Origin of the sequence: Saccharomonospora sp. CUA-673 (assembly GCF_001942305.1) — a bacterium.
In the GTDB taxonomy this organism is placed as follows: domain Bacteria; phylum Actinomycetota; class Actinomycetes; order Mycobacteriales; family Pseudonocardiaceae; genus Prauserella.
The window spans coordinates 113,574-169,544 of sequence record NZ_MKKE01000066.1; the positions used below are offsets into that span (position 1 = coordinate 113,574).

Consider the following 55,971-nt stretch of genomic DNA (forward strand, 5'->3'; position numbering starts at 1 on the left):
TGCGCGGCCGACACCACCAGGAGATGCGATGAACAAGAAGCTCGTCACCGCCCTCACCACGCTCGTCGTGGCCGCCGGCGCTACGTCTACACCGGGGCCGATCTCCCGTTCGCACAGTCCGACACACCCGCCTCCGAAGCCGCGCCCGCGGCGGGCGGGGCGGACTTGTCCGAACTGACTGTCGCCCCGGAAGACACCGGCGCCACTACGACCGCGAGGACTGGCCCCACTGGTCCAGCGTGGGCGAGGGGTGCGATGCCCGCGATGCCGCGCTGAAAGCCCACGGCCGGAACGTCACCGTCGGCGACGACTGCGCCGTGTCCGGGGAATGGACCAGCATCTACGACGGCGAAACCGTCACCGACGCCTCCGAACTGGACGTCGACCACTGGGTACCGCTGGCCGAGGTCGCCCGCTCCGCGCCCGCGACTGGACCGAAAACGAGCGCGAGGCCTACGCCAACGACCCCGACGTCCTCGTCCCCGTCACGGCCAGCTCCAACCGGTCCAAGGGCGATCAGGACCCGGCCACGTGGCTGCCCGAACAGGACCGCTGCGGCTACGTCACCACCTGGATCCAGATCAAGCAGCGCTACGAACTCACCGTCGACCAGGCCGAGCACGAGGCCCTCGCCAGCGTCCTCAAACGCTGCTGACCCGCCAAGAGGCACCGACAACAGTGGTCTGCCCCGGACAGGCAGACCACCGCGATTCGACACGGTGACGTTTCACCAGGCCCGTCCGGGCCTTCTCGGGGGCTGCGCCGCAACCGACCGGCGCAGCCCCCGACGCGTCTCCGCACAACCCCACATACCCGACGAGGAAGGAAACCTGATGGACGTGACCCTGGGTGCCGCGCGGTTGGCCGACGGCGAGGTCGCGGACGCGGTCGTTCGGGTCGACTGGACTGAACATCAGCGCCGTCTCGCCTGCGGTCTGACGGCCGTCACCGACCTGCATGCCCTCGATCGACTACTCACCTTCCCGTTGCATGAACTCGTCTCGTGGCCGGACCTGACACCGGACGACGCCAGGGTGCTGAAGGCTCTGCCCGAAGGGGCCGTCGAGTTCACTGAGACCGGAGTTCGGCGGGTCTTCGCGCCCGCCGCCGACGTCGATGTCGTCATCGCCCGCGCATCCCGGTGGCAGACCGGGCTGCGCAAAGCCGCCGCGTTCGCCCCGTTCGCCCGCCGCGTGCTGCTGTTGCCCAGGGCCCCCCGAGCGCTCCACAGCAGGTTGTGGGAGGCGGACATGCTCGGCGTCGGCGTCCGAATCGGCACACTCACCGAGTTCGACGAAGTGCTGCCACCGGCACCCTGGAAACGCCGATTCGTGAAAGCAGCCGGCTGGCGATTCCGTGAACGAGCCTATGCAGCCTGGCGTTCCGCCCAGCCAACGCAATGCGAGAGACCAGCCCTTGTCAGCCCCCGGCCGTAGGCTTCGTGCTGCGGCCAGCACACGCAGGGAAGGGGACGAATGAGCACGGTGTGGGTCAAGACAGAGCGGACAGCGATCCGTGCGGACGAGATCATCTCGATCTCAGAACACCAGGACAGTCTTTCTGTGACCACGACGGAGCAGATGGGTGCTTTCGCCCATGGAGAGGGCGATCTTCGGCACCGACGACACCGCGTGTGCAAGGTCGCTGACCTCGATATCGACGACGCGGTCACCTACCTCGCCACTCGGATCGGGCACGCAGCAGCAACCGGCCACGGAGCGATCATCGAGTACCACGACGGAGACCTCCGGACCATCAACGTCTCCCGGTGACCTCACTCTGACCGCGCAGTTGATCGGTGGCGCGCGCGTGCACGTCAAAGGGCCCTTCCTCGGCAGCACGCCGAGGAAGGGCCCTTTTTTGCGTTCTTGGCCAGGCTATTCGTGGCCATCTCGGCGTCGGATCTCGAAGACGATGTCGTCGACGTCCGCTCCAGCCTCAACCGCGGCGAGCGCTTCCTGCATCGCCGGATGTACCTGGTCCCGCATGATCCTGAAGATCTGATCTGGAGTCAGCCCCCTGTCCGAGAGCATCGCTCCGATCCTGGCGTTCTCGGCGGCGATGGCCGCCTCCGATTCGGCGGTCATGCCGAGATCGGGTGGATGGCCTCGAGCTTGTCGCCGAGCTCATCACGGGCGGTCTCGCGGTCGTAGAGCTCCTGCAACCCGGTCCAGAACCCCTCGGACATGTTGAAGAATCGCGACAGGCGCAGTCCGGTGTCGGCGGTGATGCTGCGAGTTCCGGCGATGATCTGCGACAGGCGTGTCTGATCGACTCCGATCTCCTTCGCGAGCCGGTACGGGGTGATGCCCATCGGGTCGAGGAACTCCTCCTTGAGGATCTCGCCGGGGTGCACCGGCGGCATGGTTGGCGTGCTGGTCATGTCTCCCTCGCTAGTGGTAGTCGACGATCTCGACGTGCTCGGGGCCGCTGTCGGTCCAGGTGAAGCAGATGCGCCACTGGTCGTTGATGCGAATGCTGTGTTGTCCGGCGCGGTCGCCGCGTAGTTGTTCGAGTCGGTTGCCAGGCGGGACGCGAAGGTCGTCGAGCTGGCCTGCCTTGTCGAGCATCGCGAGCTTGGACCAGGCACGGCGTCGCACGTCGGGTGGCAGTCGGGTGTCGCGACGCCGCCAGATCTTCTCGGTGCTCTTGTTCCCGAACGATCGGATCATGACGCCCTACTGGTGAACTTCACAAGTACTAACGTACTCCACTACTAGTGAGACTCGCAAGCATCGCCATGGCGCCGCGGGAGGGGCCGTTCTGCGTGGTGAACTGACCTCGGGACTGTTCATCAAACGGTCACGATGTGAACGTCGAGCCAGGGCTGTCCTGTCGTCGCGTGTGGCTTCGTTCGCTTGGTGGCGGGGTTTTTGCAGCGCTCCGTGGCGGTCTTGTTGCCGCGATCACGCAGGACTGGCTGCAGGTAGGTGTCGCGGTCTGAACCGAGAGGGGTGCGCCCGGTCGGGGCCGTTTGGATCGCTGCCGCTACGTCAGAGTCCGAAGCTCCGCCGCTGACGAGGATCACGATGCCGAGGCCGATGAGAACGATGGGGAAGAGGATGTGCTCCCAGCGTTCGAGCACTTCGGCGATCGGGGGGCGGGTGGCGACGAACTTTGCCAGGGCCACCAGGACCGCGACGAGCGCGAGGAAGACGATGCAGTAGGCGACTACTGCGAGAGGTTCCACGCTGAGGAAGACAGGGGTGTAGACGCCGATGTTGTCGCCGCCGTTGGCAAGGGTGACGCCTGCGACTGTCCACACGCCGACCTTCTTGCCGGCAACCTTGGCCTCGTCGTCATCGTCGTCATCGTCTCCGCGCCAGGCCTGCCATGCGGCCCAGAGGCCGAGGCCCAGAGGGATGAGACCGAAGTACGGGATGGCTGCCGAGGGCAGGAATGCTCCGGCGCCGATGGTCACCAGGACCGCGGCACCGAGGATGCCGGCGAATCCGAGGTACTGGCCGGCCAGAATGCGGGCGGTAGTGCCGCGCTGGCCTGCCCCTCGCGCGAAGAAGAGGGAGAGCACGATGATGTCGTCGATGTTGGTCGCTGCGAACAGGCCCATCGCCTGCAAGACCGAGGTGAGGATCATGCGCCCTCCCCAGCTGCGTCGCATCCGGGAAGCGAGCAGGCGGGATCGATGCACGGGGCGTCTTCGTCCACTGCCAGGGTGGCATCGACCAGTGCCGTCAGCGCCTGCGCCAGGTGCGAATCGGCGATCTCATATCGTGTCCGACGACCCTCGGGCTCGGAGACGACGATCCCGCAATCGCGCAGGCATGCCAGGTGGTTGGACACGTTCGGGCGTGTCAGGTCCAGATCTCGGGCCAGTTCCGCCGGGTAGGCGGGATGGTCGAGCAGGGTCAAGATGATCCGGGATCGAGTGGGGTCGGCCAGTGCACGACCCAGGCGGTTCATCACGTCGAGACGCGAAGCAATAGTCAGCATGGACTGAACTATACAGCGCGCACTGAACACTCGGTCACAGGCGTCAGCCCAGATCGCATGCCCGTAAGGGGAACCCCCACTGAGACAGCACCGCCCGGCCGATACTGACGCGAGACGAAGCCACGAGCTGGCGTTCCGCTGACCAGGGTTGTCTCAGATACCTGGTACGGTGAAACTCTCACTGAGGGGTGGCTAACCGTTACACTGCCGATCATGTCCGGCACCCTGGTTGGCTACGCCCGCTGCTCCACCGACGAGCAAGACCTCACCGCCCAACGCCAGCGCCTGGCCGAACTCGGCGTGGACGCCGACCGGATCTATCTCGACCACGGACTCACCGGCACCAAGAGAACGCGGCCCGGGCTCGATCAGGCCCTGGCCGCCGTCCGAACTGGCGACACCCTCGTGGTGCCCAAGCTCGATCGGCTGGCCCGGTCGGTGCCGGACGCCCGCGCCATCGGCGACGACCTCGCCGAGCGCGGCGTCGCGCTGTCGTTGGGCGGACAGGTCTACGACCCGGCCGACCCCATGGGCAAGATGTTCTTCAACATCCTGGCCACCTTCGCCGAATTCGAAGTCGACCTCCTACGCATGCGCACCCGCGAAGGCATGGCCGTGGCGAAGGCGAAGGGAAAGCTGCGCGGCAAGCAACCCAAGCTCTCGCCGAAGCAGCAGACCGAACTGAGGCGCATGCATGACAGTGGCGACTACACGATCACCGACCTCACCGAGCTGTTCTCCGTCTCCCGGCCGACCGTCTACCGCACACTCCAGCGCGGCCAGTCGTCCCAGGCGGAGTGAAGCCATGCCCGATCAGCAGCCCAGACCTCATATCCGCCCGATTTTCGGCGAGTACTACGGCTACCCCTAGTAGCGCTGCAGCCACCGCCGCGGCGGGGAGTTGATCAGCGCGGTCTCGACCCGGTTCATCAACATCGCAACACCTCGATTGCATCGCACGGAACTGCTATCATCGGGATATGACGATGAATAGCACGGAGAGGTGCCTGGCGTCGAACCCGCCGGGCGCGAACCTGGATCCGGCGGTGGCGTTGTTCCACAGCCTGTCCGATGCCGCGCGGGTGGCGATCGTGCAGCGTCTGGCCTCCGGTGAGGCCCGCGTCGCGGACTTGGTCGCCGAACTGGGACTGGCGCAGTCGACGGTGTCAGCCCACGTGGCGTGCCTGCGTGACTGCGGGCTGGTCGTGGGCCGCCCGCAAGGGCGGCAGGTGTTCTACAGCCTGACCCGCCCGGAGTTGCTGGACCTACTGGCCTCTGCCGAGACGCTGCTGGCCGCGACCGGCAACGCGGTTTCGTTGTGCCCGAACTACGGCACCGACACCACCGGCGAGCCCCAGAACGAGGAGATCGTGCGATGAGCGATGCTTGCGGCTGCGGCAGCGACGAGCCCCGCACCGGCGAGGAAGCCGAAGAACACGAGCCGGAACGGCTCTGGCAAGTCACCGAACTGCGCGCCGCGGCCGTCGCCGGGGTGCTGCTGATCGCCGGATACGCGACGGAGTGGGCAGGCGCGGCGCCGATGCTGGCGCTGATCCTCAAGTCCTTGGCTCTGGTCGCCGGTGCCTACACGTTCGTGCCCTCCACACTGAAGCGGCTGGCCAAGGGCAAGATCGGTGTCGGCACGCTGATGACGATCGCGGCCATCGGCGCGGTCATCCTGGGTGAGGTCGGCGAGGCCGCGATGCTGGCCTTCCTGTACTCCATCAGCGAGGGCCTGGAGGAATACTCCCTCGCGCGGACCCGCCGGGGCCTGCGCGCGTTGTTGTCGCTGGTGCCCGATGAGGCCACCGTGCTGCGCGACGGCAGCGAGGTCGTGGTGGCCCCGTCCGAGCTCCGCGTCGGAGACCGGATGGTGGTCAAGCCCGGCGAACGCATCGCCACCGACGGCGTCATCCGCACCGGCCGCACCGCGCTGGACACCTCCGCGATCACCGGCGAGTCCGTGCCCGTCGAGGCCGGTCCCGGCAGCGAGGTGTTCGCTGGGTCGATCAACGGCACCGGGGTGCTCGAAATCGAGGTCACCACGACTGCCGAGGACAACTCTCTGGCGCGGATCGTGCGGATCGTGGAGGCCGAGCAGTCCCGCAAGGGCGCCAGCCAGCGCCTGGCCGACCGCATCGCCAAACCCCTGGTGCCCGGCGTCATGATCGCCGGCGCCCTCATCGCCGGCATCGGCAGCCTGCTCGGCGACCCGGCGACGTGGATCGAACGCGCCTGGTGGTGCTCGTGGCCGCCTCGCCCTGCGCGCTGGCGATCTCCATCCCCGTGACGGTGGTCGCTGCCATCGGCGCGGCCAGCAAGATTGGCGTGCTGGTCAAGGGCGGTGCCGCGCTGGAAGGACTGGGACGTGTGCGGGGGGTGGCGCTGGACAAGACCGGCACGCTGACCCGCAACCAGCCGAGCGTGGTCGACGTCGCCACCACCGACGGGATTTCGCGGGAGCGGGTGCTGGGACTGGCCGCGGCGCTGGAAGCCCGCAGCGAACACCCCCTCGCACGAGCGATCCTCGCCGCCGTCGACGGCGACATCGCCTCGGCGACCGACGTCGAGGCCGTCACCGGCGCCGGGCTGACCGGGCAGGTCGACGGACGCACCGCGCGGCTCGGGCGCCCGGGCTGGCTGGACTCCAGCCCGTTGGCTGGCGACGTCGAGCGGATGCAGCACAGCGGGGCCACCGCGGTGCTCGTCGAGGACGACGGACAGGTGATCGGCGCCATCGCCGTGCGCGACGAACTCCGCCCCGAAGCGCGCGAGGTGATCACCCGGCTGCACTCGGGTGGCTATCACGTCGCCATGCTCACCGGCGACAACCAGGCCACCGCCGCCGCACTGGCCGCCGAGGCGGGCATCGACTCGGTGCATGCCGAACTGCGGCCGGAGGACAAGGCCCGCATCGTCGGCGAGCTGGGCCACCAGCGATCGATGGCGATGGTCGGTGACGGTGTCAACGACGCCCCGGCCCTGGCCACCGCCGACCTGGGCATCGCCATGGGCGCGATGGGCACCGACGTGGCCATCGAAACCGCTGATGTCGCGCTCATGGGCGAGGACCTGCGGCACCTGCCGCACACCCTCGACCACGCCCGACGCGCCCGGCGGATCATGCTGCAAAACGTCGGACTGTCCCTGGCGATCATCACGGTGCTGATGCCCCTGGCCCTGTTCGGCATCCTCGGGCTGGCGGCGGTGGTGCTGGTGCACGAGGTGGCCGAGGTCGTGGTCATCGCCAACGGCGTCCGGGCCGGCCGCGCCAAGCCGCTGCCCGGCGGGAAGCCCGCGGCAGTGCGGCCTACTACGACAGTGGGAGCCTCGGCGTGACCCGCACCGAAACCCCGGTGGTGAGGGTCGGCCCGCGCCGGCCACCCTGGCCACCGGGGCCGTGCTGCTGGCTGGCGGGGACCTGGGGATCAAAACGTGGGCCGCCCAAGCGTTGACCGACGGCCACTCGATCGATATCGGACTGCTGCAGCTGCGGCTGGCCTACAACCCCGGCGTGGCCTTCAGCCTCGGCGCGACCCTGCCCGCCTGGATCGTGTTCACCGCCACTGCACTGATCACCGCAGCCTCGCGGTCTACGCCTGGCGGGCGGCCCGCACCGGGAGCCTGATCATGCGGCTCGGTCTGGCCGCGGTGCCGGCCGGAGCCGTCGCCAACCTCATCGACCGCGGCGTCGACGGCGCGGTCACCGACTACCTGCACACCGGCTGGTTTCCCACCTTCAACCTCGCCGATGTATTCATCACCGGTGGTGGGGCGTTGCTGGTCCTTGCCTCGCTGCGCACCACGTCCCCATCGCCAGACAGGAGTGAATCCGGTGCGTCGTGATCCGCGCAGCGCTCCGCACCCCCTTCCAGAGCCTTCTCGGGCAGACAAACACACCCGGCGGTTGCGCCCATCATGTGCCGCCACCGGTCTGAGGGCGCTGGGTGCGATCGCCGGTGGCCTGACCGTCTACGCCAGTGCTCCTCCACACCACCTGTGGTGGCTGGCACCGCTGGGTGTGGCCCTGTTCGCGCTCGCGCTGCACCACCGGCGTGCCCGAGGTGGCTTCGGGTATGGCTTCCTGTTCGGCCTCGCCTACCTGCTGCCCCTGCTGAGCTGGCTCTACGACACCGTCGGCGAGGAATTCGGGGTGTGGCCGTGGTTCGGCGTGGTCACCATCGAAGCAGTGTTCTTCGGTCTCGCCGGCGCGGGCATGGCCCGTGTCAGCCGCCTGCCCGGCGCTGCGATCTGGATGGCCGCGGTCCTGGTCGCGACTGAAACCCTGCGCTCGCACGCCCCCTACGGCGGATTCCCCTGGGGACGGCTGGCCTTCACCCAACCGGAAGGCGCGTTCGGGCCGCTGGCTTCTTTCGGCGGGGCCGCGCTGGTGACCTTCGGGGTGATGCTGTCCGGGTGCGGACTGGCCGCGCTGACGCGACACCTGCGGGACGGGATCCGGGAGAGGCCGTGGCCGGCGGTATCGGCAGCCACCCTCACCGCGTTGCCGATCACCGCCGGGCTGGCGAGCATGTCCACCCTCGATACCGCACCCAGTGCGGGAACAGCCACCGTCGCCATCGTCCAGGGCGGCGCTCCCAACATCGGCATCGGCCTGATGGGCAAGAACGAGCTGCTCCGCGCCAACCACATCCAGCAGGCCACCAAGCTGGTCCAAGGGGTGCGCTCCGGGCGGCTCCCCCGACCGGACCTCGTCATCTTTCCCGAATCCTCGAACGTCTGGGGCCCCTCACGCAGCGACCCCGCGCTGGATCGGATCGCCGACCAACTCGGCGGGCCCATAGCGGTCGGCGGTATCACCCGTGAGGCCAACGGCGCCATCAGCAACCGCGTGATCCGCTGGGACCCGGCTCTGGGCGCCACCGACGAGTACGTCAAGCAGCACCTCGTCCCGTTCTCCGAGACCATCCCTCTACGCGAGCTCGCCTCGGCCGTCACCCCATTCGTCAAACAGTTCTCGCGAGACATGACCCCGGGGACGAGCCCGGGCCTCTTCGACATGGGCACGACGCGAGTGGGCTTCGCGATCTGCTACGAGGTCGCCTACGACTCGGTGCTGACCGAAGGCGTGCGCGGCGGTGCCGAACTGCTGGCCGTGCCCACGAACAACGCGTGGTTCGGGCGCAGCGAGATGACCTATCAGCAGCTGGCCATGGCTCGGCTGCGTGCTGTCGAGCACAGTCGCTCGGTCGTTGTCGCCTCCACCAGCGGGGTCAGTGCGATCATCCGTCCCGACGGCACTGTTGCCGAGCAAAGCCGGCAGTACACCGCCGACCTGCTCATCCAACAAATGCCGCTGCGCTCAACCACCACCCCGGCCACAAGGCTCGGCTCCCTACCGAAATGGATCACCACCAGTCTCGGGGCCGCCGCACTCCTCGCCACGCTGCGCCGCCCCGAACGACGTCGACACAACCCCCACCACAACCCCGACGCCGAGAACTGAGCACAGCCGGCACACAGTGATCAGCACCCGGCAGGCGCACTCGAATACAGGACCACGCCGCCAGCGGCGGTGCCTGCCAGTCGTGCGCCCTGCCTCCTCGTGAGACAAGGAGACGCAAGGATGCCCAACGAGACGAGCCGCCGCAACCTGCTGCTGGGTGCGGCCGGTTTGGTAGGCGCTGCGGCCTCGACCGGCGGGGTGGGGTGGCTGGCGTTGGCCTCGGGCACGCCGGCCTCGGTACCGACGCCGGCGCGGATATCGGCCTCCTCGGAGGCGGTGCAGCGTCGCGAGCAGGCCCGGCGTGCGGCGGGATCCGGTCGCACCGTCCGGGCTTCGTTGACCGCCGAGCCCACCGAGGTGGACCTCGGTGGGCGCATAGTGCGTACGTGGGCCTACAACGGGCAGATCCCGGGGCCGGTCATCCGCTGCACCGCCGGTGAGCAGCTCGCCGTCGAGGTCAGTAACCGGCTGCCCGAGCGCACCACGGTGCACTGGCACGGGTTGCGGCTGCGCAACGACATGGACGGGGTCCCCAACCTCACTCAGGAGCCCATCCCGGCCGGGCAGCGCATGCGCTACACCTTCACCGCGCCGGATCCCGGCACCTACTGGCTGCACCCCCACGTGGGTCTGCAGCGGGAACGCGGCCTGTACGCGCCGCTGATCATTGATGATCCCCGTGAGCCCGGTGACTACGACGTCGAGTTCGTCGTGGTGCTCGACGACTGGCTCGATGACGTCGCCGCCAGTCCCGACAAAGTCCTGTCCACCCTGCGCAAGGGTGGTATGACCCCGAAATACCGGACTCCCGTACAAGCCGGGCAGATCTCGGACGTCTCGGAGGCGTGGCAGTACCAAGTTCCGCCTGGGCTGACCGACCTACCGCCCGAGGCCCCTCCCATGTCCCCGGCGTCGTTGATGGCCGCCAGCGTGCAGTTCCCCTTCTATCTGCTCAACGGCAGGTTGCCCACTGCGCCGCAGACGTTTCGCGCCAAACCGGGCCAGCGCGCCCGCATCCGGGTGATCAACGCCGGCGGCACCTCGGTGTTCCGGCTCGCCCTCGGCGGCCATAGGCTGACCGTGACCCACACCGATGGTTTCCCCGTCCAGCCGGTCACCGTCGACACCCTGCACATCGCCTCCGGCGAGCGCTACGACCTCCTTGTCGACCTTGACGACGGCGCCTTCCCCCTGGCCGCTGTCGCCGAAGGTCACGGAGCTCAGGCACTCGGAGTTGTCCGCACCGGAAGCGGACCCACCCCGGCACCCGATGCGACCCCCACCGAACTGGCCGGCCGCCTGCTCAAGCTCTCCGACCTGCACGCCGCGTCCGCAGCCCAGGCCGACGACCGCAGTCCGGAGGTGACCCACCCCCTGCAGCTCATCGGCTCGATGCGCGGGTTCCACTGGCGCATCAACGGCGAGACCTACAACCACCGCAAGCCCTTCGCCGACGTCACCCCCATGCCGATCCGCGAAGGGCAACGGGTGCGCATGACCATGGTCAACCCGACCCCGATGTATCACCCCATGCACCTGCACGGCCACACCGGCACGGTCCGCGCCACCGGAGGTATCCGCAGCCAGCGCCACCCCAACCCCCCACACACCCCGATCCGCAACGCACCCGCAAAGACACCCTCGTCGTCGCCCCCGGCCAACGCGTCAGCATGGACTTCACCGCCGACAACCCCGGCCAATGGCTCGTCCACTGCCACATGGCCTACCACCTCGCCACCGGCATGGCCGGGATCATGTCCTACATGGACAATCCCTGAGCACGGGGGCGTGTCGTACTTGCCGGAGTTCGACGAAAGCGAGGCCCACAGGGTGCCGGTGCGGCGTCGACGACCGCTCGATCAAGCCAAGTTCGCCATGCCGGCGGTAGCGATGGGCCCACTTCGAAGCACATCGACGCAGCGTCGACGGGACGGGCACCGACTACCTGCACACCGGCCGGTGGCCCACCTTCAACCTCGCCGACGCCTCCATTACCTGCGGCGGCACGCTCACTGTCATCGCCACGCTGCGGTCACCAGACCCCCGACGCGATTCAGCAGGAGTGAGCCCCATGCCCGTGGCAGTGCTGTGCTTGTTCGGGGCGTCCATTCTCGCCGTTGCTGTGCGCACCCTCGTCCTGTGGCGTCGCACCGGCCACACCGGGCACCGGTTGTCGCCCTCGGGTGCCAGCGCCGCGTCACTGGTGATCCACCTGTTCATGGGGTCTGAGTAGCAGTGGTACAGGATCCTCCGTTAGCGGATCAGCTGTCTGCGTTGCTGCCGAGGTGGCGGTAGATGGTGGGGCGGGTGACGCCGAACTCGGCGGCGATCTGGGCGACGGTGTAGCGGCGTTTGCCGTCGTCGTCGGTTTCGTCGTACATCTGGCGGGTCAGCTTGACCTGCCGAGGGCCGAGCTTGGGTTTCTGTCCGCCGGTGCGGCCCCGCGCCCGTGCTGCCGAGAGTCCGTCGATGGTGCGTTCGGACATCAGGGCGTGCTCGAACTCGGCGATGGACCCGAGGATCTGGAAGAATATGCGGCCGATGGCGGTGGAGGTGTCGATGCCCTGGTTGAGCACGACCAGATCGACGTGCTTGGCTTGCAGCTGGTTGGACAGCTCGATGAGGTGCTCCAGCGACCGGCCGAGTCGGTCGAGCTTGGTGACCACGAGCTGGTCGCCGGTGCGGTTGGCCGCCAGTAGCGCTTTCTCCAGTTCCGGTCGGCGCGCGAGCGTGCCGGAGGCCTTGTCGACGAAGACCTCGTCGCAGCCTGCCGCAGTCAGCACGTCGTGCTGGGCTTCGGGGTGCTGGTCGCGGGTGGAGACTCGTCCGTAGCCGATCCGCATGGCCCGGACCGTATTGCGAAGGCCCGACAGCGTGACGGTGGCGCGGACACGGGTTGCGTTACAGACCCGACCTGCGAAAACACTCGACGGCTTGCAATGTCTCGTGAACGTTCGTTTGTGCGACGGTGCTCTTCCGAGAAGGTAAGGGCGCCGTCTGGTTGGTGAGAGTGTCGAGCTTTTGCGGATGCGGTCGACGGGAAGTCGGGTCAGGCGCTGGCGCCGTGCGTGATCGTCACCCGGCCCCCGTCAGCGGACCTGGATGGTGGCCATCATGCCGGCGTCTTCGTGGTCGAGGATGTGGCAGTGGAAGACGCTGCGGCCGGGATAGGCGGTGAACGGAATTCGCAAGCGTACCCAGCCTTGTGGTGGCACGAGCACGACGTCTTGCGGTGTTCCGGATAGCGGGGCGTTGTCGCTGGTGGCCAGCACGACGAACGGCCATACGTGCAGGTGGAACGGGTGGGTCATCGGGGTGGTGTTGACCACGGTCCACTCTTCGACTGTGCCGAAACGAACGAGTTGGTCGGTGCGGTCGGGGTCGAAGGCGCGGCCGTCGATTCCGAGGCTCATGCCTGCCGTGCCCATTCCCATGGTGAACGCGACCTCGCGCCGTTTCCCGTCCGTCGTGGCGCGCGGTTGCTCGGCGGGCAGCGCTGGCGGCAGCGGGGCCGGCTTCGCCTCGGGGCCCCCGGCCATCAGAGTGGCCAGCAGCACCCGTTCGCTGCGGACACCGCCGCCCATACCGCCCATGCCCATGCCGCCGCGGTCTACTGGCTCGGACAGAAGGGGGAAACGCCCGGGTGTCGTCGGACGCACCAGGACGTCGGCGCGGCTACCGGGCGGGAGCACGACGCGTTGCTGGCTTTCCGGGGCGGGCAGGAACGCCCCGTCCCGAGCGACGAGGTCGAGTTCGTGTCCGGCCAGCCGCAGCGCCAGTACCCGGGAGGCGCAACCGTTGATCACGCGCCAGCGCTGCGCGGTCCCCGGCGCGGCGCCGAGGGTGGGTTGATGCTGCCCGTTGACCAGGACCAGTTCACCCTCCCGGCCTTGCATCCGCTCCATCCGGTCGGGGCGGGCAACGACGCCGTCCACGGTCATCGTCGTGTCCGTGACCAGCAGAACGCGGTCCTGTTCGACGGGCAGGTCCGGGCCGTCATCGACCAGCAGCGCCCCGCCGAGCCCGCCGAAGACCTGATCGGCGACCAGCCCGTGGCGGTGCGGGTGGTACCAGAAGGTCCCGGTCGGGTGGTCGCGTGGGATACGGAATAGGTAGTCGAACGAGGTTCCCGGTTCGATCCGCAGGAATGGATTGTCGCCGTTGCCTGCGGCGAAACGCGAAGCCCGTGGGTGTGCAGGTTGGTGGGCTCGGCGAGCCCGTTGATCAGCCGGACTGCGAGGTCGTCTCCCGGCCGGACCCGCAGTGTCGGTCCTGGTGAGCTCCCGTTGTAGCCCAGCGCCTCGGTGTCGCGCCCGGCCAGCGCCACGCCCGCGGCGGCAGCGAGCTCCACCTGCAACCTGCCGCCGCGGCTGCTGAGCACGCGTGGTTCGCGCAGCGGCGCTGCGGTGGCGGCCGGACGGAACCCGCCGCCGGCCGAGTTTGCGCTCCACAGCCATCCCGCGGTGCCGCCTGCCACACTCGCGGCACCCGCCGCGGCCACACCCATCGCGCGCCGCCGGCTGATTGGTCGGCCACTCACTGCAGCTCGTCTCGCATCTGGCGGTACTGCTGCTCGTCGATCTCCCCACGAGCGAACCGCTCGTCCAGGATCTGGCGCGCCGACGGCACCGAACGCGGCGGAGCGGTTGCCCCACCCCGGACAAGCCGGAAAGCCACGTACCCGAGCAGGATGAGCCCGACCAGCACCAGCAGTGGCCAGACCAGCATCCAGCCCATCATGCCATCCATCATCGTGCTCACCTCACTGCTCTGAGTGCCGGGTCACCCAGCGGGGCTTGCGGCGGCCAGGCGTTCGACGATGCCGAGCTTAACCACTCATGCTGGTGGTGACCGTGCCGTCGGAGCCGACCACGGCCAGCTGATCCGGCGTCAGGTCCCGCACCACAGTGCCCCTCGGAGTTACCGCGTCAGCCTGCCTGCGTGGGCAGGTCTGCCTGTTTCCAGGCGGTCATGCCGCCGAGGACGTTGCGCACGTCGGTGTGCCCGTGGCGTTGCAGCAGGCTGGTGGCCACCGAGGAGCGGTAGCCGCTGCCGCAGGTCACCGCCACCGGCTTGCCGTCGGGGACCTCGTCGAGGCGTTCGGGCAGTTCGGCGCCGGTGATGTAGGCAGCGCCGGGCACGTGTCCGCCAGCCCACTCACTGGGTTGGCGCACGTCCAGCAGCTCGGTCTCGCCGCGGGCGAGTTCGTCGTTGAGCTCGTGCACGGTGATCTGAGGAGTTTCCTCAAGGGGTTTGGCGGCCGTACGCCAGGCGCTCATGCCGCCGCGCAACCACCCCAGCGGAGGTGGGTAGCCGATCCGCAGCAACTGCCACGTGGCCTCCCATAGCTCCCCTGGTTGGTCGAGGATCAGCAGCACCTGCGCGTCCGCGGGTAGCACCGTGCCCGCCCAGGTGGGAAACGCCGTGCCGAGACCGACGTTGAGGGCACCGGGGATGTGTCCTCCGCCGAAGGCTTCCGGTGAACGGGCGTCCAACACGATCGTGCCGGTTTCGCGGTGTTGTTCGAACTCAGCGACGGTCAAGGCCGGTGGCTCGGCCAGCACTCCGAGTGGCTGGACACCGGTCATGTTGCGGCTGCGCATGCGCAGCCAGTACGGCGGTACCGCAGGCAGGTTGTCTAGTCGGAGGCATTCGCGGACGAAGCCCTCAGTGTTGTCCACTTCGGATAGGATCGCGTTCGAGTGCCGCTCGTAGCCCAGGGTGGTCGAGAGGCGGCTGCCGATGCTGCCTCCGCACAGCGAGCCCGCCACGTGGGTGGGAAACACCTGCACGTGGTCGGGCAGGGCCAGCAGCTTGTCCTGAATCGTTGCGCAGAACGTCCGCGCGGCTTCCTGTGCTTTCTCCTGACCGCCGAGCAGGTCCGGGCGAGCCAGGTCTCCGACCAGCAGGGCCCCACCGGAGAGCAACAGCGCCGGATGATCGGCGCTCATGGCACGGTCGTAGACCAGCAGGCTGATGTGCTCCGGTGTGTGCCCCGGGGTGTGCAGCACTTCGAGCCCGACGTCGCCGATCTCGATGACCTGCCCGTCGCTGATCGGCTGGTGGGAATAGCCGAACTCGCCGGCTGCTGATCCCCACACCTGGGCACCGGTGCGTTCGGTGAGCTCGGTCAGCCCGGACAGGTAGTCGTTGTGGCCGTGCGAATCGGCCGTGTAGGCGATGCGCATGCCATGAGTGCGTGCTGCTTCCGTGTAGACGTTCACGTCCCGGCGCGGGTCGAACACCAGCGCCTGCCCGGTCTTCTCATCCCCGATGAGGTAGGAGGCGTGTCCCAGGGACTGCAGGTAGAACTGCTGGAACAGCATGGTCTCACGCCACCTCTCCCGGCTGCTCATCGTCGGGAGTGCGCACCGGTAGATCCTGCTCGGACCAGGCCTGAATGCCTCCGTCGAGATTGTCGGCGCGATAGCCGTGCCCAGTCAGGAACTCGGCCATCTTGCCGCTCCGGCTGCCGCTGCGGCACACCGTGACAACCGGTTGCTGCTGATCCACCTCCTCGAGCCGCCCGGGCAGTTCGTTCATCGGGATCCACCGCGAGCCAGGAATCCGCCCGGCCTGCCACTCCTGCGGCTCCCGAACATCGACCAGCTGTATCCGATCTTGTTGCCCGTACAGGTCCTTGGGATCCATGGCCACTCCCTTTCCGAAGCGATCCCGCAAGTCGGCGACACCGACATGCCGGAAGGACGAACCGATTCCGGTCCCTTCCTCGTCCGTTACCCGGTAGCCGCTCCCCCCATGCAGGCACACACCCTGTCCTTCCGATGTTCCCAAGCCCCGGAGAAGGGGGCCGCTGGTCACAGGCATGGCCCCGGAGACGGTGGGCCGCCCGGCAGTCGCAGGGGACGGGTCAATACTCGAGTTGTTTTCTGCGCGCGCTACCGCGGTGGCTTGGTGACGAGCACGAACTGCGCGGCACTTATCCGAGTGCGGTGGGATTGAGGATGGCCGCCGTGGCCACACCGGCGGCGACGATGAGGACGATGTAGGCGAACCAGCGGCGCAGGGTGGCTGCCGGCAGGCGGGGTGCCAGCCGGCCCGCGAGTGTGGAGATGACCAGGGCGGTGCCGGCGAAGACGGCGAGGAGGGTGTAGTCGAGCGAGGCTGCCGTGGTGGCGTGGGCGGCCAGCCCGGCCAGGGAGTTGATGAGCACGATCACCAGTGAGGTGGCCACGGCCGCGTGGGCCTCGAGCCCGAGCAGGGCGGCAAGCGCGGGGACGATGACGAAGCCGCCGCCGACGCCGAACAGGCCGGTGAGCACCCCGACGCCGGCGCCGGCGCCCAGGGATTTGGGCAGGCAGCTGCGCCAGTCGATGCCGCCTTCGCCGGTGCGGCAGGCGCCGGCGTGGTTCTCCCCGCCGCGCAGCATGCGCACGGCCACCACGACCATGAGCGCGGCGAAGGCCAGCAGCAGCCAGCGCTGCGGAACCAGCCGTCCCAGAGCGGTGCCGGCGAAGGCGGCCGGGATGCCGGCGGCACCGAAGACCAGGGCCACCGGCCACCGCACGTGGGCGCGCCGTGTGCGGGGGGCGATGCCACCCACCGAGGAGACCGCGACCACGGCCAACGAGGTGGGAATCGCCATCTGCAGGGGTTGTCCGACGCCGTAGACCAGCGCCGGCACCGCCAGGATCGACCCTCCGGCACCCAGCAGCCCCAGGGCCAGCCCGATGACCGCGCCGAACAGACCCGCCAGAACCATCATCGTCTCCTGCTTCCTCGAGAACGCGCGGACGCGCCTCGGAACTCACACCGGGAGAGGGAAAGAGAAGGGCGGGCACGCCCGGGGCGGTCAGGTCAGCGGGACGGGGAACCCGCTGGGGCCTGCCCGCTGGTCAGGGCTTGAATCATGCTCGCCCCGTCGAAGTTCGGGGTGCGGTTGTGCGGCAGCAGGCCCAACACGCGCGACATGGCGCAGGTGTTGGTGATCGCGGCGACGGTCAAACCGCCGCCGACGAAGCCGGCAAGCCACTTCAAGGGTTCGTAGGCGGTGCTGGCGAGTACGCCGGTGAGCACGAGCAGCCCGGCGGCGAGCCGCACCTGGCGTTCCATGCCCCAGGTGCCCGAGCCGCGGTTGACGGGCGCGTCGTGCTGCTGCCACCCGGTGATCCCGCCGGACAGGACGCTGAGCTGGTCCAGTCCTGCAGACTCCAGCACGCTGCGTGCTTGATCCGCACGGACGCCGGAGGCGCACACCAGCACGATCGGATCCTCGTGGTCGGCGGTGAGCTCGGTGCGGTGCTCGCGCAGCAGGTCCAGCGGCACGTTGTAGGAGCCGGGAATGTGGGTCGCGGCGAACTCGCCGGGGGTGCGCACGTCGATCAGCCGGGTGCGCGGGTTGTTCTCCAGCAGGCTGCGCACCTGCGGGGTATCCATGCTCACCGGTGTCGTGCGAGACATCGGTCTCCCTTCCTTGTTGGTCCTGTGGCGTGGTCAGTCGGGTTCTCGGTGCCGTGTCTCAGCGGGCTGGGGTCAGGTCGAGGCCGGCGTCCTCGGCGTTGGCGAAGAAGTCGTCGACGAGCACGACGTCACGAGCGGCGTGCTCCAGCAGGGAGGCCGCTGCGGTGGCGCGGTAGCCGCTGCCGCAGTGCACCCACACCGTCCCGGTGGGGACCTCGTCGACGCGGTCCTTGAGCTCGTACAGCGGAATGTGCACGGAGCCCTCGATGTGCGCGGAGCGCCACTCGTTGTTGGTGCGCACGTCCAGCACCACGTCCGCTGCGGGGAACCCGTCGACGCCGCCGTCGCGGACGGCGGCGAGGTCGGGGAAGGTGGCGGTGGTGGTGCTGCGCAGCTGATCGACCTCGGCGGCCAGCTCCCGCGGGCGTCCTGATGCGGCCGCGGAGAACGTGTCGATGCCGATGCGGGCCAGTTCCCGCTGAGCGTCGGCGACCTGCTCGGGTGTCTCGCCGAGCAGAGTGATCGGTGCGCCCCAGTCGATCATCCAGCCCAGCCAGGTCGCCATCGGCCCGTCCAGGCCCAGGCTGACCGTGCCCGCCAGGTGCGAGGCCACGTAGGCAGTCCGCGAGCGCAGGTCCACCACCCACTCACCGGCCTGCAGGCGCCGCCGCAGTTCGTCCGGCGTGGCCCGGGCAGGCATGCGCAGGTCCAGCGGCTCGGGACCGGTGGTGTTGTGCACGCCCATGTGGGCGTAGTAGGCGGGATAGGCATCCAGACCGGACAGCATCTGCTCGACGAACTCGCCCTCGGCCAACGTCAGCGCCGGGTTGACCTGCTTCTGCTCGCCGATGGTGGCCGAGTCGCCGGAAGCCTGGCTGGCCGAGCAGAAGCTGCCGAACCCGTGGGTCGGCCAGATCTGCGCCCCGTCCGGCAGGGTCTCCACCAGCTTGCGCGTCGAGGCATGCTGGTGCCGGGCCAACTCGTGGCTGTGCTGCTCCCCCAGCAGATCGGTGCGCCCGGTGGTGCCGAACAGCAACGACCCCCCGGTGAACACCCCCACCGGGCCCTGCTCGCCCTCCAAGACGTAGGACAGGTGGTGATACGTGTGCCCCGGTGTGGCCACCGCCCGCACCCGCATCCGTTCCGACACCTCGACCACGTCACCGTCGGCCAGCGGTGTGTGCGCGAACGGCGCCTCGTCCGCAGCGGCCACGCCGTAGTCGGCGCCCGTCAGTCGGGCCAGTTCTAGCCCGCCGGAGACGTAGTCGTTGTGCACGTGCGTCTCCAGCACCAGCGCGATGCGCACATCCAGCGCCCGGCCGCGGCGAGGAACCGATCCACATCACGTTGCGGATCCACCACCACCGCCAGCGCACCATCGGTCGCCAGGTAACTGCGATCGCCCAACGACGAGGTGGCGATCACCTCCACACCCAGATCGCCGGCAAGCTGATGGTCGAGTTCTCGTACTGCCGTCATCGTTGCGTTCCTCCTTCGATGTCACACGGAGTCGATCCACGTCGCGGTTTCGCCTGCCATCGACACCGCTCGTACTCCTGCCTCGTCATCGCTCCGAGAATAATATACCCAGTGGGGTATATATAAGTTATACGAGTGGGCATGCACGAGAGCACACCCATCAGCGGCTAAGCGGGGCTTGAATCAAGCCAGCGCCAGGAACAACCGCTCCAGCTCCTGCTCGGTCATCTCCGGCTCATCGCCGTCATCGCGGGCCTGCTGGCAGTGCCGCATCCCACTGGCCACGATCTTGAATCCCGCCCGGTCCAGCGCCCGGGACACGGCGGCCAGCTGGGTCAGCGCCTGAGCGCAGTCACCGCCCTCCTCGATCGACTCGATCACACCGGCCAACTGTCCCTGTGCGCGGCGCAGACGCGTCAACGCGTCTCCGACCAGCTCCGGCTTCATCTCCACGGCAATCACCTCCACTGCCCGCAACCAATATACCCACCGGGGTATTCATGTCAAAAAAAGGGAGCAACGAGCAGCCGCAACCACCTCGCCCCGCCTGTAATAAGACCCAACGGGAGACCGGGCGGATGGGGTGATGTCGTCGGAGTACTCGGCGTTTCGGTAGCAGGCGCGCAGAAAACAACGGTTAGCCCTGTTCCTACTGGCCACAGGGCCGAGGTCGCTGACGCTCCGTGGGTGGCGGCCGAATGAGCCGCTGACGGGGCGGTGTTCGGTGGCGGTGAGGATGTGCTCCGTTCGTTGATCACTACGGGGCGGAGCGGTGGATGTCGACGAGGTTCTTCTCCGATGAGGAGATCGAGCGGCTGCGGTCGTGGCCTGCCGAGTTGGGCCGGGATGAGCTGATCCGGTACTTCACGTTGGGCTCGGATGATCGGGCGTGGTTGGAGCGGTCGGCTCGGGGGCAGGGCAATCGGCTGGGTTTGGCGGTGCAGCTGTGCACGCTTCCCTGGTTGGGTTTCGTGCCTGACGAGGTGCCGGCTGCACCGCGGGCGGCGGTGAATCGGCTGGTCGTGCAGCTCGGCGTTGGGTTGGCCGAGCTCGCCGGGTATGGGGCGCGGGAGCAGACCCGCACCGAGCATCTGCGGCTGGTGGCCGAGCGGCTGGGGTGGCGGTTGGCCAGGGATGCCGAGTGGAAAGACCTCGAGGAGTTCCTGTTGGCGCGGGCGATGGAGCACGACGCGCCGAGTGCGCTGTTTCGTGTGGTCTGCGAGTACTGCGCCGGTGCTCGGATCATCCGGCCTGGTGTGGTGCCGCTGATGCGCGCGGTCGCCACCGCACGGGAACGCGCCGTGGCCGAGACGTTCCTGCGGCTGGAGCCGCTGCTGGGGGCGCAGCGGCGGGAGGAGCTCGACGCGCTGCTGGTCGCGGGTGGGGATCTGCGGATCTCGCGGTTGGCGTGGCTGCACCGTGGGGCGACGACCGCGTCGCCGATGGCGATCCGGGCCGAGCTGGACAAGCTGCGGTTTTTGCGTGGGTTGGACGCGCGCACCCTGGACTTGTCGATGCTGCCCGAGGCGCGACGTCGCCGGCTGGCCGGGATCGGCCGCCGCAGCACGAATCAGGCCCTGGCCCGTCGGGACGGCGACAAGAGGTATCCGGTGCTGCTGGCCACGGTCGCCGAGTGCGCAGTCGAGGTGCTCGACGAGGTCATCGGCATGTTCGACCAGGCCTTGACCGGAGTGGAGAACCGCGCGAAGCGCAAGCTCGACGATGTGCTGGCCCAGCGGGCCCGAGAGTCCGAGGACCGGCTGAACCTGCTGGAGGAAATCCTCGCGGTGGCCACCGATGTGGACGTGCCCGATACCGACGTCGGGCCCCGGTTGCGGCGCGGGATCGGCCTGGAACGGCTGCGCACCGCCCGGCGTGACCCCGCCGACCGGCTGCCGCGCGATCATGGGCATCTGGCGATGGTGGAGTCCAGCTTCACCTACCTGCGCGAGTTCGCCCCGCACGTCATCCGCGCTCTGTCGTTCGAGGCCGCGGTGGATGCTCGGCCGCTGCTCGAGGCCGTCGAGGTGCTGGCCGAGCTGTACGCCCGCGGTGGCCGGAAGGTGCCCGAGGGGGCGCCGACCGAGTTCGTGCCGAGTCGGTGGCGTGGCTACCTCGATCAGGCCGCCACCAGCGGCAACACGACCGCGTACCGGCATTACTGGGAGCTTGCCACCCTGTTGGGTTTGCGGGATGCGCTGCGGTCCGGGGATGTGTGGGTGCCGGGCTCGCGGCGGTTCGCCGACCCGACCACGTTCCTGCTGCCCGCGAGCCGGTGGGAGGCGCTGCGGGGCGAGTACTGCGCCCTGGTCGGCGCCCCGCAAGAGGCCGATGAGGCGCTCGAGAACGCGGGCGAGCAGTTACATGCCGCGCTGACCGAGCTCGAGCCGCTGCTGGCTTCCGGGGAGGGGCCGGTGCGCCTGACCGAGCGCGGTGAGCTCGTGGTCAACCGGCTGAGTGCCGAGGCGGTGCCGGATGAGGTCGAGCGGCTGCGCGGCCAGCTGCTCGCGCTGTTGCCGCGGCCGCAGTTGACCGAGCTGCTCATCGAGGTCGACCGGTGGGCGGACTGGTCGGATCAACTCACCCACGTCGGCGGCAAGACCCACCGTGAGCCGCAGCTGCGCCGCAACCTGTACGCGGCGATCCTGGCCCAGGCGTGCAACTTCGGCGTGAGCGCGATGGCCGAGGCCTCCGGGCTCTCGGAGGAGACGCTGCGCTGGACCACCGAGTGGTACCTGCGCGAGGACACGCTGCGGGCGGCGAACGCGACGATCGTCAACCATCACCACCGGCTGCCGCTGGCGTCGATGTGGGGCGGGGGCACGATGTCGTCCTCCGATGGGCAGCGGTTCCCGATGCGGGGCAAGTCGCTGACCGCGCGGGCGATGAGCCGCTACTTCGTCAACGAGGGGGTGGCCACCTACACCCACGTCTCCGATCAGCACTCCACCTACGGCACCAAGGTCATCCCGGTCACCGACCGCGAAGCCGTGTACGTGCTCGACGAGCTCCTCGGCAATGCCACCGATCTGCCGATCACCGAGCATGCCACCGACACCGCCGGGCAAACCCTGACGGTGTTCGCGCTGTTCGCTTTGACCGGCTTCACCCTGTCCCCGCGCATCCGCGACCTCGGCGGGATCACGCTGCACCGCCTCGACACGCGCAGGCAGACGACCAGCAGGTTTCCGAACGCGGGCGGTCTGCTGACCGGCACGATCGACACGGCGCTGATCCGCAGCCAGTGGGACGAGATGCTGCGGCTAGCCGCCTCCCTCAAGTACGGCCACGCCACCGCCTCGCTGGTGGTATCCAAACTGCACGCCTCCTCGCGGCGCTCCGCCCTGGCCCAGGCCCTGGTCGAGTACGGCAAGCTGCAGCGCACGATCTACGCGCTGCGGTATCTGGCCGACGAGCCTACCGGCGGCGGATCACCCGCCAGCTCAACAAGGGTGAAAGCCTGCACTCGCTGCGCCGGGATTTGTTCTTCGCCCACGAGGGCACCGTGCGGCGCCGGCACCAGGAGCAGCAGACCGAACAGGCGCTGTGCCTGTCGCTGGTGACCAACGCGATCATCACCTGGAACACCGCCTACCTCGAGCTCGCGCTCGAGCGGCTGTCGCAGCGGTGCGGGCGTGTCGACCCGGACCTGCTGGCCCACATCTCCCCGGCGCTCATGGAACACATCAATCCATACGGGACCTACGAATTCCCCGTCGAGGCCGAGTACGCCCGCACCGGCTACCGACCGTTGCGCACCGTCGAGGCAGAGGGCTGACGCAGCACGGCGCCGACCGCGGCCTCGGGCGTGTCAGCGCTGGGTGTCCTGTCTCGGCCGGTTGGTGGGCGCGTGCTCGCCCGAGGACGCGGGCCGTCGTCGGGATCCCAGAGTGGCGATGATCGTAGCCAGGATCAGCACGGCCAGGGCCAGGAGGACGACGAGGGTTTGGTGGCTGCTGATCCAGGTGGTGGCGGTGCTGGCCAGCGGGCCCAGGCTCAGGGCCGTGGGGGGTTGGCCGCCGGTGGTGACAGGGATCCAGTAGGCGAGCAGGTAGGCGCCGCTGAGGATCAACAGGACGGCGGTGATGCGGTGCATGTGCGGCAGCAGCCGGCGTACCCAGCGGGTGGCCAGGCTGCTGGCGAAGGCGGCCGAGACGGATAGTGCCACCAGCAGGGTGGCGGCGCCGGTGGCGTAGGCGGCGAACACGGCGAGCATGCCTGCCGGGTTGGTCGTGGCGAGGGCTTGGCTGACGACGGCCAGCAGCACGGCCACGGTGCAAGACAGGGAGGCGATGCCGTAGCCGACGCCGAAGGCGACCAGGCCCCACCGGCCGCCGCCCTGGCGCGGCTGCACCCGGTTGGTCAGGCGCAGCGGCAGGTGCCGTCCGGTGAGCATCGCCAGGCCTGCCACGGCGAGCAGGACGCCGACGGCGATGGCGAACCACGGCGCGAGCCCGGTGATCGCGCGCAGGCCCGCGGCCAGGGCGAGTCCCGCGACGGTGAGGGTGCCGGTGAACCCGGCCGTGATCATGAGCCCCGAGGCCAGGCCGGTGCCGAGCCGGGCCGCCACGCTGGTGCGCCCGGTCGAGCTTTGGCCGGGGTCGGCCACGGTGCCCAGCATGGCGGGCAGCAGCGCGAACCCGCAGGGGTTGACCGGCGAGATCAGCCCGGCGCCGAAGGCCATGGCCAGCAGCGCGATCATGAGCGAGCCTTCTGGATGGCGGTGGTGATGGCGTCGGTGCCGGCATCAACGCCGCGGAAGATCTCCTGCCCGTCGGGTCCGTAGACGACGGTGGTGCCCAGGGCCGTGACCTGCTGCGCCTGCGCCAGCGGCACCCCGTTGGCGACGACGGGCACCTGGGGATTGCCGGCCGAGCGCAGGAAGCTCCGTAGGGAGCTGGTGGGAACCTCGGGGATGAGGTTCAGCGCCACGAACCGCGCCTGCTGCCCAGTCTGTTGTTGTGCTTGGGCGAGCTGTTTGGTCGCGGGCACGCAGGTGGAGCAGCCGGGGGCGAAGAAGTAGGCCACCGTCACCCGACCCGGCTGGGGATGGTGAGTTGTCCGCCGTCCAGGGTGGTGACCGTGCCGGGGTGACCGGTGACAGGCTGTTGTTGGCCGGCGGCGCCGCCGCGGACTGCTGAGTGGCGGGGCTATTGCCGCAGCCGGCCGCACCGAGCGCGACGAGCAGGGCCAGCGCCAGTGCTGGCCCGGCACGGCGACGGTGACGCGGGCCATGTCCGAGTACAGCGGGGCTCATCACTCTGTCCTTTCGCGACGACCAAGCAGGATCAGGGACGTCGACATCAATCTGCGGTGGTCGCAGGCTGGCTGCGGGCTCGTGGGGCGAGGAGGATGCCGCGGTGGCGGGCGAAGTGCTGCATGATCACGCCGAGGGCGAGGCCCATGGCGGCGTGGGCGAGCAGGGTGTCGAGGAAGTAGCCGTTGAGCAGCGTGTCGAACTTCTCCAGCCCGAAGGGGCCGAATTTCGGGGCCATGGGCGGCAGGGTCATCATGGCGACTTCGACGACGGCCACCGAGAACAGCATCGCGCCCCACCAGCGGGTGCGACCGAACAGGATCGAGTAGACCACGCCGAAGCCGATGCCGTTGAACAGGTGATAGGCGGCGCCGAGCGTGTAGCTGACCGGGGTGGCTCGGACATGGGCGGTGCGGCGGTGATCAGGTTGCGAACATCGTCACTGAGTCCGGCAGATACCCCAGGTGCACCCCGGCCACGCGCACCGCATCCAGCGCCAGGGTCAGCAGTATCCCAGCGAGGATGCCCAGCCACAGCCGCCGTGACAGCCGCGCCATGCCGGTGGCGCGGGCGTGGAGCAGCACTCCGGTCACGATGGCCATGCCGGGCAGGGCGACGACGCTGAACAGCACCGGCATCGGGGCCAGTCCACTCGAGGCGGCCACGATCACCAGCGGGGACACCCCGGCGGCGGCCAGGGCGAGCAGCGTCAGGAAGGCTTCGCGTGTCGATGATGTCGGGTCGGGGTCCTCGAGCGACGTGGTGGGTGTCGTGGTCACCGGGGAAACCTCCTGCGCGTGGGCTCGTTGTCGGGCCGCTGCTGCGGGGACGGGGCACTCTCGTCGTGGTGCCGGTCTGGGGGTGGGCAGCAGTCGTCACGCTGCGACGGCGACGAGGAGCCGTCCTGGGGGCTGTGGGTGGCTGATCGCTTGCGGGCCGCGGTGAGCGCCACTGCGCTCACCAGGGCCACACCGGCGGCGGCCCACAGCCACGGGCTGGAGAAGATCCCGGCCAGGGCGCCGAGGGCTCCGGCCGCGATCAACACCGGGCCCGCGCAGCACAGGATCAAGCTGCGCCGATGCCGAGTCCGGCGAGCAGGCCCCGTGTGTCCGAATTGCTCATCGCTGATCACGTCCCTGTCCGTGTGGGGTGCGGTCCGTCGATGCGCTCGCAGGTGGCCAGGGCCGTGCAGTTGTCGGCGGCCAACGAGCGGGCCAGCACCACGAGTTCGGCCACCCGCGGGTCGGTGACGCGGTAGTAGCACCAGCGGCCCTCGCGGCGCGCCTGCACGTAGCCGCAGTCGGCCAGACACGCCAGATGCGTCGACACCCGCCCCTGGGCGAGCCCGACGTGGGCCACGCAGTCACTGACGGAGTGCTCGCCGTCGAGCAGGAACTCCAGTAGCCGCAGCCGGGTGGGATCACCCAGGGCGCGGAAGAACTTCGCCACCGTGCCCACCTGCTGCCCGTCGTCGGACAGCAGCGGTGTGCCGGGGTCGGGATGTGCGGTGCTGGTCATGGATCTCCTCCCACCGTCGAGCACATATCCGGATATGGGGATACGATGATGCCAGCATACATCCGCTCATGCGGATACAACGACGGGTGGGCAGTACCCACCACCTCCGAGGAAGGGCGAGCAACCATGGCTTTCGATCTGGCGATCATCGGCTCCGGCGGGGCAGCCTTCGCGGCCGCGATCGCGGCCCGACGGGACGATCGCTCGGTGGTGATGGTCGAGCGCGGCAGCATTGGCGGCACGTGTGTGAACACCGGGTGTGTGCCGTCGAAGGCGTTGCTGGCCGCCGCCGAGGCACGCCACGTCGCTCTGTCGGCCGAGCACTTCCCCGGCATTCGGGCCAGCGCCGACGAGGTGGCCTTCGGCGAGCTCATCGCCGGCAAAGACAGCCTGGTCGCCGACATGCAGGCCGAGAAGTACACCGGCCTGGCCGCCGAGTACGGCTGGGAGATCATCAGCGGCCAGGCGAGCTTCGTCGACGGCCCGGCCCTGCAGGTCGAGCTGGCCGACGGCGGGGCGCGGCGGATCGAGGCCGAGCATTACCTCGTGGCCACCGGATCGATCCCGTGGGCACCGCCGATCGATGGGCTCGACGAGGTGGACTATCTGACCTCGACCACGGCGATGGAACTGGACGCGCTGCCGGAATCGATGTTGGTGCTCGGCGGCGGCTACGTCGGCCTGGAGCAGGCCCAATTGTTCGCCCGCCTGGGCACCGAGGTCACCGTCGTCGCCCGCTCGCAGTTGGCCTCGGCCGAGGAACCCGAGATCTCCGACAGTATCGATCAGGTCTTCGCCGAGGAGGGCATCACCACCCACACCCACGCCCAGGTGCGCACGGTGCGCCGCGACGGCGGTCATGTGGTGGCCACGGTCGACAGTAGCGACGGAAGCACCCGTGACGTCCGTACCGAGCAGCTGCTGGTGGCCACCGGGCGTCGTGCGGTCACCGACGAGCTCGGGCTGGAACAACTCGGGGTGAAACTGGACAGTCGGGGCCACGTGCGGGTCGACGAACAGCTGCGCACGGACCATCCCCGCATCTGGGCCGCTGGGGATGTGACCGGGCATCCGCAGTTCGTCTACGTCGCCGGCGCGCACGGCGCCGTGGTCGTCGACAATGCCTTCCACGACGCCGGACGCAGGCTGGACTATCACCATCTGCCGCGGGTGACCTTCACGACCCCCAGCATTGCCGCTGCCGGGATGACCGAGGGCGAAGCCGAGCGGGCCGGCTACGAGTGCGAGTGCCGCGTGCTCGCGCTGGAGCACGTGCCGCGGGCGCTGGTCAACCGCGACACCCGCGGGCTGGTCAAACTCGTCGCCGAGGCCGAGTCCGGGCGGCTGCTGGGTGCGCACGTGTTGGCCGCCGGTGCCGGTGACGTCATCGCCACCGCCGTGTATGCCCTGCACAACCAGATGACCGTGCACGACATGGGCGAGCTGTGGTGCCCCTATTTGACCATGGCCGAAGCTCTCAAACTCGCCGCGCAGACCTTCACCCGCGACGTGTCCAAACTGTCCTGCTGCGCCGCCTGACCCGCTCAACCACCCCAGGAAGGACCGCGTGATGACCACCGAACAGCATCCCCTGGCCGAGCGGCTCAGCGACACAGTGAGCTCCGCCCTCACCGAGGGCGGCATGGCGTGGCTGTGGCCACCACTGCTGCGACTCCTGGCCCGCGGCCACCCCGTCACCGCCGACGAGCTCGCCACAGCCACAGGCCACAGCACCGACGAGGTACGCCACGCCCTGGCCGCGCTGCCGGATGCCGAATACGACGAACACGGCCGTCTCGTCGGCTACGGCCTCACCCAACGCGCCACCCCGCACCGCTTCACCGTCGACGGCCAGCAGCTGTACACGTGGTGCGCGCTGGACACACTGCTGTTCCCGGCCGTGCTCGACCGGCCCGCCGAAGTGGAATCGCCCTGCCACACCACCACAACCCCGGTGCGGCTGACCGTCGAGCCGGACAAGGTCGTCGACGTCGAACCGGCCGACGCCGTCGTCTCGATCGTCACCCCCGGACAGTGCACGTCGGTACGCTCAGACTTCTGCGACCAGGTGCACTTCTTCGCCTCGCCTGAGGCCGCCCAACCGTGGCTGGCCGAGCATCCCGGCGCCACCGTGCTTCCCGTGGCCGAGGCCTTCACCCTCGGCCACCAGCTCGCCGAGCAGCACAGGAGCACCGACACCCCCGACTGCTGCTAGAAGACCGCACACCCAATGCGGCAGGTCTGACTCCGACGTCAGGCCTGCCGCTGGCCACACGGCCACGCCACCGCCTCGCTGGTGGTATCCAAACTGCACGCCTCCTCGCGGCGCTCCGCCCTGGCCCAGGCCCTGGTCGAGTACGGCAAGCTGCAGCGCACGATCTACGCGCTGCGGTATCTGGCCGACGAGGCCTACCGGCGGCGGATCACCCGCCAGCTCAACAAGGGTGAAAGCCTGCACTCGCTGCGCCGGGATTTGTTCTTCGCCCACGACGAGGGCACCGTGCGGCGCCGGCACCAGGAGCAGCAGACCGAACAGGCGCTGTGCCTGTCGCTGGTGACCAACGCGATCATCACCTGGAACACCGCCTACCTCGAGCTCGCGCTCGAGCGGCTGTCGCAGCGGTGCGGGCGTGTCGACCCGGACCTGCTGGCCCACATCTCCCCGGCGCTCATGGAACACATCAATCCATACGGGACCTACGAATTCCCCGTCGAGGCCGAGTACGCCCGCACCGGCTACCGGCCACTACGCAGCCCCAGCGACACGGTGTAGGACTGTCCGCGCGGTGGTGAAGCCGGGCGGACGCTGATCTCAGGATGCCGGGGTATTCGCGTGGGGTCGTTCGTCGCGGAATACCGGCACGGCCAGGGCGGCGGCGAGCAGCACTGCTGCTCCGAAGGTGCTCAGGGCCACGGCGAAGCTGGTGGGCAGCAGGAGGGCTTGGAAGGCCAGGCTGCCCAGGCCCATGCCGGTGAACAGGGTGAACACGTTGAGTGCCATGGCCAGCCCGCCGTGGCCGGGCAGGTTGGTGACGATGCCGCCCAGGGGTGGTTGGGTCATGTCGTAGCCCAAAGAGAGGGCCACGATGCTGGCTTGGACCGCCAGCAGCGGCAGGGGGCTGGCCAGCAGCAGCGCGCAGATCCCGGGGTTTGAGTAGCAGCGGTACAGAATCCTCCGCTAAGCATGGAGGGCGTGATCTTGTGGCGGTGCGTGGCTGGTTGAATGCCGCTTGTGCCGGTGGAGTTCTTGACCGATGAGCAGGTGGCCCGGTTCGGACGGTTCGCGGATCAGGTGCCCTCGCAGGCGGAGTTGGAGCGGTTCTTCTTCCTCGACGACGCTGATCGCGCGCTGGTCCGGCGGCATCGTGGGCAGCACAACCGGCTGGGGTTCAGCCTCCAGTTGGGCACGGTGCGGTATCTGGGGACGTTCTTGGCGGATCCGCTGGAGGTGCCTACCGAGGTGGTGGACTTCCTGGCGTCCCAGTTGGAGATCGCCGACCCGTCCTGTGTGAAGTCCTACGGGCAGCGGCAGGCCACCCAGTGGGAACACGCCGCGGAGATCCGCAGCGAGTGCGGCTACCGTGACTTCGCCGACGCCACCGGCGAGGTGGCGGAGTTTGTGTCGGCGCGGGCGTGGACGCGGGTGGAGTCGGCGAAGGCGTTGTTCGATGCCGCGGTGGCGTGGCTGCGTACGTAGCGGGTGCTGTTGCCGGGCGCGAGCGTGTTGGCACGGCTGGTGTCCGAGCACCGCGAGCAGGCCAGTCAGCAGCTGTATGCCGCGCTGCACCGGGCGGCGGCCGAGGCGGATAGCGGGCTGCCGCACCGGTTGACGGGATTGTTGGCGGTGCCGGAGGGCTCGCGGTTCTCCGAGCTGGAGCGGCTGCGCCGCGGGCCCACGCGAGTGTCAGGGCGGAGCATGACCGAGGCGCTGCATCGGGCTTCGGCGCTGTCTGGGATCGGCGCGGGGGCGGTGGATGTCTCGGCGGTGCCGGCCAATCGGCTGGAGGCGCTGGCTCGTGACGGGCTGTCGGCCAAGGCTCAGGCCATCGCGCGTCGTGAGGCGCCGCGGCGGACGGCCACGCTGGTCGCGGCGGTGCGCAGCCTGTCGGCCTCGGCGGTCGACGATGCGCTGGATGTGTTCTCGGTGCTCATGGCCACCAAGCTGATCAAGGCCGCCGAGCGCACCAGCCGCGAGACTAAGCTGGCCCGGCTGCCCAAGCTCACCCAGGCGTCGGCGACGTTGGCCTCGGCGGTGCGGGTGTTGGAGGACATGCGCTCCGCCGCCGTGGGTCAGGACGACGGCGAGCCGGTGGTGCGGGATGTGTCGGCGGTGTGGGCAGCGATCGAGGAGGTCGTGCCCCGTACGCGGCTGGCGGCGGCGGTGGACACCGTGGAGGAGCTGGCCCCACCGGAGGCCGATGACGATGCCGCGTGGCGGGCGGAGCTGGTCTCGCGGTGGTCCACGGTGCGCCCGTTTCTGCCGTTGTTGGCCGAGGTGATCCCGTTCGGTGCGACACCACACGGTCAGCCGGTGCTGGAGGCGGTGCGCGAGCTGCCGGAGTTGATCGGGCGTAAGAAGGTCCGGGTCGGTGAGGTCCGCGAACAGCTGTTGACCGGATCGTGGCGCAAGCTCGTCACCAGCGGAGAAGGCGTGGAGGCGGGGTGTGTGGACAAGCACGCGTACGTGTTGTGCGTGCTGGAGGCGCTGCACCGGGCGCTGCGGCACCGTGAGGTCTTCGCGACCGGCTCGCAGCGGTGGGGTGATCCGCGTGCCCGGTTGCTGGACGGGGCCGCGTGGGAGGCGATCCGGCCGAGTGTGCTGACCGGACTTAAGCTGCCCGAGGAGAGCCAGGCGCATCTGGATGAGCAGGCCACGGCGTTGGATGCGGCGTGGCGGCACCTGGGCACGCGCTTGTCAGCCACCGACGGCCAGGGGCGGGTGCGCGTCGAGCCGGGCCGAGATGGGCGGGCTCAGGTGCGGGTGGACGCGCTGGAGAAGTTGGCCGAGCCGCCGTCGCTGGTGGCGCTGCGGGAGCTGACCGAGCGGATGCTGCCCGAGGTGGATCTGCCGGATCTGCTGCTGGAAGTCCACGCCCGCACCGGGTTTTGTCCGAGTTCACCCACGCCTCCGGCGGCGAGGCCCGGATGGCCGACGCGGAGCTGTCGCTGGCGGCGGTACTCGTCGCCGAGGCCACCAACACCGGCTACAAACCCGTGCAGCGGCCGCGGCATCGAGCGTTGAATCGGGCACGGCTGTCGCATGTGGAGCAGAACTACCTGCGGGCCGACACGCTGGCTGCGGCCAACGCGCGGCTGATCGAAGCCCAAGCCGATATTCCCCTCGCCGGGCTCTGGGGTGGCGGCATGGTCGCCTCGGTGGATGGGCTGCGGTTCGTGGTGCCGGGCCACACCGTCTACGCCGGGCACAACCCGCGGTATTTCGGCCGCAGGCGTGGCGCGACCTGGTTGAACGCGATCAACGACCAGGTCGCCGGGATCGGCGCCACGGTGGTGCCGGGCACGCAGCGGGATTCGCTGTACCAGCTGGACGTGCTGCTCAACCCCGACCACGGCCAACGCCCCGAGCTGGTCACGTCCGATACGGCCGGGTATTCGGACATGGTGTTCGGCCTGTACCGCATCTGCGGCATGGCCTACGCCCCGCGGTTGGCGAACCTGACCGATACGCGGTTTTGGCGCCTGGACACCCACGCGGACTACGGTGCCGCGAACGACCTGGCCCGCCACCGGATCAAGCCGGAGCGCATCCGCGCGCACTGGTCGGAGATGCTGCGGGTGGCCGGCTCGCTGGTCACCGGCACCGTGCGCGCCTACGACCTCATCCGCGCCCTGGGCCGCGACGGCAACCCCACCCCGTTGGGGCAGGCGTTCGTCGAGTACGGTCGCATCGCCAAAACGCTGCACCTGCTGGCGGTGGCGGATCCCGATGACGACAGCTACCAACGGGCGCTGAACGCCCAGCTCAACACCACCGAATCCCGCCACCGACTGGCCCGCAAGCTCTGCTTCGGCTCGCGTGGAGAGCTGCGCCAGAGCTATCAGGACGGCATGGAAGACCAACTCGGTGCACTCGGCCTGGTGCTCAACGCCGTGGTGCTGTGGAACACCACCTACCTGGACGCGGCGTTGCAGCAGCTGCGCGCGCAGGGCTACCCGGTCGACGACGCGGATGCGGCCCGCCTGTCCCCGCTGGGGGATACGCACCTGAACGTGCACGGGGCCTACACCTTCCACCGGCCGGCGTCGGGTGGGTTGCGCCCGCTGCGGGACCCGGACGAGGCGGTCGCCGACGACGAGCCGGTAGCCGGACCTGGACGTCCGCCGCCCCGGCCGGGTGGGACCAAGTAGTTGCCGTGAAAGGAAACCAGCGTCTGCGCGGTCACCGTCCGGGTGACGCCGGACTCGGCCGGGAACGCCGGTGGCGGGCGCAGCCGTTCAGCTTCGGCCAGGGCGCCGACGGTGGTGTGTCGCCGTCACGGACCCGGCGCTGGCCATCCAGCGGGGTCGCGCGCCGATCGACGCCGCGGCTTGCGACATCGGCGACCGGGAGATCGTCGCCGACGGCGCCAGCAGCGCTGTGCTGCGGCGTGGTTCGCCTTCTCCTCCCGGTCGTGCGGTTGTCCCACCGCTCGTGCGGTTGCCCCACCGCGGCGGACAGGGCACCGGGTCCCGCATGGAATGGACCGTTCCCGTGTTGTCCCTGTCCCTGGTCAGGACATCATTGCGTGGGCGAGGTGGGTGAGTTCGTCGGCGCCGCGGTGTTCGAGGGTGGGCAGCTGCTGGGCGGTGGCGGTGGCTGCGGTGAGGCGGTTGGTCGGGTCGGTGTGGGCGGTGGCGTGGGTGGCGAGTTCGCTCCAGAGGTGGGCGAGGTGGGTGTAGGTGTCGGCGGCTGTTGGGCGGCGGGCAGGCGGGTGGTTTCGGCGAGCCAGGTCAGGTAGTCGGCTTGTAGGCGGCGGAATAGGCTGCCGCCGGTGCCGGCTTTGTCGATGAAGGCGGCCAGGGCGTGCAGCGCGGTGTCGAGCTGGTCGGGTGGGAAGAGGTCGGGCCAGCGGGCGAGGTCGGTGGCGAAGGTGGCGATTCCGTCCAGGCCGGTGGCCTGGACGAGGTCGGGCACACTGTCAACGCTGTTGCCCAACAGGGACGATTCGGGCTGGCGGAGCGCGGCCGCCGCTGCCTGGCAGGCGTCGGCGGCCGTGGGGGCCAGAGCTGGCAGGTGGGTGGGGTAGCGCAGCCGGTAGGTGGTGTGCCGGGTGGGGACCGGGAATCCGGTGGAGGCGCGGGCGCGGGCCAGTGCCTCGTAGCCGACCTGTTGTGGTTCGGCGCGGTCGTTGTCGATGACGGTGGCGGTGCGGGTGTGGTCGTCGTAGCCGATGAGCACGATGTCGTGGCGGCTCATGGACAGCCGCACCCGCAGGTAGGGCAGTTCGGCGATGTCGGCCCAGCACAGCACGGGATAGCCGTGGTCGAGTTCGTCGCGCACCCAGGCCCAGCCTTGCTCGGGGTCGTCGGTGGCCTGCCGGGTGAGGCTCAGTCCGAGGCGGTGGGCTAGCGCGTCGGTGAGGTCGGGGCCGCGGCCGACGAGGTAGATCGGCGGCTGCATGGTGGTGTGGCGTAGGTAGGTGAACCCGAGTTCTCCGCCGAGGCCGAATACGGTGCCTTCGTCGAGTGGCGTGTCGTCGTAGGACAGCCCGGCCCAGTGCAGCAGATCTCGTAGTGCTCCGGAGCCGCAGTGGCCGGCGAGCTGGTGTGGGTAGTCGGCAATGCGGGTGTGATCAGCCATGCGGGTCTCCTGGGGGCAGTTGCGGGTCAGGGGGTGTCGAGCCGGGGGATGACTCCGGAGAGGATCAAACCGGTGAGCAGCAGGGCCACGAGCACGGCGGGAATGACGATGAGGGTGAAGCGCGGCCAGTGCGTGCTGCCGTGGCGGCGGTCCGTGTCGTGCTGGGGGTGGTTCATGAGCTCCTCGTTTCGCGGTGTCGGAACCTGCCCGGGGGTGGTCAGGCGGTGCGGTGCAGCAGCTCTTCGGCCTGGGTTCGGGCTTCGTGCCAGGGGGTGCGGCGGCGATGGCTCGGCGTTGTTTGACGATGAAGCGGGGCTGGTCGAGTGCGGCGGCGCCGACGAGGTGGCCGCCGCGGCGATACAGGGCGGCGAAGCGACCGGTGTCGGGACGGTGCAGCAGGAGGGGCTCGGTGGTGGCATCGGTGATGCCGACGCATTGCAGCCGGGAGCCGTACCAGTCCGACCACACGTAGGGCACGCTGCTGTGGGTGTGTTGCCGCTCGGGGTGCAGGGCGTTGCGGGCGGCGGTGGCGGCTTGTTCGGTGGCGTTGGTCCAGTGCTCGACGCGCATGGCGGTCTGGAACAGGGGATTGGGCCAGCGGGCGACGTCGCCGGCGGCGTAGATCCCGCGGGTGCCGACAGGGGCGAGGGTGTCCTGGCAGACAATGCCGTCGTCGAGGGTGAGGCCGGTGTCGGTGAGCCAGTCGGTGGCCGGCCTGGCGCCGATGCCGAGCACGACGACGTCGGCGGGCAGGTGGGTGCCATCTGAGAGGGCGACGCCGGTGACGCGGCCGGTGCCGGTCAGTCCGGTGACCTGGACGCCGCACCGCAGGCGGGTGCCGTGCTGTTCGTGCAGCGTGACCAACTGCTGGCCGACCTGCTCGCCCACGGCGTGGGCCAGGGGTGCGGTGCTGGCTTCGACGAGGGTGACCGGCAGGCCGCGGTGGCGGGCGGCGGCGGCCACCTCGGAACCGATGAATCCGCCGCCGACGATGACCACGCGGCTGCCGGTGTCCAGCGCGCGGCGCAGCGCGTGCGCGTCCTCGAGCGTGCGCAGCGCCGCCACCCCCTCCAACTGTGGGGCGGGAGTCAGGGAGCGGGCACTGGCCCCGGTGGCCAGCACCAGCCCCGTATACCCGAGCCGGGACGAGCCGGTCGCGGACTCGTCGTCGAGGAGGACTTCCTGCGCGTCGATGTCGAGCCCGACCGCGCGGCAGCCCAGCCGCACGTCAACGCCGAGCTGCTCGTGCAGTTGCTCGTGCTCGACCAGCCACCCCGGTTGTGGCGGGGTGGGGGCCAGGAAGGCTTTGGACAGTGGGGGGCGGTCGTAGGGCAGATGGTCTTCGGCGCCGATGAGGGTGATCGGGCCGGTGTAGCCGGTCTGGCGGGCGGTATGCACCGCGCGCAGCCCGGCCAGCGAGGCCCCGACCACCACGAGGTGTTGCCCCGGCATCACGACCGGACCCTTCTCGTGGGGGCGAGTGGTGGCATCGTGGTCACTCCTCGATGCTCAGCGCCCAGGTGGGGCACTGGGCCACGGCCTGCTCGACCACCGCGCGTCGATCCTCCGGAGGGTCCTGCAGCAGGTAGGCGAGTCCGTCGTCGCCGACTTCGAAGAGGTCTTCAGCGAGTCCTTCGCAGACCCCGTGCCCGGTGCACTTGTCGGTATCGATGTGAATGTTCATGGTGGCGTGTCTCCTCTGTCGGGCTCGCCTGGCGGCGTGTTCGGCGGCCGTGTTCAGCGCGGACGGGTTGTCAGTGCGGGAGGTGGAGCTGGCAGGGCAGGCGTTTGACCGAGTGGAAGAAGTTGCCTGGCATCAGCTGCGGCTCGCCGGCCTCGATATCGGGGGCGCGGCGCAGCAGCTCGGCGTACAGCGCCCGCAGTTGGGTGCGGGCGAGTTGGTTGCCTAGGCAGTGGTGGATGCCGCCGCCGCCGAAGCCGACGTGCGGGTTCGGATCCCGCGAGAGATCGAACGTGTGTGGGTGGTCGAAGACGGTCTCGTCGCGGTTGGCCGAGGAGTAAAACAGCACCACCTTGTCCCCGGCGGTGATGTGCTGGCCGCGAAACTCCAGATCCCGCGCTGCGGTGCGACGGAAGGTCATGATGGGGGTGGCCCAGCGCACGAACTCCTCGACCGCACCGGGGATGCGATGGTCGAAGTCGGCCGTCAGCCACGCCCGCTGTTGCGGGTAGTCGGTCAGCGCCTTGAGCGCGTGGCTGGTGGACTGCCGCGTGGTGTCGTTACCGGCGATGGTCAGCAGCGCGAAGAACGCGCTGATTTCCTGGTCGGTGAGGCGCTCGCCGTCGACCTCGGCCTGCACCAACGCGGTCAGCAAGTCATCGGCCGGCTCGCGGCGGCGCTGCTCGGCCAGCGAGGCGACCAGTTCGTTCATGTAGCTCAATGCCTGATACAGCCGCATCAGTACCTGCTCACGGCCCTCGCCGACCAGTTCCGGGTCGTTCCAGCCGGTCCCGACCGCCGCCTCATGCGCGGCCTTCTGACGTTCCCCGTCGGGCACGCCCACGATGTCGTTGATGTTGTGCATCGGCAGCAGCGCGGCGCACTCGGAGACGAAATCGACCTCGCCGCCCTGTTCGCGCCCCCGCTCGAGCAGGTTGTCGACCACCGTCGTGGCATTAGCCCGGATGCGGCCTTCGATCCGGCGCATCTGCTTCGGAGTGAACGCCGAGGCCACCAACCGGCGCAACTTGGTATGCCGCGGCGGATCCATTCCGATGATCGACTGGGCGGACTCGACCAACTCCGCCGGCAGGCTTTCCATCAGAATGCCCGGCCCGGACAAAAAGTCCTCATGCCGCTGGGTGACCTCGACCAGATCCTGATAGGTCACGATCGCCCAGAACCCGTGATCATCGGGATCGTCGAGCAGCTGCTCCTCGAACGGCCGATGCCAAGTCACCGGCCGGTGCTGACGCAGCACCGCGAAGCTTTCATCTCGCTCGTGCATCGTGGTCGACCAAAACGCCCGCGAGGACAGATCCACCTCGTCATAGGGGCGGTCGGGGTTCCCGCTGGCAGTGCGGGTCACGTTCCGGGTCATGGCAACCTCCGGTCTGGGTCCGAACAACGCAGCAACACCGCACGCGGGCCAGTCACCCGCTGCGAGGGCCGACCACTGACGGACAGGGCAGTGACCGGCAACACAGGCAAGCTAGACACGCATGCAACATGTGTCAATGGAATTGACTTACCGGAGAGATGTGCCCAGTATGGCGAGCGTGGCTGGCCAGTTCCGTGCACGCGCCCGTAACCAACTCCGCGACGAGGCCCTCGACGCGGCCGCACGCCTCGTGGTCGCCCACGGCTGGCAGGGCCTGCAGATGCGCGAAGTCGCCCGTCAGGTCGGGGTGAGCCGCCAGACGCTGTACAACGAATTCACCCACAAGCACGGGTTGGCCCAAGCACTCCTGCTGCGGCTGACCGAGCGGTTCCTCGACGGCATCGAACACGCCCTGGACAGCGCCGACGAACCCCGCCACGCCTGGACCGCGGCCGTGCGCTACACCCTGGAGACCGCCGCCGACGAGCCATTGCTCAAGGTGGTGCTCACCACCGACGGCAGCGACGATTTCCTGCCGTTGCTGACCACCGAAGGCGCCCCCATCGTGCAAGCTGCCCGCGACCGCATCGTGGCGGTGCTGCACCGCCGGTGGCCGGGCCTGAACCAGGCCAATGTGACGGTCGCCGCCGAATCCGCCGCCCGACTGACGCTGAGCCACGTGATGCTGCCGCTGCACCCCGCCGACCAGGTCGCCGACGACGTCTCCCGAGTGCTCATCGGCTTTCTCGGAGAACCCCACCACACCCACTGAGCGTCCGGTGCGGAGCGGGATACAAACCCTGTGGATGGAATCGAGAGGAGAACCGGTGCACCACTGCGAGTCGGCACCACACGGCAGGCCCCGCACCCCGCCCACCGCGGCGACACACCATGCGGCCGCCGACGGCGTGCTGCCGGCCCACAGCGCCGACTGCCTCGGCTGCGGGCCGGACAACCCCCACGGTCACCAGCTTCAGGTGCACCGCGACGGTGCCCGCGTCCACAGCCGCCACGTCTTCGACCAGCGGCACGTCGCGCCCCCGGACTTGTCCACGGCGGAGCGGTGGCCACCGTCCTCGACGATCTCTGCGGCCACGTCCTCACCCTCATCGGCATCCTCGCCGTCACCCGCCACCTCGCCGTGAACTACCACGCACCCACCAGGCTCGACACGTCTTACGAGCTGTCCGCATGCTGGTGCGCCGAGACGGACGCAAACTCTTCCTCCGCGCCGAAGGCCACACCCCCCACGGCCAGTTGACCTTCGTCGGCGACGGCGTCTTCCTCCACGTCGACCCCGAACACTTCGCCCGCGCCACCAGCCCCGACCAACCACGGCAATAGCCGTCCGCAATGGGACGTCGTGACCAAGGTCCTACGCGTCGGCGACGTGCTCGTGGCCACCCGCCTGGACCGCATCGGCCGCTCCACCGCCCACCTCGTGTCCCTCCTGGACGACTTCCGCCAGCGCGGGCTCGACACCACCACTCCTGAGGGCCGCATGGTCTACCGGATGCTGGCCGCCGTCGTTGAATTCCAACGCGATCTCATCATCGCCAACACCCACGAAGGCCAGTAGGAAACCGCGTCCCACACTGTTGGCACCTTCATGCTCGTCGCACGTTCGCGCACGATGATGTTTACAAAATCTGACTATTGTCAAACTGGCTTTACAGATCTACGGTTCTGTCAACCGATCTCGAGGCGAGGAGGCTGCAGTGGCTACCGTGGCAGCGAACGTCAGCGGGACGGTCCCGGCGGGATCGACCCAGCGGTGGAAGGACAAGAAGCGCTACCTGTGGCTGATGGGGCTGGTGATGCCGTCCCTGGCCTTCGTGGCGATGGGGGCGTATGCGGCCACCGGGCAGGGAGTGTGGTTTTGGATCGGCCCGGTGGTGATCTTGGTGCTGGTTCCCGCGGTGGACCTGTTGGCTGGGCTCGACCGTTCGAACCCGCCGGATGATGTGATCGAGGCGCTGGAGAACGACCGCTACTACCGGTGGATCACCTTCCTGTACCTGCCGATCCAGTACGCCGGATTCGTCGCGGCGTTGTGGCTGATCACCCAGGGCGATCTGTCCGTGGTGGACAAGGTCGGTTTGGCGATCACGGTGGGCACCATCGGCGGCATCGGCATCAACACGGCCCACGAGCTCGGGCACAAGAAGGAGAGCCACGAGCGGTGGTTGTCCAAGATCGCCCTCGCGCAGAGCTTCTACGGGCATTTCTACATCGAGCACAACCGGGGTCACCACGTGCGGGTGGCGACGCCGGAAGATCCCGCCAGCGCCCGGGTGGGCGAGAACTTCTACCAGTTCTGGCCGCGCACCGTGTGGGGCTCGCTGACCAGCGCCTGGAACCTGGAGAAAAAGCGCTACGCGCGGCGTGGCCAGCACCCGTTCCGCCTCGGCAACGATGTGCTCAACGCGTGGTTGATGTCGGCGGTGCTGTGGGCCGGCATGGTGGCCTGGCTGGGCGTCGGGGTCCTGCCTTATCTGCTGATCCAAGCCGTGGTCGGTTTTTCGTTGCTCGAGGTGGTCAACTACATGGAGCACTACGGGATGCTGCGCCAGCGGACCGGACCTGATGGCACCGGCCGCTACGAGCGGGTCATGCCCAGCCATAGCTGGAACTCCAACAACATCGCCACCAACGTGCTGCTGTATCACCTGCAGCGGCACAGCGACCACCACGCCAACCCGACCCGCCGGTACCAGACCCTGCGCGACTACGAGGAATCTCCCGTCCTGCCGACCGGGTACGCCGGGATGATCCTGCTGGCCATCGTGCCTGCGATCTGGCGGCGGATCATGGACCCGCGGGTGGCCGCGCACTTCGGTGGCGACATGAGCCAGGCGAACATTTCCCCACGGAAACGGGCAAAGGTCTTGGCGCAGTACCCGGTGCCCGCGGCGTCCGAGGAGGCCGCATGAGCCAGTACCGCTGCCCCGGCTGCGACTACACCTACGACGAAGCAGCCGGCGACCCCCGCGAGGGATTTCCTGCCGGGACCGCCTGGGCGGACGTGCCCGACGACTGGTGCTGTCCCGATTGCGGCGTGCGCGAGAAGGTCGATTTCGAACCTGGAGAAGGGAAGTGAGCCACGTGGAGATCACCGTCGATCGAGCCAAGTGCGAGGGCCTGGGCATGTGCGAGGCCATGGCGCACGAGTTCTTCGAGGTCCAAGACGACGGCACCATGGTCGTCTTGGACGAGCACCCGGCCGATGAGCACCGCCAGACAGTCGCCGCCGCCGTGGACGCCTGCCCCGTGCTGGCACTCACCCTGAAGGGCTGAGGCATGGAGCGTCTCGTCGTCGTCGGCGCCTCATTGGCGGGATTGCGCGCGGTGCAGTCCGCCCGCCGCGCCGGATTCACCGGCTCGATCACCCTGATCGGTGCCGAGGAGCACGTGCCCTACGACCGGCCGCCGCTGTCCAAGGCATTCCTCGCCGCCGGCCACGATGGCGAGGCTGTGTCCTTTCACAGTGCCGACGAGCTGCGCGAGCAGTTCGGGGTCGAGCTGCGCCTCGGTGTTTCGGCGGAGGCGTTGGATACGGCGGCACGGGAAGTCCACCTGCCCGGCCGCGCGGTGCCCTACGATGGGCTGGTCATTGCCACCGGCGCCACACCGCGCACCCTGCCGGGAGCCGACGGGATCGCCGGCGTGCATCAGTTGCGCACGCTCGATGACGCCGTGGCGATCCGGAACGCACTGGATGCCGGTGCCCGCACCGTGGTCGTGGGAGCCGGGTTTATCGGGTCCGAGGTCGCCTCGGCGGCGCGCAAGCGCAATCTGCCTGTCACCGTGGTGGAAGCCTCTGACCTGCCGCTGTCCCGCTCGCTGGGCCTGGAGGTGGGTGCCGTGTGCGCGGGGCTGCATGGCGCACACGGCACCCACCTCAAGCTTGCCCGCACGGTCAGCGGCCTCGAGTCGCAGTACGGACAGGTCACCGGGGTGCGGCTCGATGACGGAACCGTGCTGCCGGCCGATCTGGTCGTGGCCGGCATCGGGGTTACACCCGCCACGACATGGCTGAGCGACAGCAGCCTACCGCTGCACGAGCACGACGGCGGTCTGCTGTGCGACTCCACGCTCTGGACCGGCGTCGAGGGGGTGTACGCGGCCGGTGACGTCGCACACGCGGTCAATCCCCTCTTCGACGACGACCTCATGCGGCTCGAGCACTGGACCACCGCCGCCGAGCAAGGAGCCGTTGCCGCCCGGCACGCGCTCGACCCAGCCGCCGCCGTGGCCCACGCGCCAGTGCCCTACTTCTGGTCTGACTGGTACGAACACCGCATCCAATTCACTGGGACAGCACACGCCGATGAGGTGCACGTGCTCAGGCCGGCCAGCGAGGGGTTACTTGCCCTCTATCGCCGCGGTGACCGGCTGGCCGGGGCACTCACGGTCGACCGCCCCGGTGACATCATGAAGTTCCGCCGCCGCATCGCAGCCCGAGGAGACTGGACCGAAGCCCTCGCGTTCGCCGAGCGGAAAGACGCCACTCCACGTGGCTAGTATGACCCCGATGGCAGCCACCCAGACGGCAACGCAGGACGACCAGGCACGCCTGCGCACCCGCATCGTGCAGGTCGCCGCCGCCGTCACCAGCGAAACTGGATGGTCCTCGGTAACGATGGGACTGCTCGCCGACACCATCGGAGTCAGTCGGCAGACTGTCTACAACGAACTCGGCAGCAAACGCCAACTCGCCGAGGAAGTGGTCTTCGCCGAGCTCCAGCAATTCCTGACCCTCGTCGACGCAGCGTTCCAGGCCCACCCCACCGACCTGGCGGCCGCGGTCCGCACCGCCTGCCGCGACGTGCTCGTCCGCGCCGCAGAAAGCCCGTTGCTCCACGCCATCGCGAGCACCTCCCATGGCGCACGCCACGACCTGTTGCCCCTGCTCACCACCCAGTCCGAAACACTCATCGACACCGCCAAAACCGTCGTCCGCACCCGCCTCGCCCTGCTGGCCCGGCCCGTGCCAGACCGAGAACTGACCGCGGCAACCGACATGCTGGTCCGCACGATCCTCAGCCACGTCATGCAACCCAGTGCCTCCCCGGAGGTAACCGCCGACAACATGGCCTGGCTGACCCAGCAACTACTCGCATGACCGCGACTCGATGCCGCGGACGCGGAACGAACGCGCCGTTACCGGCGTCGGGTCGCGGGATCACGGGCGTGCTGCCAGCGAGCCAGGGCCTCCGGGGGAGACATGGGTAATAGCGGGCCAGCGACGTCACCGACCTGTGCCCGGAGAACGTCAGCAGGGTGGAGGTATTGGCTCCGTCCTCGGCGGCATGGTCAAGGCGGAGTGCCGCAGCTGATGCAATGCCCACGCAGAGCGTCTGAAAACGACCGTCTGCCGACACCGGTCGGGGTGCATGAATTTCCCCAGGTCGCAGGTGTTGACAACTCGCGTCGAGAAACAACGTCGGCAAACCCATGATCGGGTAGTTTTCGACGCATGGAGATCGGTTACATGCGCGTCTCGACCGACGAGCAAAACCCCACCGCCCAACGCGACGCCCTGATCCGCGCCGGCGTCACCGAGGACCACCTCTACGTCGACCACACCTCGGGAGCCAAGTCCTCCCGGCCGCAGTGGGATGTCGTGTGCCAAGTGGGGGTACCGGTAGCACACGCCGAAAAAACAACGGTTAGCTCGGTTTGGCCAGGTCAGAGACGTGGTTGAGCGGCTGTGTGCTCGTCGACGTTGAGGGTTACCCGCTCTCTGCGGAGTGCTTGCCTGTGGTGAGGATGTCGCTCGTCAGTGATCGTGTGGCGAGCGGAGTGGTCGGTGTCGACGCGGTTTTTCTCCGAGGATGAGATTCGGCGGTTGCGGTCGTGGCCGGAGGAGATCGGGCGGAATGAGCTGATCTCCTATTTCACGTTGGGCTCGGATGATCGGGCGTGGATACTGCGGTCTGCGCGGGGCTCGGGCAACCGGCTGGGGCTGGCTGTGCAACTGTGCGCGTTGCCGTGGTTGGGGTTTGTGCCCGATGACGTGCCTGCGGTGCCCAGGTCGGCGTCGAACCGTCTTGCGGTGCAGTTGGGGATTGCTGTGGCCGAGCTCGAGACGTATGGCGAGCGGGAGCAGACCCGTACCGAGCATCTGCGGCTGGTCGCGGCCCGGTTGAGGTGGCGCACAGCCGGCGCGGTGGAGTGGAAGGAGCTGGAGCAGTTTCTGCTGGCCCGGGCGGTCGAGCACGATGCGCCGAGCGTGTTGTTTCGGCTGGGCTGCGAGTACTTGAGCTCGCAGAAGGTGGTCCGGCCCGGTGCGATCTCGTTGATGGAGCGCATCGCCACGGTTCGTCAGGACGCGGTCGCCGAGGTGTATGGGCGGGTCGAGCCGCTGTTGGATGAGCACCGGCGCGTGAGCTCGACGGGCTGCTGGCCGTCGAGCAGGGCATGAGCATCTCGCGGTTGGCGTGGCTGCATCGCGGGGCGACGACGGCCTCGCCGATGGCGATCCGGGGTGAACTGGACAGCTGCGCTACTTGCGCGGGATCGACGCTCACGTGCTGGACTTGTCGAGCTTGCCGGACGCGCGCCGTCGGCGGCTGGCCGGCGTGGGCCGACGGGCGACGAATCAGGCTCTGGCCCGCCGGGACGAGGACAAGCGGTATCCGGTGCTGCTGGCCACGGCCGCCGAATGCGCCGTGGAGGTGCTCGACGAGCTCGTTTCCATGTTCGACCAGGCCTTGTCCAACCTGGAAAACCGGGCTCGTCGCAAGCTCGACGAGCACCTAGCGCGGCGGGCGCGGGCCTCGGAGGACCGGTTGACGCTGTTGGACGAGATGCTGGCCGTGGCCACCGACCTGGACAACGTGCCCGATGCCGCGGTCGGGGCGAAGTTACGCAGCGGGATCGGGATGGAGCGGCTGCGTGCTGCCCGGCGGGATCCGAAAGACCGGCTACCGCGTGATCACGGGCATCTGGCCATGGTCGATGCCAGCTTCACCTATCTGCGCGAGTTCGCCCCGCACGTCATCGGTGCGCTGACCTTCGCCGCCTCGACCGAGGCGCAGCCCCTGGCCGAGGCGGTGACGATCCTGCGCGAGCTCTACGCCCGCGGTGGCCGCAAGGTCCCCGACGACGCGCCAACGGCCTTCGTCCCGACCCGATGGCGGGACTATCTCGACCGTGCGGCGAAGAGTGGGAACAGCACCGCATATCGGCATTACTGGGAGTTGGCCACCCTGTTGGGGCTGCGGGATGCGTTGCGCTCGGGCGATATCTGGGTGCCGGGCTCGCGCCGGTATGCCGACCCGACCACGCTGCTGCTGCCGGCCGAGCAGTGGCCCACGTGGCGCCACGGGTACTGCGCCCTGGTGCAGGCACCTGCTGAGGCCAACACCGCCTTGGAGCAGGCCGGACAGCAGTTGCAGGCCGCGCTGACGGACCTGGAGCCGGTCCTGGCCGCCGGGGACGGGCCGGTGCGGATGAGCGAGACCGGCGAGCTGACCGTCAACCGGCTCTCGGCCGAGGCAGTCCCCGAGGAGGTGGAGAAACTCCGGTTGGACCTGGTGGAGCTGTTGCCGCGGCCGCAACTGACCGAGCTGCTCATCGAGGTCGACCGGTGGTCGGCCTGGTCGGATCAGCTCACCCACGCCGGCGGTAAAACCCACCGCGAACCCCAGCTGCGCCGCAACCTCTACGCCGCGATCCTGGCCCAGGCCTGCAATTTCGGACCGACCGCGATGGCCGAAGCCTCCGGGATCTCGGAGGAGACGCTGCGCTGGACCACCGAGTGGTACCTGCGCGAAGACACGTTGCGTGAGGCCAACGCGGCGATCGTCAACCATCATCACGAGCTGCCGCTGGCATCGGTGTGGGGTGGCGGCACCATGTCCTCCAGCGATGGGCAGCGGTTTCCGATGCGGGGCAAGTCGCTGACCGCGCGGGCGATGAGCCGCTACTTCGTCGACGAAGGCGTGGCCACCTACACCCACGTCTCCGATCAGCACACCACCTACGGCACGAAGGTCATCCCGGTCACCGACCGCGAAGCCGTCTACGTGCTCGACGAGATCCTCGGCAACACCACCGACCTACCCATCACCGAACACGCCACCGACACCGCCGGGCAAACCCTGACAGTGTTCGCGCTGTTCACGCTGACCGGATTCACCCTGTCCCCGCGCATCCGGGATCTGGGCGGTATCACCCTGCACCGCCTCGGCACCCGCAAAGAGACCACCAGCGCGTTCCCGCACGCGGGCGCGTTGCTGACCGGCACGATCGATACCGCGCTGATCCGCAGCCAGTGGGACGAGATGCTGCGGCTGGCCGCCTCGCTGAAGTACGGCCACACCACCGCCTCGCTGGTGGTGTCCAAGCTGCACGCCTCCTCGCGGCGCTCGGCGCTGGCCCAGGCCCTGGTCGAGTATGGCAAGCTGCAACGCACCATCTATGCCCTGCGGTATCTGGCCGACGAGGCCTACCGGCGTCGGATCACCCGCCAGCTCAACAAGGGTGAGAGCCTGCACTCGCTGCGCCGGGATCTGTTCTTCGCCCACGAAGGCACCGTGCGGCGCCGCCACCACGAGCAGCAGACCGAACAAGCCCTGTGCCTGTCGCTGGTGACCAACGCCGTGATCACCTGGAACACCGCCTACCTCGAACTCGCCCTCGAGCGGTTGTCGCAGCGGCGCGGGCGCATCGACCGGGACCTGTTGGCGCACGTCTCCCCGGCACTGATGGAACACGTCAATCCATACGGGACGTATGAGTTTCCGATCGAGGCCGAGTACGCGCGGAGCGGCTACCGGCCACTACGCAGCCCCAGCGACACAGTGTAGGCCTGTCCGCACGGTGGTGAAGCCAGGCGGAGGCTGATCTCAGGATGCCGGGGTGTTCGCGTGGGGTCGTTCGTGGCGGAAGACCGGCACGGCCAGGGCGGCGGCGAGCAGCACTGCTGCGCCGAAGGTGCTCAGGGCCACGGCGAATCCGGTCGGTAGCAGGATGGCTTGAAAGAGCAGGCTGCCCAGTCCCATGCCGGTGAACAGGGTGAAGACGTTCAGCGCCATGGCCAGCCCACCGTGGCCGGGCAGGTTGGTGACGATGCCGCCCAGGGGTGGTTGGGTCATGTCGTAGCCCAACGACAGGGCCACGATGCTGGCCTGTACCGCCAGCAGTGGCAGGGGGCTGGCCAGTAGCAGCGCGCAGACCCCGCCGAGGGCCACGCCGGCGGGGATGATGCGGGCGCGGCCGTAGCGGTCGGCCAGCCGTCCGATGACCGGGCCGAGGAGCAGGCCGGGAATGCCGTAGCCGAGCAGCGTCAGTCCGATGCCGAACTCGCCCAACTCGAACCGCTGGTGCAGATACACCCCGAGCCAGGTGTAGATCCCGGAGTGCAGCAACGCGTTGATGAGCACGTAGAGGTAGGTGCGCCGCCCGCGGGCCTGGCGCAGCAGCGCCAGATAACCGGCGGCCACGGTGCGCGGCGCCGGCGGGGATGCCGACCGCGGGGTCGCCGGCAGCACAGCGAACGCGGCGACCAGCAGCACCAGCCCGGCTACAGCCGCGGCCAGGAACAGTCCGGACCAGCCCACCAGCGGCTCGCCCAGCGCGCCGGCGGTGGCGCCGACGGCGATGCCGCCGGCCATGCCCCCGAACAACCACCCGAGGGCGTGCCCGCGGCGTTGATACGGCACCAGGTCGCCGACCAGGGCCAGCGCGATCGGCACGACACCGCTGGCGCCGATCGCGGTGGCCAGGCGCACCCCGATGAACGCCCCGGCACTGCCGGCCAGCGCGGTCGCGCCGACCAGCACGGTGAACGCAGCCAGCGAGCCGAGAATGACCGGCCGCCGTCCGAGGTGTTCGGAGACCGGCCCCCACACCAGCACCATCGCCCCGTAGGGCAGCAGGTAGGCAGGCACGGCCAGCCCGACGAGGCCGGGAGAGACCTGGAAAACCTCGGCCAGCCGCGGGATCAAGGGTGCGACCATGAAGATCTGCGCGAAGATCACGAACGCGGCGGCGGTCAGCAGCGCCAGCATGCCCCGCGGGGCGGCGGGCATGGTCGTGGTCGTGTGTTCAGGCACGTCGTTTCCTTGTGCGGCAGTGTTGGGACGCGGCAGCACCGGGCGCGCGGCGTGTCGAGTGGGCCGCGCACCCGGCCTGGCCGGGCGCCAGAGTGATGGGTGTGAACGTCGGTCAGGCCGCTGTGCGGTCTGCCGGTTGCTGCTGGGTTGCCTCTGGTGTGCGGCCGACGCTGGCGATGGCGTTGATCAGCAGCGCCGGGCGGCTGCCGAAGGAGTTGAGAAAGATCGTGGTCACGGAGGCGGCCATGGCCACCATCGCCCACACCGGGGAGATCAGGCCGGTGGTGGCCAGCGGGATGCCGAGTCCGTTGAAGGTGAATGCGAGGGCGACGTTGGTGCGGGTGCGCCGGTAGGCACGATCACTGATGGCGCGGGCATCAAGCACGGCGGCCACGTCCTCGCGCAGCAGGACGACGTCGGCCGATTCGACGGCGATGTCGGTGCCGCCGCCGGCGGCGATGCCCACATCGGCCTGCATGAGTGCCGGCGCGTCGTTGATGCCATCGCCGACCATGGCCACCCGGGTGCCGTCGGCCTGCAGTTCCCGCACGATGTCGGCCTTGCCGTCCGGGCGGATCCCGGCATGGACCTGCTCGATGCCGAGCGTGGCGGCGACGTGGCGGGCGGCGCGCTCGTTGTCGCCGGTGACCAGCACCGGTTCCATGCCCGCCTCGCGCATGGCTGCGACCGCGCTCGTGGCGTCGGGGCGGGCCTGGTCGCCCAGTGCGATCGCACCCCGCAGCACCTGGTCGGTGGCCACGGCGATGACGGTGTGCCCGGTGGCTTCCTGCGAGGTGATCCACGCCGACAGTGCGCCGAGATCGACGCCGGCCTCGGCCAGCAGTCCCGGCCGCCCCAGCAGGACTCGGTGCCCGTCGACGGTGGCGCGTACGCCCGAGCCGGTCATCGACGCGAAGTCCTGGGCGGGCGCTATGGTCACGCCCGCCTCGCGGGCGGCGGCCACGACGGCGCGGGCCAGGGGATGCTCGGAGTGGTTCTCGGCCGCGGCGGCCACCGCCAGCAGCCCGGCAGCATCGCCGTCGACGGATTCGACGGCCCGCACGGTGGGGCGGCCTTCGGTCAAGGTGCCGGTCTTGTCCAGCACGATCCGGCGCACGAGCCGGAACGTTTGGAAGGCCTCGCCGGTGCGCATGACGATGCCGGCATCGGCGGCGTGTCCGGTGCCGCGCACAATCGCTAAGGGTGCGGCAATGCCCACCGCGCACGGGTAGCCCATCACCAGCACCCCGAGCGAGGCGAACACCGCCCGGTGCACGTCCGGGTCCCCGGTGACCAGCCAGCTGCCGGCCAACCAGGCGACCAGCGCAAGAGCGGAGATGCTCAGCACGGTGGGGGTGTAGACCCGCAGCACCTTATCGACCAAATGCAGGATGCCGGGCTTGAGCGCCCGGGCGTCCTCGACGTGGCGGATCACCTGCGCGAGGAAACCTTCGGCGCCGGTGGCGGTGACCTCGATGAGCAGACTGCCGGTGCCGTTGATCGACCCGCCCACGACCTCCTCGCCGGGGCCGCGCTCGGCCGGCACCGGCTCACCGGTGACCAGGGACAGGTCAAGGGCGGAGTACCCGTCGCGGATGCGCCCGTCCAACGGGACACGCTCACCGGGGCGCACCCGCACCAGCTGGCCCACCTCGACCTGCTCCACCGGTACCTCGGACTCACCACTATCGGCCACGAGCCGTGCCAGGTCGGGCTGCAGATCCAACAGCTTCTTGATCGACTGGCCCGAGCGGGTTTTGACCAGCAGCGACAGCCACTCCGAGAAGATGTGATACGTCGCCACGATCGCCGCGGCCGCGAAGAACTCCGCGGTCGGGTAGTTCTCCAACAGACCAGTCAAGCCGATGATGCCGCCGGCGATGCCGCCGAACGCGCCAGCCTCCAGCAACACGTGCTGGTTGAGGATCCCGCGCCGGGCGGACTGATACGCCATCCGCAGGATGTGCGGAGCCACCCCGAACACCATCACACCGGCCAGCACGGCCGCGATCCAGCCGTTGACCGGTGGCTCCAGGAGCCCGGCAAAGCGGGCGGCCAGCGCGAGCGCCCCGGGGGCGGCGACCGCCGCAGCCCACCCGGCGGCACGCCATTGACCGCTGGGGCGCAAGATGCCGAAGACCAGCCCGAGCGCTGCGACCAGCAGGGTGGCGCACAGCAGCGTCCACCAGCCTTCGGCGATCTGGACCATCGCGGTCAGGCTCAGCCCGATCGCGGTGAATAGCCGTTTGCCCTCGGCCAGCAGGTCGGCCTCTTCGTCCTCAAAGGCCCGCAGCTTGCGCGGATCGTAGAGCTCATAGCCGATATCGCGCAGCGTTCCCAGGACCTGCTCCGGCTCGACCACATCCGGGTCGTAGTCGACCAGGGCCTGCTCGTGGGTCAGGCTCACCGACACCGTGCCGACCCCGTCCATGCGGCCCAGGGCCTTTTCGATCGTGCCGGTGCACAATGAACAATGCAGCCCCGCGATCTTGGCCCGAATCCGCTGCTGACCCGGGGTCGTACTCGGCTCCGAAGCCCACAACTGCGTAGGCTCCTGCGTTGCGGTACTCACCGGCCGACCCCCTCGATGACCTCGAAGCCCGCCGCCTCGATGCGCTCGGCCAGCACGGCACGCTCGGCCAGTTCGGGACCGATGCGCACCTGCACGCGGCCGCTACTGTGATCGGCGGTGACCTCACGTACGCCCTCGATGCGGCCCAGCACCTTGGCGATGCGCTGCTCACATCCCGAGCACGACATGCCCGTGACCTGCAACTGCACCGTGTCCATGATCTCGTACTCCCTTGCGTGACCTGCGGTTGTCGTCGTCAACACGCACGCTAGAACCTTGCCCCAGGGGTAAGGTCAAGGATGACGGTTCGCGGCCACACACAGAGGAGGATCTGATGGGTATGACCGTCGGCGCGACGGCGGCAGCCGCCGGAGTCAGCGCCAAGGCGATACGACTGTGGGAGTCCAAGGGGCTGCTGCCGCCGTCCGAGCGCACCGAGTCCGGCTACCGCGTGTTCACCGAGGACGATCTCGACGTGCTGCGCTTCATCCGCCAGGCCAAAACCCTGGGCCTGACCCTGCCCGAGATCAAAGACATCATCGACCTGCAACGCGACGGTGCCACACCGTGTGGCCGGGTCACAGAACTGCTCGACACCCACATCACCGAGATCGACCGCACCCTGGCCGACCTGCGCGCACTGCGCCGCTCGTTAGCCTCCGCTCGTCGGGCCGCCCGCGAGGGCCAACGCCGCGGCCAGGACGCCGTGGTCTGCCGCATCATCGAAAACCACACCGACCGCGACGACAGCGCGCGCACCGAGGGGTAGGCGGCCACACTCGCCTACCCCTCGGTCCCCGTGGGTTCGGGGCCTCAGACGGTGACCGTGGCCATCGCCCGGCACTGCTCCGCGCACCGGCGACACGCCGCCGCGCACTCACGGCAGTAATCCATGTCGTACTTATCGCACTCAGCCGCGCACGCCTCACACACCTGGGCACACAGCTGGCACAACTGCGCCGCCCAGCGCGAATCACGGGCCAGCAGCGTCACGCAGGCCGCACAGATCGCCGCACAGTCCAGACACAGCCGGGCGCACTCGGCCATATCCGGATTGCCGGCGCAACAGTTGTAGTTGCACGTCTCACACGCCTGCTGGCATTCGGCACACGCATCCAGACACGCCTGGTTGCGCTGCTCCACCATCGTCGTAGCCATCACGTACCTCCCTGATTCGCTCGTTGGTTCGCTCAACCCCGCTACGGCGCCCCACCGAGGTACCCATCACCCGAGGCTGCGCACCCCGAGGCGTAAGGGGTTGTCCCGGGAGGAAGGTCAAGGCGTCACGTTCATGGCCACCACATCGAGCCACGTGTCACAGACAACGGTGTCGACGAAAGGAACGTTTCTCAACATGATCGACAGCGGGCCAGTTCGCGAGCCTGGACCGTGCTGGAGATGTCGGAAAAACGCGTTGTGAAGCCGGAGTGTCCAACAAGTCGATCACGACCCTTTGTCGTACAGTCGGGCACGTCATCGATCATGAAAGGTGCCCGTCGATGACCGACAAGGCCCCGGCCGAGCTCGCCCTCGACGGCAACCCGCTCGACACCATCGGCGGCGGCGCCCGCATCGGTTACGCCCGCGTGTCCACCGCCGAGCAGAGCCTGCGCCGCCAGGTCGACGCCCTCACCCAGGCAGGATGCATCCGGGTCTTCGAGGAGAAACTGTCCGGCAAAAACGCCGACCGCCCCGAGCTGGCCGCCTGTCTGGACTACCTCCGCGACGGTGACACCCTCGTCGTGCTCGAACTCTCCCGGCTGGGCCGCAGCCTCGCCGACCTACTCTCCCTCGTCAGCGGACTGCGCAAGCGCGGAATCGGGTTCACCTCACTGCACGAGAATCTCGACACCACCACCCCCGGTGGCAGGCTCGTGTTCCACGTCTTCGCCGCGCTGGCCGAATTCATCCGTGAGCTCATCGCCGACGGCACCCGCGAAGGTCTCGCCGCTGCCCGCGCAGGCGGCGTCCGACTCGGCCGACCACCGGCCATGAGCCCCGAACAGGTCCGCCACGCCCGCGCCCTGCTCGCCGAACCCGACACCACCGTGGCCTCCATCGCCCGCCTACTCGGCGTGTCCCGTTCCACGATCTACAAATACGTCCCCGAACTCAGCCCCAACCACTCGGTCGACTCCGGACCTGGTCCGCGATCAGCCCTTACGAGCTAACCGTTGTTTTCTGCGCGCCTGCTACCGGAACGCCGCGTCGGCTGAATTGATCTCTCGCGACCCGGGACGGCCGCCCCCGCCCCAACATCTACCCGGCCGACGCCCGGTCGCCAGCGGCCAACTCAACCTCGAATACGTCCGGGGCGCCGGGTCAGAACCGGCGGTTGCGTCGACGCGTGCGCGGGCGAGTTCGATAGCCCTTGGCGAAGCCCTAAGCGACGCGACGCGCGACGAGCCCGCGCGCACGCGCGCGCGAGGGCGAACATGTTTCCGCAGGTCACAGCGCCGCACTCGTGGGAGGGTTGCGAACCGGGTTGCGTGCCGGGGTTGCACCCCGGTTGCGGTCCTCCGTTTTCGCAGGTCAAAGCGGGTTACGCAGAGGGTTGCGCCCCGCGCAGCGGCCGGCCGAACGACGCAGTCGAGCGTCAGGTCAGAACGGCGCGGCCAGCTCGCCGGGAGTAGGCCGGCGCACGACGTCGGCAGCGACCACATCGACGTCGTCCTTCCAGTCGGTCGCCGCGATCACCACGGTCTCCCCCGTGACGTCGATCTCCCAGACCGCCGTCCGCAGTCGCGTAGCCATGGCGTCGAGCGTAGGTCCGCGGACCCCGCACGCGTCTCGTCGGCGGAATCGGTCGCTTGGGGCAGCCGGCGGCCGGGCGTAACCGAGCCCCAGTCGACGGTCCGCGCGATGCCACCGGCACCCCCAACGCGACCCCAACATGGTGACCACGTCGACCCCCAACGCGACCCGGACGTGAGGCCAAAACCAGGCCCCAAACGCGACCCCAACGTAGGGCCAACGGCACCCCCAAAACGAAGCCGACGCTGTGGGTGCCGCCACCCCAAAACGGCCACCCCAAAACGCAGCCCAACCAGCGGTTTTGGGGTGGCAACATTGCGCCGCCATTTTGGGGCTAGCGCTACCCCTGCGACGTCGTGTTGTCGTCGAGACCGGCCGCCGAGATTGCCGCCGACGGCAGATCGGAGACGGTGTTCGCGGTGTCGTTCAGCGGTCGTAGCCGGCGGCACGGAGCACGGACGGCGGCAGCTCGTCGACGGCACAGCCGAGACCGGCCGCCAGTCCCTCGACCGCGTCACGGAGCGCGTCTTCGTTTCCGTCGCGGCGGGCGTCGTTCAACGCGAGGACGAACTCGCGCCCGGCCTTCTCCGCAGTCTTCGCGGCCTTCGACAGGCCGGGGTGCAGGCGCACCGGGCGGGTCCTCTTCGGTTTATCAGGGCCTGATACAACGACGTCGTCGTTCGTCGACCCGCCGCGGTCGGATATCAGGGCCTGATACGCCTCGACCTGCTCGGCGTGCGACCGGCCCTTCGATGCGAGGCGGAGCGCGTCGTCGACAGCCAGGTCCCCGGCGTCGACCTTCTGCTGCAACTCCGGCGCCACCTTCGTGCGCAGCTTGAGGCGCCCGGAGATCCACGCCTGCGACCGGCCCAACGACTTGGCCGCCGGCACCTGGCCGCCGTGCAGCTCGACCAGCTCGGCCACGGCGTCCGCCTCGGCCAGCGGTGACATGGCCCTCCGGTTGACGTTCTCCGACAGCACCGCGACCCGCAGATCGGCAGTCCTGACCTGGTGCACTGGAACCGTGGTCAGCCCGGCCTCCCTGGCCGCCCACAACCGCCGGTTGCCGTTGACCACCACGTGCCGAGCCTCGGATGCCTGCACCTCGGCGGCGTGCTCCGGCCACGTCTCGCAGAACACCTCGACCGTCACGATGCCGAGCGGCTGGAGCACACCCTGCGCGCGGATCGCGTCGACCAGCTCGTCCGCGTCATCCTGGGTCTCGTCCCGCCGGTTCGCCGGCGACCCCACGAGCAGATCCAGCGGCATCTCCGCCGCCCGCTGGATCGACTCCGGCCGGGCCGGCGACTGCCCCGCGAACCGTGACGGACGCCGCCCCGCCATCACCGGCTACCTCCGACCAGCTCGGCCACGATCGGCGAGTAGGTGCGCTCCATGAGCTGCCGCAGCCGCGGCGGCCCCTCGTCGAGCCCGACCCCGCCGTGCACGTGCTTGGAGATGTCCGTCCAGAGCGGCACCTGACGATCGACCCACACCGGCGTGCCCGGAAGGTGGTGGTCGAGACCTTCGCCGAGTTCGGTGATCGCCTGTGTCGCCTCCGCCGTGCGGCGACACCGATTTAGCAGCACGCCCACAGTCGCCAGGTCGGGGTTCAGGTCCTCCCGGACGTCGCCGATGGCCTGCGCGATATCCGCGACCGCGTCCAGGGACCACACGTCCGGCTCGGCCACCAACAGCACGTCGTCGGCCGCGGTAAGCGCGTTCACCGTGCTCAGGCCGAGCGCCGGCGGGCAGTCGATCAGCACCAGGTCGTAGTCGCCGAGCAACGGCTTCAGCGCCTTCCGGAGTCGCATCTCCCTGGCCACCACCGAGGCGAGCTGATCCATCGCGACCGACAACGTCGCCGCCGCAGGCGCCACCGTCACCGTCGACCAGATCGACGGCACTAGCACGTCGGCGAGATCGACGTCCCCGACGAGCGCGTCAGCGACGGTCACCTCGTCGGCAGCCACAGGTTCGGCCACGAGGTCGCTGGTGGTGTTGGCCTGCGCGTCGAGGTCGACAACGAGGGTGCGGTGTCCGGCAATGTGCGCGGCACGAGCAAGGCAAATCGTCGAGGTCGACTTGCCCACGCCGCCCTTCTGCATCGCGATGGCGACAGTCCGAGCGGGTTGTGATGATGTGCTGGCAGTCATGCCCGCATCCTGCCACCGACACTCGGGAAGCCAGGCAGATATCAGGCCCTGATACGCCGTGGCGTGAGCGACAGAGCGAACAGGAGGATCACCGGGGTCGCAGATTTATCAGGCCCTGATACGCCACCAACGCTCGCGCGGGGAGCACCCGCTAAAGCCAGAGGAGCGGAACCGGTATGCCGGACCACCCCCCGCTCGCGCGGGGAGCACGGTCGGCACACGCCGAAACGTGTGCGTATGGAGGGACCACCCCCGCTCGCGCGGGGAGCACGCCGCGATCGCCACCGTGGCCAGCCAGGGTTGAGGACCACCCCCGCTCGCGCGGGGAGCACGCGGTGCGGATCCCGTTCCACGCCGCGGTCCAGGGACCACCCCCGCTCGCGCGGGGAGCACTGCTGCAGCTCCAACCGGCGAGAGGGGACCACCCCCGCTCGCGCGGGGAGCACACTCGCTGACCTGTGCTCATACCGTCGGTATCCCCGCTATGAAGTTAGTTGGGGGTGAGTAGGAGATCACTCTCCTACGGTGCCCTGAGCAGCGCTCAGGGCTGCGCGCTTCGCCGCGGACAGCCACACCAGCCAAGGGCCGGCGGGGACTTAGGGGTGGGAACCGGATACGCAGGAAAGGGGCCGCGGCGAGGTATCGGTGCTGGTCAGATGCCGGTGTGGTGCGGCGTTTCCCGCGGTGGCTAGGGTTTTGCGGTCCGGACTGACGACCGTGCTGGGATGCGGAGTTGACCTCGATCGATCGCACCGCGTATCCGCGGTTCAAGCGGGTGGTCTCGGCGCGGGAGCTGGCTGAGGCGTTCACCCCGACCGCTGAGGAGATGGTGTGGGCGCGGGGCAAGACCCAGCGTGATCAGCACTTGTTGGCCCTGGTGGTGCGGCTGAAGTCGTATCAGCGGTTGGGGTATTTCCCGAAACTGGCCGACGTTCCGCTGGCGGTAGTCGAGCATGTCCGGGACGCGCTGGGGCTGCCGGCCGGGGTGACCGCGGAGACCGATGCTGTGCGCACGGCGAAGCGGCACCGGCAGTTCGTGCGTGAGCACCTGGGCGTGGCCTACGAGGCCGACAAGGTGCGCGCGATCGCTGAGCAGGCGATCCGCTCGGCGGTGCAGACCAAGGACAATCCGGCGGATCTGATCAACGTGGCGTTGGAGGAGCTGGTCCGGACCCGCTGTGAGCTGCCGGGCTATTCGACGCTGGACGAGATGGCCGCGACGATCCGCGCGGAGGTCAACGCCGCGTTCTTCGCGCGGGTGGCCGGCCGGTTGGGTCGGGCAGAGCGGGCGCGGTTGGAGCGGCTGCTGCTGGTGGATCCGGGCACGCGCCGCAGCGAGTTCGACCGGCTCAAGGCCCCGGCGGGGGCGGCCACGGTGGGCAAGTTCAAGCAGCGTCTGGCGCATGTGCAGGCCCTGGATGCCATCGGTGCGACCGAGGCGTGGCTGGAGGGTGTGCCGGCGGGCAAGA

The 55,971-nt window shown here is 69.1% G+C and carries 54 protein-coding genes, 11 pseudogenes and 1 CRISPR repeat array (2 of these 66 running past the window's edge); of the genes and pseudogenes, 31 read left to right on the plus strand and 34 right to left on the minus strand.

Annotation, left to right across the window (positions count from 1 at the left end):
* The 4 genes from BJF85_RS22870 to BJF85_RS22885 all read left to right on the plus strand — a co-directional run.
* Positions 1-32, plus strand: the 3' end of a protein-coding gene (locus tag BJF85_RS22870) for an NUDIX hydrolase (protein WP_075850057.1). It extends 424 nt beyond the left edge of the window; the window shows 32 of its 456 coding nt (coding positions 425-456); the start codon falls outside the window, past its left edge; the stop codon is at positions 30-32.
* Positions 33-328: 296 nt separating this feature from the next.
* The gene (locus tag BJF85_RS22875) at positions 329-655 is read left to right on the plus strand and encodes a DUF1524 domain-containing protein (RefSeq protein WP_075850058.1); all 327 of its coding nucleotides are present in this window, start codon (positions 329-331) and stop codon (positions 653-655) included.
* A 205-nt stretch (positions 656-860) separates the two neighbouring features.
* Positions 861-1,436 carry a hypothetical protein gene (locus BJF85_RS22880; protein WP_139320807.1) on the plus strand — a complete coding sequence of 192 codons (576 nt, stop codon included), beginning with the start codon at positions 861-863 and terminating at the stop codon, positions 1,434-1,436.
* 39 nt (positions 1,437-1,475) lie between these two features.
* The gene (locus BJF85_RS22885) at positions 1,476-1,772 is read left to right on the plus strand and encodes a hypothetical protein (protein WP_075850060.1); all 297 of its coding nucleotides are present in this window, start codon (positions 1,476-1,478) and stop codon (positions 1,770-1,772) included.
* Positions 1,773-1,877: 105 nt separating this feature from the next.
* On the opposite strand, the gene BJF85_RS22890 is transcribed toward BJF85_RS22885, so the two are convergent.
* The 5 genes and pseudogenes from BJF85_RS22890 to BJF85_RS22910 all read right to left on the minus strand — a co-directional run bounded on the left by BJF85_RS22890 (position 1,878) and on the right by BJF85_RS22910 (position 3,951).
* The gene (locus tag BJF85_RS22890; RefSeq protein WP_075850061.1) at positions 1,878-2,087 is read right to left on the minus strand and encodes a hypothetical protein; all 210 of its coding nucleotides are present in this window, start codon (positions 2,085-2,087) and stop codon (positions 1,878-1,880) included.
* Positions 2,084-2,383 carry a HigA family addiction module antitoxin gene (locus BJF85_RS22895; RefSeq protein WP_083666641.1) on the minus strand — a complete coding sequence of 100 codons (300 nt, stop codon included), beginning with the start codon at positions 2,381-2,383 and terminating at the stop codon, positions 2,084-2,086. The genes BJF85_RS22890 and BJF85_RS22895 overlap by 4 nt, the downstream gene beginning before the upstream one ends.
* Positions 2,384-2,393: 10 nt before the next feature.
* The gene (locus BJF85_RS22900) at positions 2,394-2,672 is read right to left on the minus strand and encodes a type II toxin-antitoxin system RelE/ParE family toxin (protein ID WP_075850062.1); all 279 of its coding nucleotides are present in this window, start codon (positions 2,670-2,672) and stop codon (positions 2,394-2,396) included.
* 332 nt (positions 2,673-3,004) lie between these two features.
* A pseudogene (locus tag BJF85_RS22905) lies at positions 3,005-3,595 on the minus strand (cadmium resistance transporter); the annotation flags it as partial.
* Complete coding sequence (locus BJF85_RS22910) at positions 3,592-3,951, minus strand: helix-turn-helix transcriptional regulator (protein WP_006590980.1); 360 nt, start codon at positions 3,949-3,951, stop codon at positions 3,592-3,594. The gene BJF85_RS22910 and the pseudogene BJF85_RS22905, both read right to left, overlap by 4 nt.
* A gap of 213 nt (positions 3,952-4,164) precedes the next feature.
* Between BJF85_RS22910 and BJF85_RS22915 the strand changes: the two genes are divergently transcribed.
* The 8 genes and pseudogenes from BJF85_RS22915 to BJF85_RS31710 form a co-directional block, all read left to right on the plus strand.
* Positions 4,165-4,752 carry a recombinase family protein gene (locus BJF85_RS22915; RefSeq protein WP_075850063.1) on the plus strand — a complete coding sequence of 196 codons (588 nt, stop codon included), beginning with the start codon at positions 4,165-4,167 and terminating at the stop codon, positions 4,750-4,752.
* 179 nt (positions 4,753-4,931) lie between these two features.
* Positions 4,932-5,330 carry a helix-turn-helix transcriptional regulator gene (locus BJF85_RS22920; RefSeq protein ID WP_075850064.1) on the plus strand — a complete coding sequence of 133 codons (399 nt, stop codon included), beginning with the start codon at positions 4,932-4,934 and terminating at the stop codon, positions 5,328-5,330.
* Positions 5,327-7,290: pseudogene (locus BJF85_RS22925) on the plus strand (heavy metal translocating P-type ATPase). The gene BJF85_RS22920 and the pseudogene BJF85_RS22925 overlap by 4 nt, the downstream one beginning before the upstream one ends.
* A gap of 61 nt (positions 7,291-7,351) precedes the next feature.
* Positions 7,352-7,579 (plus strand): signal peptidase II, encoded by a 228-nt coding sequence (locus BJF85_RS30710; protein ID WP_255375871.1) that lies wholly within the window; start codon positions 7,352-7,354, stop codon positions 7,577-7,579.
* Positions 7,580-7,581: 2 nt separating this feature from the next.
* Positions 7,582-7,797 carry a signal peptidase II gene (locus BJF85_RS30715; protein WP_255375872.1) on the plus strand — a complete coding sequence of 72 codons (216 nt, stop codon included), beginning with the start codon at positions 7,582-7,584 and terminating at the stop codon, positions 7,795-7,797.
* Positions 7,798-7,858: 61 nt separating this feature from the next.
* The gene (gene lnt / locus BJF85_RS22935) at positions 7,859-9,418 is read left to right on the plus strand and encodes an apolipoprotein N-acyltransferase (RefSeq protein ID WP_075850065.1); all 1,560 of its coding nucleotides are present in this window, start codon (positions 7,859-7,861) and stop codon (positions 9,416-9,418) included.
* A 120-nt stretch (positions 9,419-9,538) separates the two neighbouring features.
* Positions 9,539-10,948: pseudogene (locus tag BJF85_RS30720) on the plus strand (multicopper oxidase family protein); the annotation flags it as partial.
* A gap of 125 nt (positions 10,949-11,073) precedes the next feature.
* Positions 11,074-11,196, plus strand: a pseudogene (locus BJF85_RS31710) (multicopper oxidase domain-containing protein); the annotation flags it as partial.
* Here BJF85_RS31710 and BJF85_RS31715 read toward each other — a convergent pair.
* From BJF85_RS31715 to BJF85_RS22990, 11 genes and pseudogenes are all read right to left on the minus strand, one after another.
* Complete coding sequence (locus BJF85_RS31715; protein ID WP_369822278.1) at positions 11,171-11,356, minus strand: leucine zipper domain-containing protein; 186 nt, start codon at positions 11,354-11,356, stop codon at positions 11,171-11,173. The pseudogene BJF85_RS31710 and the gene BJF85_RS31715 overlap by 26 nt on opposite strands.
* A gap of 323 nt (positions 11,357-11,679) precedes the next feature.
* Positions 11,680-12,261: a recombinase family protein gene (locus BJF85_RS22950; protein WP_075850066.1), complete on the minus strand. Its 582-nt coding sequence runs from the start codon at positions 12,259-12,261 to the stop codon at positions 11,680-11,682.
* A gap of 246 nt (positions 12,262-12,507) precedes the next feature.
* Entirely contained in the window at positions 12,508-13,359 is an 852-nt protein-coding gene (locus BJF85_RS30730) for a multicopper oxidase family protein (protein WP_255375885.1), read from the minus strand.
* 66 nt (positions 13,360-13,425) lie between these two features.
* Positions 13,426-13,925, minus strand: a pseudogene (locus BJF85_RS30735) (multicopper oxidase domain-containing protein); the annotation flags it as partial.
* 29 nt (positions 13,926-13,954) lie between these two features.
* Complete coding sequence (locus tag BJF85_RS22960; protein ID WP_075850067.1) at positions 13,955-14,170, minus strand: SHOCT domain-containing protein; 216 nt, start codon at positions 14,168-14,170, stop codon at positions 13,955-13,957.
* Between the two features lie 176 nt (positions 14,171-14,346).
* The gene (locus BJF85_RS22965) at positions 14,347-15,744 is read right to left on the minus strand and encodes a rhodanese-like domain-containing protein (protein WP_075850068.1); all 1,398 of its coding nucleotides are present in this window, start codon (positions 15,742-15,744) and stop codon (positions 14,347-14,349) included.
* A gap of 4 nt (positions 15,745-15,748) precedes the next feature.
* Positions 15,749-16,069 carry a rhodanese-like domain-containing protein gene (locus BJF85_RS22970; protein WP_075850118.1) on the minus strand — a complete coding sequence of 107 codons (321 nt, stop codon included), beginning with the start codon at positions 16,067-16,069 and terminating at the stop codon, positions 15,749-15,751.
* 289 nt (positions 16,070-16,358) lie between these two features.
* Positions 16,359-17,141, minus strand: a complete 783-nt coding sequence (locus tag BJF85_RS22975) for a sulfite exporter TauE/SafE family protein (protein ID WP_075850069.1) — start codon at positions 17,139-17,141, stop codon at positions 16,359-16,361.
* 95 nt (positions 17,142-17,236) lie between these two features.
* Entirely contained in the window at positions 17,237-17,839 is a 603-nt protein-coding gene (locus BJF85_RS22980; protein WP_075850070.1) for a rhodanese-like domain-containing protein, read from the minus strand.
* A gap of 58 nt (positions 17,840-17,897) precedes the next feature.
* Positions 17,898-19,318, minus strand: a pseudogene (locus BJF85_RS22985) (rhodanese-like domain-containing protein).
* A gap of 183 nt (positions 19,319-19,501) precedes the next feature.
* Entirely contained in the window at positions 19,502-19,765 is a 264-nt protein-coding gene (locus BJF85_RS22990) for a metal-sensitive transcriptional regulator (protein WP_222844653.1), read from the minus strand.
* A 329-nt stretch (positions 19,766-20,094) separates the two neighbouring features.
* On the opposite strand from BJF85_RS22990, the pseudogene BJF85_RS22995 reads away from it, so the two are divergent.
* Positions 20,095-23,096, plus strand: a pseudogene (locus tag BJF85_RS22995) (Tn3 family transposase).
* 33 nt (positions 23,097-23,129) lie between these two features.
* Here the strand turns inward: BJF85_RS22995 and BJF85_RS23000 are convergent.
* From BJF85_RS23000 to BJF85_RS23025, 6 genes are all read right to left on the minus strand, one after another.
* On the minus strand, positions 23,130-24,020 hold the full coding sequence (locus BJF85_RS23000) for a cytochrome c biogenesis CcdA family protein (protein WP_083666643.1): 891 nt from the start codon (positions 24,018-24,020) through the stop codon (positions 23,130-23,132).
* Positions 24,017-24,352 (minus strand): hypothetical protein, encoded by a 336-nt coding sequence (locus BJF85_RS23005; protein ID WP_075850071.1) that lies wholly within the window; start codon positions 24,350-24,352, stop codon positions 24,017-24,019. Before BJF85_RS23005 ends, BJF85_RS23000 begins: the two co-directional genes overlap by 4 nt.
* 269 nt (positions 24,353-24,621) lie before the next feature.
* Complete coding sequence (locus BJF85_RS23010) at positions 24,622-24,909, minus strand: hypothetical protein (protein WP_075850072.1); 288 nt, start codon at positions 24,907-24,909, stop codon at positions 24,622-24,624.
* 88 nt (positions 24,910-24,997) lie between these two features.
* A complete protein-coding gene (locus BJF85_RS23015; RefSeq protein WP_075850073.1) occupies positions 24,998-25,354 on the minus strand; it encodes a hypothetical protein in 357 nt (118 codons plus the stop codon).
* A complete protein-coding gene (locus tag BJF85_RS23020; protein WP_255375873.1) occupies positions 25,351-25,707 on the minus strand; it encodes a hypothetical protein in 357 nt (118 codons plus the stop codon). Before BJF85_RS23020 ends, BJF85_RS23015 begins: the two co-directional genes overlap by 4 nt.
* On the minus strand, positions 25,704-26,093 hold the full coding sequence (locus BJF85_RS23025; RefSeq protein WP_075850074.1) for a helix-turn-helix transcriptional regulator: 390 nt from the start codon (positions 26,091-26,093) through the stop codon (positions 25,704-25,706). Before BJF85_RS23025 ends, BJF85_RS23020 begins: the two co-directional genes overlap by 4 nt.
* A 126-nt stretch (positions 26,094-26,219) precedes the next feature.
* Here BJF85_RS23025 and merA point away from each other — a divergent pair, with 126 nt between their 5' ends.
* The 3 genes and pseudogenes from merA to BJF85_RS23040 all read left to right on the plus strand — a co-directional run.
* On the plus strand, positions 26,220-27,632 hold the full coding sequence (gene merA, locus BJF85_RS23030; RefSeq protein ID WP_075850075.1) for a mercury(II) reductase: 1,413 nt from the start codon (positions 26,220-26,222) through the stop codon (positions 27,630-27,632).
* A gap of 31 nt (positions 27,633-27,663) precedes the next feature.
* Complete coding sequence (gene merB, locus BJF85_RS23035; RefSeq protein ID WP_075850076.1) at positions 27,664-28,308, plus strand: organomercurial lyase MerB; 645 nt, start codon at positions 27,664-27,666, stop codon at positions 28,306-28,308.
* 69 nt (positions 28,309-28,377) lie between these two features.
* Positions 28,378-28,866 (plus strand): annotated as a pseudogene (locus tag BJF85_RS23040) (Tn3 family transposase); the annotation flags it as partial.
* Positions 28,867-28,905: 39 nt separating this feature from the next.
* Here BJF85_RS23040 and BJF85_RS23045 read toward each other — a convergent pair.
* Positions 28,906-29,154, minus strand: a complete 249-nt coding sequence (locus BJF85_RS23045) for a hypothetical protein (protein WP_187346958.1) — start codon at positions 29,152-29,154, stop codon at positions 28,906-28,908.
* 171 nt (positions 29,155-29,325) lie between these two features.
* On the opposite strand from BJF85_RS23045, the pseudogene BJF85_RS23050 reads away from it, so the two are divergent.
* Positions 29,326-32,462 (plus strand): annotated as a pseudogene (locus BJF85_RS23050) (Tn3 family transposase).
* Between the two features lie 370 nt (positions 32,463-32,832).
* Here the strand turns inward: BJF85_RS23050 and BJF85_RS29240 are convergent.
* The 3 genes from BJF85_RS29240 to BJF85_RS23070 all read right to left on the minus strand — a co-directional run bounded on the left by BJF85_RS29240 (position 32,833) and on the right by BJF85_RS23070 (position 36,956).
* Complete coding sequence (locus tag BJF85_RS29240; RefSeq protein WP_222844643.1) at positions 32,833-35,346, minus strand: FAD-dependent oxidoreductase; 2,514 nt, start codon at positions 35,344-35,346, stop codon at positions 32,833-32,835.
* Positions 35,347-35,389: 43 nt separating this feature from the next.
* A complete protein-coding gene (locus tag BJF85_RS23065) occupies positions 35,390-35,578 on the minus strand; it encodes a ferredoxin (RefSeq protein WP_075850080.1) in 189 nt (62 codons plus the stop codon).
* A gap of 70 nt (positions 35,579-35,648) precedes the next feature.
* Complete coding sequence (locus BJF85_RS23070; RefSeq protein ID WP_075850081.1) at positions 35,649-36,956, minus strand: cytochrome P450; 1,308 nt, start codon at positions 36,954-36,956, stop codon at positions 35,649-35,651.
* Between the two features lie 169 nt (positions 36,957-37,125).
* On the opposite strand from BJF85_RS23070, the gene BJF85_RS23075 reads away from it, so the two are divergent.
* Positions 37,126-37,728: a TetR/AcrR family transcriptional regulator gene (locus BJF85_RS23075; RefSeq protein WP_075850082.1), complete on the plus strand. Its 603-nt coding sequence runs from the start codon at positions 37,126-37,128 to the stop codon at positions 37,726-37,728.
* 201 nt (positions 37,729-37,929) lie between these two features.
* Here BJF85_RS23075 and BJF85_RS29245 read toward each other — a convergent pair whose 3' ends face one another.
* Positions 37,930-38,109, minus strand: coding sequence for a hypothetical protein (locus tag BJF85_RS29245; protein ID WP_222844656.1), 180 nt, complete (start codon positions 38,107-38,109; stop codon positions 37,930-37,932).
* On the opposite strand from BJF85_RS29245, the gene BJF85_RS31720 reads away from it, so the two are divergent.
* The 10 genes and pseudogenes from BJF85_RS31720 (at position 38,020) to BJF85_RS23125 (ending at position 45,772) form a co-directional block, all read left to right on the plus strand.
* A complete protein-coding gene (locus BJF85_RS31720; protein ID WP_075850083.1) occupies positions 38,020-38,217 on the plus strand; it encodes a hypothetical protein in 198 nt (65 codons plus the stop codon). The two genes, BJF85_RS29245 and BJF85_RS31720, sit on opposite strands and share 90 nt — an antisense overlap.
* Positions 38,148-38,300 carry a hypothetical protein gene (locus tag BJF85_RS29255; protein ID WP_222844657.1) on the plus strand — a complete coding sequence of 51 codons (153 nt, stop codon included), beginning with the start codon at positions 38,148-38,150 and terminating at the stop codon, positions 38,298-38,300. Before BJF85_RS31720 ends, BJF85_RS29255 begins: the two co-directional genes overlap by 70 nt.
* A 10-nt stretch (positions 38,301-38,310) precedes the next feature.
* Positions 38,311-38,535 (plus strand): annotated as a pseudogene (locus BJF85_RS23085) (recombinase family protein); the annotation flags it as partial.
* A 148-nt stretch (positions 38,536-38,683) separates the two neighbouring features.
* Positions 38,684-40,056, plus strand: a pseudogene (locus tag BJF85_RS23090) (fatty acid desaturase).
* Positions 40,057-40,061: 5 nt separating this feature from the next.
* Positions 40,062-40,253, plus strand: a complete 192-nt coding sequence (locus tag BJF85_RS23100) for a ferredoxin (RefSeq protein WP_075850121.1) — start codon at positions 40,062-40,064, stop codon at positions 40,251-40,253.
* Positions 40,254-40,256: 3 nt separating this feature from the next.
* Entirely contained in the window at positions 40,257-41,480 is a 1,224-nt protein-coding gene (locus tag BJF85_RS23105; protein ID WP_075850086.1) for an NAD(P)/FAD-dependent oxidoreductase, read from the plus strand.
* Positions 41,481-41,490: 10 nt separating this feature from the next.
* A complete protein-coding gene (locus BJF85_RS23110) occupies positions 41,491-42,081 on the plus strand; it encodes a TetR/AcrR family transcriptional regulator (protein ID WP_075850122.1) in 591 nt (196 codons plus the stop codon).
* Positions 42,082-42,450: 369 nt separating this feature from the next.
* Positions 42,451-42,663 (plus strand): recombinase family protein, encoded by a 213-nt coding sequence (locus BJF85_RS23120; RefSeq protein WP_083666652.1) that lies wholly within the window; start codon positions 42,451-42,453, stop codon positions 42,661-42,663.
* 105 nt (positions 42,664-42,768) lie between these two features.
* Positions 42,769-43,383, plus strand: coding sequence for a DUF4158 domain-containing protein (locus BJF85_RS29260; RefSeq protein ID WP_222844645.1), 615 nt, complete (start codon positions 42,769-42,771; stop codon positions 43,381-43,383).
* Between the two features lie 106 nt (positions 43,384-43,489).
* Entirely contained in the window at positions 43,490-45,772 is a 2,283-nt protein-coding gene (locus tag BJF85_RS23125; RefSeq protein ID WP_222844646.1) for a Tn3 family transposase, read from the plus strand.
* A gap of 39 nt (positions 45,773-45,811) precedes the next feature.
* Here the strand turns inward: BJF85_RS23125 and BJF85_RS23130 are convergent, their stop codons facing one another.
* The 3 genes from BJF85_RS23130 to BJF85_RS23140 form a co-directional block, all read right to left on the minus strand.
* Positions 45,812-47,020 (minus strand): MFS transporter, encoded by a 1,209-nt coding sequence (locus tag BJF85_RS23130; RefSeq protein WP_255375874.1) that lies wholly within the window; start codon positions 47,018-47,020, stop codon positions 45,812-45,814.
* A gap of 112 nt (positions 47,021-47,132) precedes the next feature.
* A complete protein-coding gene (locus BJF85_RS23135; RefSeq protein ID WP_075850087.1) occupies positions 47,133-49,592 on the minus strand; it encodes a cation-translocating P-type ATPase in 2,460 nt (819 codons plus the stop codon).
* Complete coding sequence (locus tag BJF85_RS23140) at positions 49,589-49,855, minus strand: heavy-metal-associated domain-containing protein (protein ID WP_255375875.1); 267 nt, start codon at positions 49,853-49,855, stop codon at positions 49,589-49,591. The genes BJF85_RS23135 and BJF85_RS23140 overlap by 4 nt, the downstream gene beginning before the upstream one ends.
* A 77-nt stretch (positions 49,856-49,932) precedes the next feature.
* On the opposite strand from BJF85_RS23140, the gene BJF85_RS23145 reads away from it, so the two are divergent.
* A complete protein-coding gene (locus BJF85_RS23145; protein ID WP_255375876.1) occupies positions 49,933-50,361 on the plus strand; it encodes a MerR family transcriptional regulator in 429 nt (142 codons plus the stop codon).
* Positions 50,362-50,405: 44 nt separating this feature from the next.
* On the opposite strand, the gene BJF85_RS23150 is transcribed toward BJF85_RS23145, so the two are convergent.
* A complete protein-coding gene (locus tag BJF85_RS23150) occupies positions 50,406-50,750 on the minus strand; it encodes a four-helix bundle copper-binding protein (protein WP_139320808.1) in 345 nt (114 codons plus the stop codon).
* Between the two features lie 341 nt (positions 50,751-51,091).
* On the opposite strand from BJF85_RS23150, the gene BJF85_RS23155 reads away from it, so the two are divergent.
* Positions 51,092-51,763, plus strand: a complete 672-nt coding sequence (locus BJF85_RS23155; RefSeq protein ID WP_083666647.1) for a recombinase family protein — start codon at positions 51,092-51,094, stop codon at positions 51,761-51,763.
* 430 nt (positions 51,764-52,193) lie between these two features.
* Here BJF85_RS23155 and BJF85_RS28235 read toward each other — a convergent pair whose 3' ends face one another.
* From BJF85_RS28235 to BJF85_RS23165, 3 genes are all read right to left on the minus strand, one after another.
* Positions 52,194-52,346 (minus strand): hypothetical protein, encoded by a 153-nt coding sequence (locus BJF85_RS28235; protein ID WP_158057110.1) that lies wholly within the window; start codon positions 52,344-52,346, stop codon positions 52,194-52,196.
* A 426-nt stretch (positions 52,347-52,772) separates the two neighbouring features.
* Complete coding sequence (locus tag BJF85_RS23160; RefSeq protein ID WP_075850090.1) at positions 52,773-53,690, minus strand: ParB/RepB/Spo0J family partition protein; 918 nt, start codon at positions 53,688-53,690, stop codon at positions 52,773-52,775.
* Positions 53,690-54,502 carry a ParA family protein gene (locus tag BJF85_RS23165; protein ID WP_075850091.1) on the minus strand — a complete coding sequence of 271 codons (813 nt, stop codon included), beginning with the start codon at positions 54,500-54,502 and terminating at the stop codon, positions 53,690-53,692. Before BJF85_RS23165 ends, BJF85_RS23160 begins: the two co-directional genes overlap by 1 nt.
* Before the next feature lie 123 nt (positions 54,503-54,625).
* Positions 54,626-54,948: direct repeats of the CRISPR family, unit length 25 nt; unit sequence CCACCCCCGCTCGCGCGGGGAGCAC.
* Between the two features lie 287 nt (positions 54,949-55,235).
* Here BJF85_RS23165 and BJF85_RS23170 point away from each other — a divergent pair.
* Positions 55,236-55,971 carry the start of a Tn3 family transposase gene (locus tag BJF85_RS23170; protein WP_075850092.1) on the plus strand. The gene runs 2,378 nt beyond the window's last position, so the window shows 736 of its 3,114 coding nt (coding positions 1-736); it begins with the start codon at positions 55,236-55,238; its stop codon lies beyond the right edge, outside the window.

Coding starts and splice junctions, on each gene's coding strand:
- BJF85_RS22975 (WP_075850069.1), bottom strand. CDS start 17,141: ATGGTTCTGGCGGGTCTGTTCGGCGCGGTCATCGGGCTGGCCCTGGGG.
- BJF85_RS22970 (WP_075850118.1), bottom strand. CDS start 16,069: ATGGATCCCAAGGACCTGTACGGGCAACAAGATCGGATACAGCTGGTC.
- BJF85_RS22965 (WP_075850068.1), bottom strand. CDS start 15,744: ATGCTGTTCCAGCAGTTCTACCTGCAGTCCCTGGGACACGCCTCCTAC.
- BJF85_RS23120 (WP_083666652.1), top strand. CDS start 42,451: ATGCGCGTCTCGACCGACGAGCAAAACCCCACCGCCCAACGCGACGCC.
- BJF85_RS22920 (WP_075850064.1), top strand. CDS start 4,932: ATGACGATGAATAGCACGGAGAGGTGCCTGGCGTCGAACCCGCCGGGC.
- BJF85_RS29255 (WP_222844657.1), top strand. CDS start 38,148: ATGCTGGTGCGCCGAGACGGACGCAAACTCTTCCTCCGCGCCGAAGGC.
- BJF85_RS23110 (WP_075850122.1), top strand. CDS start 41,491: ATGGCAGCCACCCAGACGGCAACGCAGGACGACCAGGCACGCCTGCGC.
- BJF85_RS22875 (WP_075850058.1), top strand. CDS start 329: ATGGACCAGCATCTACGACGGCGAAACCGTCACCGACGCCTCCGAACT.
- BJF85_RS22895 (WP_083666641.1), bottom strand. CDS start 2,383: ATGACCAGCACGCCAACCATGCCGCCGGTGCACCCCGGCGAGATCCTC.
- BJF85_RS23145 (WP_255375876.1), top strand. CDS start 49,933: ATGACCGTCGGCGCGACGGCGGCAGCCGCCGGAGTCAGCGCCAAGGCG.
- BJF85_RS28235 (WP_158057110.1), bottom strand. CDS start 52,346: ATGGCTACGCGACTGCGGACGGCGGTCTGGGAGATCGACGTCACGGGG.
- BJF85_RS30730 (WP_255375885.1), bottom strand. CDS start 13,359: ATGACCGTGGACGGCGTCGTTGCCCGCCCCGACCGGATGGAGCGGATG.
- BJF85_RS22950 (WP_075850066.1), bottom strand. CDS start 12,261: ATGCGGATCGGCTACGGACGAGTCTCCACCCGCGACCAGCACCCCGAA.
- BJF85_RS22980 (WP_075850070.1), bottom strand. CDS start 17,839: ATGTCTCGCACGACACCGGTGAGCATGGATACCCCGCAGGTGCGCAGC.
- BJF85_RS22990 (WP_222844653.1), bottom strand. CDS start 19,765: ATGAAGCCGGAGCTGGTCGGAGACGCGTTGACGCGTCTGCGCCGCGCA.
- BJF85_RS23045 (WP_187346958.1), bottom strand. CDS start 29,154: ATGACCCAACCACCCCTGGGCGGCATCGTCACCAACCTGCCCGGCCAC.
- BJF85_RS22915 (WP_075850063.1), top strand. CDS start 4,165: ATGTCCGGCACCCTGGTTGGCTACGCCCGCTGCTCCACCGACGAGCAA.
- BJF85_RS23070 (WP_075850081.1), bottom strand. CDS start 36,956: ATGACCCGGAACGTGACCCGCACTGCCAGCGGGAACCCCGACCGCCCC.
- BJF85_RS22960 (WP_075850067.1), bottom strand. CDS start 14,170: ATGATGGATGGCATGATGGGCTGGATGCTGGTCTGGCCACTGCTGGTG.
- merA (WP_075850075.1), top strand. CDS start 26,220: ATGGCTTTCGATCTGGCGATCATCGGCTCCGGCGGGGCAGCCTTCGCG.
- BJF85_RS23000 (WP_083666643.1), bottom strand. CDS start 24,020: ATGATCGCGCTGCTGGCCATGGCCTTCGGCGCCGGGCTGATCTCGCCG.
- BJF85_RS22910 (WP_006590980.1), bottom strand. CDS start 3,951: ATGCTGACTATTGCTTCGCGTCTCGACGTGATGAACCGCCTGGGTCGT.
- BJF85_RS22900 (WP_075850062.1), bottom strand. CDS start 2,672: ATGATCCGATCGTTCGGGAACAAGAGCACCGAGAAGATCTGGCGGCGT.
- BJF85_RS23155 (WP_083666647.1), top strand. CDS start 51,092: ATGACCGACAAGGCCCCGGCCGAGCTCGCCCTCGACGGCAACCCGCTC.
- BJF85_RS22890 (WP_075850061.1), bottom strand. CDS start 2,087: ATGACCGCCGAATCGGAGGCGGCCATCGCCGCCGAGAACGCCAGGATC.
- BJF85_RS23075 (WP_075850082.1), top strand. CDS start 37,126: ATGGCGAGCGTGGCTGGCCAGTTCCGTGCACGCGCCCGTAACCAACTC.
- BJF85_RS23165 (WP_075850091.1), bottom strand. CDS start 54,502: ATGACTGCCAGCACATCATCACAACCCGCTCGGACTGTCGCCATCGCG.
- merB (WP_075850076.1), top strand. CDS start 27,664: ATGACCACCGAACAGCATCCCCTGGCCGAGCGGCTCAGCGACACAGTG.
- BJF85_RS30715 (WP_255375872.1), top strand. CDS start 7,582: ATGCGGCTCGGTCTGGCCGCGGTGCCGGCCGGAGCCGTCGCCAACCTC.
- BJF85_RS23105 (WP_075850086.1), top strand. CDS start 40,257: ATGGAGCGTCTCGTCGTCGTCGGCGCCTCATTGGCGGGATTGCGCGCG.
- BJF85_RS23150 (WP_139320808.1), bottom strand. CDS start 50,750: ATGGCTACGACGATGGTGGAGCAGCGCAACCAGGCGTGTCTGGATGCG.
- BJF85_RS23160 (WP_075850090.1), bottom strand. CDS start 53,690: ATGGCGGGGCGGCGTCCGTCACGGTTCGCGGGGCAGTCGCCGGCCCGG.
- BJF85_RS23025 (WP_075850074.1), bottom strand. CDS start 26,093: ATGACCAGCACCGCACATCCCGACCCCGGCACACCGCTGCTGTCCGAC.
- BJF85_RS22885 (WP_075850060.1), top strand. CDS start 1,476: ATGAGCACGGTGTGGGTCAAGACAGAGCGGACAGCGATCCGTGCGGAC.
- BJF85_RS29240 (WP_222844643.1), bottom strand. CDS start 35,346: ATGCCGGGGCAACACCTCGTGGTGGTCGGGGCCTCGCTGGCCGGGCTG.
- BJF85_RS23065 (WP_075850080.1), bottom strand. CDS start 35,578: ATGAACATTCACATCGATACCGACAAGTGCACCGGGCACGGGGTCTGC.